The sequence below is a fragment of the Pigmentiphaga sp. GD03639 genome, assembly GCF_029845405.1.
Lineage (GTDB): Bacteria > Pseudomonadota > Gammaproteobacteria > Burkholderiales > Burkholderiaceae_B > Pigmentiphaga > Pigmentiphaga daeguensis.
Genome location: NZ_JAOCLR010000040.1, coordinates 1 through 41,512, shown reverse-complemented (window position 1 = coordinate 41,512; position 41,512 = coordinate 1). Strand labels below are relative to the sequence as shown.

The 41,512-nt window shown below is 65.1% G+C and carries 44 protein-coding genes and 6 pseudogenes; 27 read left to right on the top strand and 23 right to left on the bottom strand.

Annotated features, from left to right (window positions below; genetic code table 11):
- Positions 1 to 779: 779 nt before the first annotated feature.
- Positions 780 to 1,556 carry an enoyl-CoA hydratase gene (locus tag N5K27_RS26315; RefSeq protein ID WP_087840664.1) on the bottom strand — a complete coding sequence of 259 codons (777 nt, stop codon included), beginning with the start codon at positions 1,554 to 1,556 and terminating at the stop codon, positions 780 to 782.
- A 168-nt stretch (positions 1,557 to 1,724) separates the two neighbouring features.
- Between N5K27_RS26315 and N5K27_RS26310 the strand changes: the two genes are divergently transcribed.
- Together N5K27_RS26310 and N5K27_RS26305 are read left to right on the top strand one after the other, a co-directional pair.
- Positions 1,725 to 2,375 (top strand): nucleotidyltransferase family protein, encoded by a 651-nt coding sequence (locus N5K27_RS26310; protein WP_279820369.1) that lies wholly within the window; start codon positions 1,725 to 1,727, stop codon positions 2,373 to 2,375.
- A gap of 59 nt (positions 2,376 to 2,434) precedes the next feature.
- Positions 2,435 to 4,219, top strand: coding sequence for a PDZ domain-containing protein (locus tag N5K27_RS26305; protein WP_087840666.1), 1,785 nt, complete (start codon positions 2,435 to 2,437; stop codon positions 4,217 to 4,219).
- Positions 4,220 to 4,246: 27 nt separating this feature from the next.
- Here N5K27_RS26305 and N5K27_RS26300 read toward each other — a convergent pair whose 3' ends face one another.
- The 4 genes from N5K27_RS26300 to N5K27_RS26285 are packed head-to-tail and all read right to left on the bottom strand — an operon-like array spanning position 4,247 to position 7,436.
- The gene (locus tag N5K27_RS26300) at positions 4,247 to 4,930 is read right to left on the bottom strand and encodes a uracil-DNA glycosylase (protein WP_087840667.1); all 684 of its coding nucleotides are present in this window, start codon (positions 4,928 to 4,930) and stop codon (positions 4,247 to 4,249) included.
- Between the two features lie 47 nt (positions 4,931 to 4,977).
- The gene (gene trpC, locus N5K27_RS26295) at positions 4,978 to 5,766 is read right to left on the bottom strand and encodes an indole-3-glycerol phosphate synthase TrpC (RefSeq protein WP_087840668.1); all 789 of its coding nucleotides are present in this window, start codon (positions 5,764 to 5,766) and stop codon (positions 4,978 to 4,980) included.
- A gap of 30 nt (positions 5,767 to 5,796) precedes the next feature.
- Positions 5,797 to 6,831, bottom strand: a complete 1,035-nt coding sequence (trpD, locus tag N5K27_RS26290; protein ID WP_087840739.1) for an anthranilate phosphoribosyltransferase — start codon at positions 6,829 to 6,831, stop codon at positions 5,797 to 5,799.
- A 32-nt stretch (positions 6,832 to 6,863) separates the two neighbouring features.
- Positions 6,864 to 7,436, bottom strand: a complete 573-nt coding sequence (locus N5K27_RS26285) for an aminodeoxychorismate/anthranilate synthase component II (RefSeq protein WP_279820364.1) — start codon at positions 7,434 to 7,436, stop codon at positions 6,864 to 6,866.
- A 1,265-nt stretch (positions 7,437 to 8,701) separates the two neighbouring features.
- Between N5K27_RS26285 and N5K27_RS26280 the strand changes: the two genes are divergently transcribed.
- From N5K27_RS26280 to N5K27_RS26230, 11 genes and pseudogenes are all read left to right on the top strand, one after another.
- Positions 8,702 to 9,448: a hypothetical protein gene (locus N5K27_RS26280; protein ID WP_279820361.1), complete on the top strand. Its 747-nt coding sequence runs from the start codon at positions 8,702 to 8,704 to the stop codon at positions 9,446 to 9,448.
- 118 nt (positions 9,449 to 9,566) lie between these two features.
- Entirely contained in the window at positions 9,567 to 9,779 is a 213-nt protein-coding gene (locus N5K27_RS26275; RefSeq protein ID WP_003090093.1) for an AlpA family transcriptional regulator, read from the top strand.
- Positions 9,780 to 9,821: 42 nt separating this feature from the next.
- Positions 9,822 to 10,697, top strand: a complete 876-nt coding sequence (locus N5K27_RS26270) for a ParA family protein (RefSeq protein ID WP_187725684.1) — start codon at positions 9,822 to 9,824, stop codon at positions 10,695 to 10,697.
- A complete protein-coding gene (locus N5K27_RS26265) occupies positions 10,681 to 10,950 on the top strand; it encodes a hypothetical protein (RefSeq protein WP_060784122.1) in 270 nt (89 codons plus the stop codon). Before N5K27_RS26270 ends, N5K27_RS26265 begins: the two co-directional genes overlap by 17 nt.
- A complete protein-coding gene (locus N5K27_RS26260) occupies positions 10,943 to 12,604 on the top strand; it encodes a ParB family protein (protein ID WP_279820357.1) in 1,662 nt (553 codons plus the stop codon). The genes N5K27_RS26265 and N5K27_RS26260 overlap by 8 nt, the downstream gene beginning before the upstream one ends.
- Positions 12,605 to 12,619: 15 nt before the next feature.
- Complete coding sequence (locus N5K27_RS26255; protein WP_060784120.1) at positions 12,620 to 13,180, top strand: DUF2857 domain-containing protein; 561 nt, start codon at positions 12,620 to 12,622, stop codon at positions 13,178 to 13,180.
- 3 nt (positions 13,181 to 13,183) lie between these two features.
- The gene (locus tag N5K27_RS26250; RefSeq protein ID WP_279820353.1) at positions 13,184 to 14,431 is read left to right on the top strand and encodes an STY4528 family pathogenicity island replication protein; all 1,248 of its coding nucleotides are present in this window, start codon (positions 13,184 to 13,186) and stop codon (positions 14,429 to 14,431) included.
- A gap of 331 nt (positions 14,432 to 14,762) precedes the next feature.
- On the top strand, positions 14,763 to 15,557 hold the full coding sequence (locus tag N5K27_RS26245; protein WP_187725685.1) for a PFL_4669 family integrating conjugative element protein: 795 nt from the start codon (positions 14,763 to 14,765) through the stop codon (positions 15,555 to 15,557).
- Entirely contained in the window at positions 15,554 to 16,081 is a 528-nt protein-coding gene (locus tag N5K27_RS26240; protein WP_057393109.1) for a DUF3158 family protein, read from the top strand. The genes N5K27_RS26245 and N5K27_RS26240 overlap by 4 nt, the downstream gene beginning before the upstream one ends.
- Positions 16,082 to 16,154: 73 nt before the next feature.
- Positions 16,155 to 16,607, top strand: coding sequence for a single-stranded DNA-binding protein (locus N5K27_RS26235; protein ID WP_003120036.1), 453 nt, complete (start codon positions 16,155 to 16,157; stop codon positions 16,605 to 16,607).
- Between the two features lie 275 nt (positions 16,608 to 16,882).
- Positions 16,883 to 17,584 (top strand): annotated as a pseudogene (locus N5K27_RS26230) (DNA topoisomerase); the annotation flags it as partial.
- Here the strand turns inward: N5K27_RS26230 and N5K27_RS26225 are convergent.
- A pseudogene (locus N5K27_RS26225) lies at positions 17,579 to 18,085 on the bottom strand (ATPase); the annotation flags it as partial. The pseudogenes N5K27_RS26230 and N5K27_RS26225 sit on opposite strands and share 6 nt — an antisense overlap.
- A 59-nt stretch (positions 18,086 to 18,144) precedes the next feature.
- Positions 18,145 to 19,254, bottom strand: a complete 1,110-nt coding sequence (locus tag N5K27_RS26220) for a cation transporter (protein WP_279820378.1) — start codon at positions 19,252 to 19,254, stop codon at positions 18,145 to 18,147.
- A 46-nt stretch (positions 19,255 to 19,300) separates the two neighbouring features.
- On the opposite strand from N5K27_RS26220, the gene N5K27_RS26215 reads away from it, so the two are divergent.
- A complete protein-coding gene (locus N5K27_RS26215; RefSeq protein WP_279820343.1) occupies positions 19,301 to 19,609 on the top strand; it encodes a MerR family transcriptional regulator in 309 nt (102 codons plus the stop codon).
- Between the two features lie 71 nt (positions 19,610 to 19,680).
- Here N5K27_RS26215 and N5K27_RS26210 read toward each other — a convergent pair whose 3' ends face one another.
- The gene (locus N5K27_RS26210; protein WP_279820341.1) at positions 19,681 to 20,676 is read right to left on the bottom strand and encodes an IS5 family transposase; all 996 of its coding nucleotides are present in this window, start codon (positions 20,674 to 20,676) and stop codon (positions 19,681 to 19,683) included.
- Between the two features lie 262 nt (positions 20,677 to 20,938).
- Entirely contained in the window at positions 20,939 to 22,489 is a 1,551-nt protein-coding gene (locus N5K27_RS26205; RefSeq protein ID WP_031757192.1) for an IS66 family transposase, read from the bottom strand.
- 321 nt (positions 22,490 to 22,810) lie between these two features.
- Between N5K27_RS26205 and N5K27_RS26200 the strand changes: the two genes are divergently transcribed.
- A complete protein-coding gene (locus N5K27_RS26200; protein ID WP_279820339.1) occupies positions 22,811 to 22,990 on the top strand; it encodes a hypothetical protein in 180 nt (59 codons plus the stop codon).
- Entirely contained in the window at positions 22,971 to 25,049 is a 2,079-nt protein-coding gene (locus N5K27_RS26195; RefSeq protein ID WP_279820338.1) for a recombinase family protein, read from the top strand. The genes N5K27_RS26200 and N5K27_RS26195 overlap by 20 nt, the downstream gene beginning before the upstream one ends.
- Positions 25,050 to 25,150: 101 nt before the next feature.
- Here the strand turns inward: N5K27_RS26195 and tnpB are convergent, their stop codons facing one another.
- The 6 genes and pseudogenes from tnpB to N5K27_RS26165 all read right to left on the bottom strand — a co-directional run bounded on the left by tnpB (position 25,151) and on the right by N5K27_RS26165 (position 27,954).
- The gene (gene tnpB / locus N5K27_RS26190) at positions 25,151 to 25,483 is read right to left on the bottom strand and encodes an IS66 family insertion sequence element accessory protein TnpB (RefSeq protein ID WP_003121550.1); all 333 of its coding nucleotides are present in this window, start codon (positions 25,481 to 25,483) and stop codon (positions 25,151 to 25,153) included.
- Complete coding sequence (locus tag N5K27_RS26185; RefSeq protein ID WP_006217728.1) at positions 25,480 to 25,875, bottom strand: transposase; 396 nt, start codon at positions 25,873 to 25,875, stop codon at positions 25,480 to 25,482. The genes tnpB and N5K27_RS26185 overlap by 4 nt, the downstream gene beginning before the upstream one ends.
- Positions 25,876 to 25,928: 53 nt before the next feature.
- Positions 25,929 to 26,357, bottom strand: a pseudogene (locus N5K27_RS26180) (ATP-binding protein); the annotation flags it as partial.
- 36 nt (positions 26,358 to 26,393) lie between these two features.
- Positions 26,394 to 26,894: pseudogene (locus N5K27_RS26175) on the bottom strand (AAA family ATPase); the annotation flags it as partial.
- 17 nt (positions 26,895 to 26,911) lie between these two features.
- The gene (locus N5K27_RS26170) at positions 26,912 to 27,487 is read right to left on the bottom strand and encodes a PIN domain-containing protein (protein WP_003109777.1); all 576 of its coding nucleotides are present in this window, start codon (positions 27,485 to 27,487) and stop codon (positions 26,912 to 26,914) included.
- Positions 27,484 to 27,954 carry a helix-turn-helix domain-containing protein gene (locus N5K27_RS26165; protein ID WP_003050245.1) on the bottom strand — a complete coding sequence of 157 codons (471 nt, stop codon included), beginning with the start codon at positions 27,952 to 27,954 and terminating at the stop codon, positions 27,484 to 27,486. The genes N5K27_RS26170 and N5K27_RS26165 overlap by 4 nt, the downstream gene beginning before the upstream one ends.
- A 203-nt stretch (positions 27,955 to 28,157) precedes the next feature.
- On the opposite strand from N5K27_RS26165, the gene N5K27_RS26160 reads away from it, so the two are divergent.
- From N5K27_RS26160 to N5K27_RS26115, 10 genes and pseudogenes are all read left to right on the top strand, one after another.
- Complete coding sequence (locus N5K27_RS26160) at positions 28,158 to 28,541, top strand: RAQPRD family integrative conjugative element protein (RefSeq protein ID WP_003090167.1); 384 nt, start codon at positions 28,158 to 28,160, stop codon at positions 28,539 to 28,541.
- Positions 28,538 to 28,771 carry a TIGR03758 family integrating conjugative element protein gene (locus tag N5K27_RS26155; protein WP_003050225.1) on the top strand — a complete coding sequence of 78 codons (234 nt, stop codon included), beginning with the start codon at positions 28,538 to 28,540 and terminating at the stop codon, positions 28,769 to 28,771. The genes N5K27_RS26160 and N5K27_RS26155 overlap by 4 nt, the downstream gene beginning before the upstream one ends.
- A gap of 16 nt (positions 28,772 to 28,787) precedes the next feature.
- Positions 28,788 to 29,147 carry a TIGR03745 family integrating conjugative element membrane protein gene (locus N5K27_RS26150; protein ID WP_003090173.1) on the top strand — a complete coding sequence of 120 codons (360 nt, stop codon included), beginning with the start codon at positions 28,788 to 28,790 and terminating at the stop codon, positions 29,145 to 29,147.
- A gap of 11 nt (positions 29,148 to 29,158) precedes the next feature.
- A complete protein-coding gene (locus N5K27_RS26145) occupies positions 29,159 to 29,557 on the top strand; it encodes a TIGR03750 family conjugal transfer protein (RefSeq protein ID WP_003050133.1) in 399 nt (132 codons plus the stop codon).
- Positions 29,554 to 30,246 carry a PFL_4703 family integrating conjugative element protein gene (locus N5K27_RS26140; protein ID WP_003090182.1) on the top strand — a complete coding sequence of 231 codons (693 nt, stop codon included), beginning with the start codon at positions 29,554 to 29,556 and terminating at the stop codon, positions 30,244 to 30,246. Before N5K27_RS26145 ends, N5K27_RS26140 begins: the two co-directional genes overlap by 4 nt.
- Positions 30,243 to 31,154 (top strand): TIGR03749 family integrating conjugative element protein, encoded by a 912-nt coding sequence (locus tag N5K27_RS26135; RefSeq protein ID WP_010791730.1) that lies wholly within the window; start codon positions 30,243 to 30,245, stop codon positions 31,152 to 31,154. Before N5K27_RS26140 ends, N5K27_RS26135 begins: the two co-directional genes overlap by 4 nt.
- A pseudogene (locus N5K27_RS26130) lies at positions 31,144 to 32,055 on the top strand (TIGR03752 family integrating conjugative element protein); the annotation flags it as partial. The gene N5K27_RS26135 and the pseudogene N5K27_RS26130, both read left to right, overlap by 11 nt.
- Positions 32,054 to 32,767: pseudogene (locus tag N5K27_RS26125) on the top strand (integrating conjugative element protein); the annotation flags it as partial. The pseudogenes N5K27_RS26130 and N5K27_RS26125, both read left to right, overlap by 2 nt.
- The gene (locus N5K27_RS26120) at positions 32,764 to 33,135 is read left to right on the top strand and encodes a hypothetical protein (protein WP_014596088.1); all 372 of its coding nucleotides are present in this window, start codon (positions 32,764 to 32,766) and stop codon (positions 33,133 to 33,135) included. The pseudogene N5K27_RS26125 and the gene N5K27_RS26120, both read left to right, overlap by 4 nt.
- Positions 33,136 to 33,147: 12 nt before the next feature.
- Positions 33,148 to 34,668, top strand: a complete 1,521-nt coding sequence (locus N5K27_RS26115) for a conjugal transfer protein TraG N-terminal domain-containing protein (RefSeq protein WP_279820330.1) — start codon at positions 33,148 to 33,150, stop codon at positions 34,666 to 34,668.
- Positions 34,669 to 34,679: 11 nt separating this feature from the next.
- On the opposite strand, the gene N5K27_RS26110 is transcribed toward N5K27_RS26115, so the two are convergent.
- The 3 genes from N5K27_RS26110 to N5K27_RS26100 all read right to left on the bottom strand — a co-directional run bounded on the left by N5K27_RS26110 (position 34,680) and on the right by N5K27_RS26100 (position 36,400).
- Entirely contained in the window at positions 34,680 to 35,045 is a 366-nt protein-coding gene (locus N5K27_RS26110; protein ID WP_003090216.1) for a DUF3742 family protein, read from the bottom strand.
- Between the two features lie 83 nt (positions 35,046 to 35,128).
- Complete coding sequence (locus N5K27_RS26105; protein WP_279820328.1) at positions 35,129 to 35,761, bottom strand: RES family NAD+ phosphorylase; 633 nt, start codon at positions 35,759 to 35,761, stop codon at positions 35,129 to 35,131.
- 12 nt (positions 35,762 to 35,773) lie between these two features.
- Positions 35,774 to 36,400, bottom strand: coding sequence for a hypothetical protein (locus N5K27_RS26100; protein ID WP_003109769.1), 627 nt, complete (start codon positions 36,398 to 36,400; stop codon positions 35,774 to 35,776).
- A 315-nt stretch (positions 36,401 to 36,715) separates the two neighbouring features.
- Here N5K27_RS26100 and mobH point away from each other — a divergent pair, with 315 nt between their 5' ends.
- Positions 36,716 to 38,530: a MobH family relaxase gene (mobH, locus tag N5K27_RS26095; RefSeq protein WP_279820325.1), complete on the top strand. Its 1,815-nt coding sequence runs from the start codon at positions 36,716 to 36,718 to the stop codon at positions 38,528 to 38,530.
- On the opposite strand, the gene N5K27_RS26090 is transcribed toward mobH, so the two are convergent.
- From N5K27_RS26090 to N5K27_RS26070, 5 genes are all read right to left on the bottom strand, one after another.
- Complete coding sequence (locus N5K27_RS26090; protein WP_255221297.1) at positions 38,512 to 38,694, bottom strand: MerR family DNA-binding transcriptional regulator; 183 nt, start codon at positions 38,692 to 38,694, stop codon at positions 38,512 to 38,514. The genes mobH and N5K27_RS26090 overlap by 19 nt on opposite strands.
- Before the next feature lie 112 nt (positions 38,695 to 38,806).
- A complete protein-coding gene (locus N5K27_RS26085; protein ID WP_279820323.1) occupies positions 38,807 to 39,718 on the bottom strand; it encodes an NAD(P)H-binding protein in 912 nt (303 codons plus the stop codon).
- A gap of 73 nt (positions 39,719 to 39,791) precedes the next feature.
- The gene (locus N5K27_RS26080) at positions 39,792 to 40,112 is read right to left on the bottom strand and encodes a DoxX family protein (RefSeq protein WP_079986182.1); all 321 of its coding nucleotides are present in this window, start codon (positions 40,110 to 40,112) and stop codon (positions 39,792 to 39,794) included.
- A gap of 134 nt (positions 40,113 to 40,246) precedes the next feature.
- Entirely contained in the window at positions 40,247 to 40,570 is a 324-nt protein-coding gene (locus tag N5K27_RS26075) for a hypothetical protein (protein ID WP_058160808.1), read from the bottom strand.
- 107 nt (positions 40,571 to 40,677) lie between these two features.
- Positions 40,678 to 41,040: a flavin reductase family protein gene (locus N5K27_RS26070; protein ID WP_347945626.1), complete on the bottom strand. Its 363-nt coding sequence runs from the start codon at positions 41,038 to 41,040 to the stop codon at positions 40,678 to 40,680.
- Between the last annotated feature and the right edge of the window lie 472 nt (positions 41,041 to 41,512).

Sequence of the window (41,512 nt, the reverse complement as noted above, 5' to 3'; positions counted from 1 at the left end):
TGTTCGTACTATGGGTCGAAACCCATGGCACGATCGCTTGCGTACTCAAAGAAATTGCAGATAAATGATTTACCTACAAACTTCTTTATATGAGCACTTGATTCATTTTGCGTCGATCGACCAGACCGGTTTTACCCGACCCAACCGTCTCGCGCCCAACCAAGTGCCCACACTTATCGGCTGTTGATTTGTTAAAGAGCGGTACTGCGAAAACTGCTACCACCAACTGCTTCGCTTACCTGCCGTTCGCTGCGCTGTCTTGCCGGCGCTGCGTGATCAGCAGAGAAACGAGATTATGAAGAAGTTTTTTACGTCTGTCAAATCGGCCCGGGACTGTTTACTGCGCACCCCCCGCCATTCGTCAGACCCTTGCCGCGCTACCACCCTGCCGCAAGACCCTTCTTTTTTGGCCGACCCGTTCGCCGCATCCGCTTCACGCGTAACTGCCGCCGAACCTGCCTGCCTCACCCGCCGCTTCCTTCCACCCCACCGCAGAATGCTCCGCTGCGTTGCGTTTGTTGCGTCGAGAAAGTGACTATAGCATGCATTGAAATCGGCACGCAAATCGATCCACGCCTTCTTGTCAGTTTCGTGACCGGAAACCGGCCGTTTCGGGATCGATAAGGTGCGAAAACCGCGCCGTATCGCCATTTCGCAGCGCCAAGAATTTTTTTCCCGCTGGGCCGTCCCAAGGCAAAAAACGCCCCTTGGGGGGAGCGGCGGCCCGCAGGGCCTAGCCTGGGGGCATTTTTGCGATGCCGCCGCAACACCATGCGCCGCTATTCGTGCCGGAAAGAAGGAGGCCGCTTGGCCACGAAAGCCTCCATGCCTTCCTTCTGGTCCTGTGTGCCGAACAGCGAATGGAACAAGCGGCGTTCGAACTGCATGCCTTCGGCCAGCGGCGTCTCGAAAGCGCGGTTGACCGCTTCCTTGGCCATCATGACCGAAGGCAGCGACATCGAGGCGATGACGGTCGCGATCTCGATCGCCTCGTCCAGCAGCTTGTCGGCGGGCACCACGCGCGCCACCAGCCCCGCGCGCTCGGCTTCGGCCGCATCCATCAGCCGTCCGGTCAGGATCAGGTCCATGGCCTTGGCCTTGCCGACGGCGCGCGGCAGGCGCTGGGTGCCGCCCGCGCCGGGAATGATGCCGAGCTTGATCTCCGGTTGGCCGAAGCGGGCGGTCTCGGCGGCTACCAGGATGTCGCACATCATGGCCAATTCGCAGCCGCCGCCCAGGGCGTAGCCGGCCACGGCCGAGACGACCGGCTTGCGGATCCGGCGCAGGGTCTCCCAGTTGCGGGTGATGAAGTCCGAGGCGTAGGCATCCATATAGGAAAGGTCCTTCATCGCGCCGATGTCGGCGCCGGCGGCAAAGGCCTTTTCGCTGCCGGTGATGACTACGGCGCCGATGTCGGGGTCGGCGTCGAAGGCCAGCAGCGCGGCGCCCAGCTCGTCCATCAAGGCATCGTTCAGCGCATTCAGCGCCTTGGGGCGATTCAGCGTCAGCAGGCCGACCCGGCCCCGACGTTCGACCAAAACCAGAGCTTCGCTCACACCACACTCCTATATATGCGCAGGACACCCGCCCCCGCACCGCCTGGCCGCGAAGGCTGTCCATGAACCGGCGCGCCGGCGACGCCTCAAGCATACCCCGCGCCGGCGGCTTGAGTTTCGCCCGCCCGAGGCGCACCATCGTCGGTTCCATCCTTTCAGGACACCGGCATGACATCAGGAGCAGGCGGCGGTCGCAGCATCATCGGGCTGCTGCTGGCGGCGGGGCGCGGTTCGCGTTTTTCGGCGGACGGCAGCGCGAACAAACTGCTGGCCGCCATCGACGGCCGCCCGGTGTGCGCCGCCGCGGCGCAGTCCCTGCGGGGCGCGTTGTCCCGCGTGGCCGCGGCCACTTCTCCGGCCGCGCCGGCGGTGGCCGATGCCCTGCGCCATGCCGGCTGCGAGGTCATCGTCTGCGACCGGGCCGCCCAAGGCATGGGCGGCACGCTGGCGCAGGCCGTCTCGTGGCTGTCCGCGCGCGAGAGCGCGGCGGGGAACGAGGCGCCCGCCTGGTGCGTCATGCCCGCCGACATGCCGTGGCTGCACCCGCACACCGTGGCCGCCCTGCGCGACGCCTGGCTGGCGCTGCCGCCCGCGCGGCGCGAACGGGCCGTGCTGGCTCCGGTTCATCGCCAGATGCGGGGCCATCCCGTGCTGTTCGGGCCGGCGTGGTCGTCCGCGCTGGCGCAACTGCGGGGCGACCAAGGCGCGCGCGGCCTCATATCGGGCCAGGTCACGCCCGTACCGGTGGACGACCCCGGCTGCGTGCGCGACGTCGACACCCCGGACGACCTGGCGGCGGGCCCCACGCTCCTGGCCTAACATAGCAGGACATCGTTCACAGACCGCCGCGCCGGCGCGCGGCCCAACCCGTCTCATCCATGACCGAAGCCATCTCGTATCGCCTGGAACTCCTCGATCCGGCCGGGCACCGTTGCCGGGTCACGATGTCCATCCCCGACCCCGACCCCACCGGACAATGCGTCAGCCTGCCCGCCTGGATCCCCGGCAGCTACATGATCCGGGATTTCGCGCGCCAGATCGAAAGCATCGAGGCGCGCGCCTGGGGCCGCAAGATCGAACTGACCAAGCTGGACAAGCAAAGCTGGCAGGCGGCGCCCTGCCGGGGCCCGCTGCAGATCGTCTGCGTGGTCTATGCCTGGGACCTGTCGGTGCGGGCCGCCCACCTGGACGAAAGCCACGGTTTCTTCAACGGCACCAGCGTATTCCTGCGCGCCGCCGGCCACGAGGACGCGCCCTGCCTGCTGGAGCTGGTGGCGCCGCGCGGCCTCGACTGGAAGGTCTACACCAGCCTGCCCGAGGCCGAGGGCCATCCGCAGCGCGCGCCGCGCCACGGCTTCGGCATGTACCGGGCGCCGGACTACGACGCGCTGGTCGACCATCCGATCGAAATGGGCACGCCCGTGACCGCCGGCTTCGAGGCCTGCGGCGCCCGGCACGAACTGGTCTTCACGGGCGACGTTCCCAATCTGGATCTCGACCGCCTGGTCGCCGACATCCGCAAAATATGCGAGAAGCAGATCGTTTTCTTCGAGCCCCGCACGCGCCGCGCGCCGTTCCTGGACAGCTCGAACCGCTACGTCTTCATGACCATGGTCACCGGCGACGGCTACGGCGGCCTGGAACACCGCGCGTCGACCGCCCTGATGACCTCGCGCTCGGACCTGCCCGTGCGCGGGCGGCCAGAACAGACCGACGGCTACCGCAATTTCCTGGGCCTGGTCAGCCACGAATATTTCCACACCTGGAACGTCAAGCGCATCAAGCCGGCGGCCTTCGCCCCCTACGACCTGGACCGCGAGAACCACACCCGGCTCCTGTGGCTGTTCGAAGGCTTCACCTCCTACTATGACGATCTGTTCGTACTGCGCGCCGGGCTGATCACGCAGCAGGACTACCTGCGCACGCTGGCCAGGACCGTTTCCTCGGTGCATGCGGCGCCGGGCCGCTTCAAGCAATCGGTGGCCGAAAGCTCGTTCGACGCCTGGACGCGCTACTACCGGCAGGACGAGAACTCGCCCAATGCCATCGTCAGCTATTACACCAAGGGCTCGCTGGTCGCCCTGGGGCTGGACCTGCTGCTACGGCGCGAGACGGATGGGCGGCGGAGCCTGGACGACGTGATGCGGCTGCTGTGGGCACGCTATGGCCGCGATTTCTACCGGGGCGGCGCGCGGGGGGTCGAAGAAGACGCCATGCCCGAGCTGATCCGCGAAGCCACCGGCGTGGACGCACGGGACTTCCTGCGCCGCCATGCCTATGGACGCGAGGACGTACCGCTGGCGGAACTGCTTGCGCACCACGGCCTTGCCCTGACGTGGAAGGCGGCGTCGCCGCTGCCGTCGCTGGGAGTGAAGACGGCACGCCAGGCAGAGGACCTGCGCCTGGCGACGGTGTACGAACGGGGGGCGGCTCACCGGGCCGGATTGTCGGCGCAGGACGTGCTGGTGGCCATGGACGGCCTACGCGTGCAGAACGGCAACCTCGACAAACTATTGGCGCGCTATCGCCCGGGCGACCTGGTGGAAATCCACGCCTTCCGCCGCGACGAACTGCGCCGCTTCAGGCTGAAGCTGGATCCGGCGCCGGCAACGGAATGCACGATCGAACCGGCCGCGAGCCCCGCCCCGGCGGGACGGAAATAGCGCCGAACCGAGCGCGCGAGGGCCGGCCTACCAGACGACGGGCTCGCGCCCCTGCTCCGCCAGCCAGCGATTGGCCTGGGCGAAATGCCCGCAGCCCAGGAACGGCACGGGCGGACGCCGGGCCGACAAGGGCGAGGGATGGTTGGCCAGCAGCACCAGATGCCTGCCGCCGGACGGCAGCAGCGCCTGCTTGGCCTGCGCATGGGCGCCCCACAGCATGAAGACCTTGGGCGCGGGCTCGCGCGCCACCGCGGCGATGACCGCATCGGTGAACGCTTCCCAGCCCCGCTTCGCATGCGAGGCCGGGGCGCCGTCTTCCACGGTAAGCGACGTATTGAGCAGCAGCACGCCCTGCCTGGCCCATCGCTCGAGGTCGTTGCCGAAGGCGGCGGGGTCGCCGCCCACGCAGGCCGCTACCTCGTTGAAGATATTGCGCAGGCTGGGCGGCCGCCGAAAGCCGTCGGGCACGGAAAACGCCAGCCCCTGCGCCTGCCCCGGACCGTGATAGGGATCCTGGCCCAGGATCACGACCCGGGTGGAAGCCGGCGTGGCCAGGTCCAGCGCGCGAAACGGCAGGACCGGATAGACGACGGCGCCCTCTTCCCGGCGCCGGTCGACGAAGCGCAGCAGGGCCTCGAACGCGGGACTGGCCAGCGTCCCGGCCAACAGCTCGCGCCAGGCAGCCGGCAGACGATCGACGTGCGCCTGCATCGGCTCGTTCAAGCGATTGTCCGGTCCCTGGGCGAAGAGATCGGGGGTCACGCGAACAATCGGGCCAGTTCGGCACCCGGATCGGGCGCCCGCATGAAGGCTTCGCCCACCAGGAAGGCATGGACCCCGTGCTCGCGCATCTGCCGGACTTCAGCCCGGCCCAGGATGCCGCTTTCCGTGACGACCCGCTTGCCGGCGGGAATCCGCGGCAGCAGATCGATGGTGTTCTGCAGGGAAACCTCGAAAGTCCGCAGGTTGCGGTTGTTGATGCCCAGCAGATTGCTGCGCAGTCGCAGGGCCGTATCCAGTTCCGCCGCATCGTGGACCTCCACCAGCACGTCCATGCCGAGATCCATGGCCAGCGCCTCCAGGTCCTGCAATTGCGAGGACTCCAGCGCGGCCACGATCAGCAGGATGCAGTCGGCGCCCATCGCCCGCGCCTCGATCACCTGGTAGGAATCGACGATGAAGTCCTTGCGCAGCACCGGCAGCGGGCAGGCGGCACGGGCGCGCCGCAGATAATCGAGCGAACCCTGGAAGAACTGCACGTCGGTCAGCACCGACAGGCAGGCCGCGCCATGCGAGGCGTACGACGCCGCGATCCCGTCGGGCTGGAAGTTCTCGCGCAGCAGGCCCTTCGAGGGCGAGGCCTTCTTGATCTCGGCGATGACGCCGGACTGCCCCGCCGCCACCTTGGCCTCGATCGCCTGCGCGAAGCCCCTTACATCCTGCCGCGCCTCGGCTTCGCGCCGCAGGTCGGATTCGCTGCGAAGCAGCCGCGCGGTGGCGACCTCTTCGGTCTTCGCATCCAGTATGCGTTGAAGAATGTCACTCATGACCCACCCATGAAGATTCGTATGCGGGGCCTAGCGCGCGGCCGCCCGCCTGGTGAACGATACGAATTCGTCCAGCCGCGCGCGCGCCGCGCCGCTGGCGATCAGCTCGAAAGCCTTGCGTATGCCCTCGGCGACCGAGGACACGGTATTGCCGGCGTACATCGCCAGGCCGCCATTCAAGGCGACGATGTCGCGCGCGGGGCCCGGCACGTTGGACAAGGCCTCCAGCACGAGTTCACGCGACTCATCGCGATTGGCGACCTTCAGGCTGCGATTCGACACCATCTGCAGGCCGAAGTCCTCGGGATGAATCTCGTATTCGTGGACCTCGCCGTCGCGCAGCTCGCCCACCATCGTGGCCGCGCCCAGCGAGGCCTCGTCCATGCCGTCCTTGCCGTAGACCACCAGCACGTGCCTGGATCCCAGGCGTTGCAGCACCCGGACCTGGATGCCGACCAGGTCCGGATGGAACACGCCCATCAGCTGGTTGGCGGCGCCGGCGGGATTGGTCAGCGGCCCCAGCAGGTTGAAGATGGTGCGCACCGCGAGTTCCTTGCGGATGGGCGCGATGTTCTTCATGGCCGAATGGTGGATGGGGGCGAACATGAAACCGATGCCGGTGGCCTCTATGCACTCGGCCACGGCTTCGGACGGCAGCATGACGTTGGCGCCCAGCGCCTCCAGCACGTCGGCGCTGCCCGACGACGACGACACGCCGCGGTTGCCGTGCTTGGCGATCCTGGCGCCGCCGGCCGCGGCCACGAACATGGCCGCCGTGGAAATATTGAAAGTGTGCGCGCCGTCGCCGCCGGTGCCGGCCAGGTCCACCAGGCTGTCGGCATCGGCCACCTTCACCCCGTCGGCGAACTCGCGCATCACCTGCGCCGCGGCGGTGATCTCGCCTATGGTCTCCTTCTTGACGCGCAGGCCCATGATCAAGGCCCCCGCGGTGACGGGCTCCATCTCGCCGCGCATCAGCATGCGCATCAGCGACAGCATCTCGTCGTGGAAGATCTCGCGGTGTTCGATGCAGCGAACCAGCGCTTCGGTAGGGGTAATGGACACCATGGACTCCTTGGGCAATCGTTGCGACCGGTTCATACGTTCAATTGCAGAAAATTGCGCAGCAAGGCATGGCCGTGCTCGCTCAGGACGGATTCGGGATGGAACTGCACGCCGTAGACGGGAAGGCTGCGATGGCGCACGCCCATGATTTCCCCGTCGTCGGTCTGCGCCGTCACCTTCAGGCAATCGGGCAGGCTCTCGCGTTCGATGGCGAGCGAGTGATACCGGATGACCGTGTAGGGCGACGGCAAGTCCCGGAACACGTCGCTGCCGCCATGGGCGATGGCCGACGTCTTGCCGTGCATGATCTGCCGCGCGCGGACGATTTTGCCACCAAACGCAGCGCCGATGGACTGGTGGCCCAGGCACACGCCCAGGATGGGCACCTTGCCGGCATGGGCCTGGATGAGCGGCACCGAGATGCCGGCCTCGGCCGGCGAGCACGGCCCGGGCGAGATGCAGATGCGCTCGGGCGCCAGGGCCGCGACTTCGTCGAGCGTGATCTGGTCATTGCGGAACACCCGCACGTCGGCGCCCAGTTCGCCGAAATACTGGACCAGGTTGTAGGTGAATGAATCGTAGTTGTCCACCATCAGGAGTCTCATTATCATAAGTCCTTGATTTTATTTGATTTTTTCATTACACACGACCGCCATTACACACTTCATTACACACATCGGCGGTCGATTGCGTTGGGACAGAGCACAAACAAGTGCTGGCACCAGGCGGCAACAAGGCTTGGGGGCAGTCGCGAAGCACGCCAACGCACTATGCTGAGGGCGCGCATGCCCCAACCTTGTTGGGCCGAGCGCAGCGACAAGACGAGCGCACTCTCACCTCGCGACGAGGCAGCGTGCGAAACATCAGTTCGACGATGAAGCTGGGGAGCTATGGGCATCGGGCAATCTCCTTATGTTTGGAGCCGCCGTGCCGGGGAAGCCTTCTTGAAACCTTGCCTGCCGGTACGACGGCAAGGTGCGGTCAAGACCGCGACGACATGCCGCTTCCTATTGGAAGCGCCACCACAGAGCGATGTTGGTCGAAGCGGTACGGGTCATGGACAGACCAAAGCATTGAATTAAAAAAGCTGGAACCTAGTTCGAGCGCACCCGAACGAGTCCCAACATGAACGCACGGGATTTTATCACGAACAAACTACGCAAAGTCCACTTCCGAGGCAATGACGAGATCACCTCGGCTCGACACCCAGCGCCCAGGGAATTCACAGCAACTCCCGCACCAACCCATCAGCCCCAATCGATATCGGAAGCCTTGGTCGGACCGCCAAGCCAACACGCAAGGATCGTGACCTAGTTGAAATGGCTCGTGCGGCGCTGCCGGTCATCTCAGCACTCAATTAGGTAGAGGTGGGGAGCAAGTGGGCCAGCCACTCCACATTGACCGCTCTCCTTGTAGGCAGTCCATCAACCGCCTGCAGAGTGCCAAGTCTGCGGCGAACCGCATTGTGTGATGCTATCTCGCTATATCAGCATCCCAGCCAGATATGACATCACCGGATTTGCTCTCTTAATCCTACGCTCTGAGCAATAGATGCCGCTGCTTGTTACTTTGGAAACTGCTGGGATATCAGACCATATCGAATCGGTCTTGATGGGCTTTGCGCCACCCATGACGCTGGTACCGTGAGCGCCAATATCGAGCTTGCGTCCTTATCGCTCGATGGGCCGGCAACCAATCGATTCTTGCACACCGAGCAAGACGAAGCCACCTGCGGCGGATGCCAATCATCTCACTCGCCTACGTTCAGGGCATCGTCCCTGGCGTCCGTCGCGGGGCATAACGACACTACAGCCTCTGGCAGGGCAAGAAAGGAGCCGGTGATGTAGCGCTTCCGAAAGGAGACGAAGACATGTACAAGGACATTCCAACATCAAAGGTGTTCTATCGTCCCATCGAAGCGGCCATCCGATGGGCCGGGTTGCTGCGGTACCTGCCGATGATCCTGGCCACCATCGCATCACCGCGTTTCCTGCCGCCATCGCTGAACTGCCCGCGGTGGAATGAGTGCCGGCTGTACTCAGAGCGCATCTACGACGGCATCCTCAACGGAGAGCTGCCCTACGGCCAGAACGGGCTCACGCTCAATGACCCGAAGATACTGCAGGCGCCAGACTTGACCGTTCGCCATGTCGATCTGAAACGCTGGATGCACACCCACTATCCCGAGCACCGCCCACGGTTCCTGTTCAGCCGTGGCGAACGCATGGCGCATCCTTTCATCTCCTTAGAAACAGGACAGGCGATCCTGGTTGAGCGGTTGGCCCTTCAGGCCGCACTGGAGCATGCCCGGCGCCAGATGCGGGAACTGCAGGAGCAGCACGACAGCTTGCTCAAGCAGTCCACCGTGCTGCTGGCGTCCAAGCAATGCGAGATCAGCGAGCGCGCAGAGACGACGTATCTCAACATCATCGGCGGGATGCTGACGCTGATGCTGGGCCAGTCCCCTTCGGGCGTGCCTTACTCCAGCTTCAAAACGCAGGAGGCTCTTGTCTCGGCATTGGTCGCGCACTACGGCGGCACCATGGGCATCACGGAGCGAACCTTGAACGGCAAGTTCGCCAACGCCAGGAAGTACGTCCGTAGTGCAAGTGAATGAGGTTTTCCAGCTTGTATGTGCAATCGCGGAGATTGCATTTGCAATGTCTTTCCGTAGCCATGTCTATTGAATAGAGGTCACGCCAACAAACGCCACCGAGCGTTCAGGAGTGACCGCCATGTCGCAGACACCTGTACTCCCGCCGAACGAGCGCCGCATCCTGCGGCTCGATGAAGTCGAAGCGAAGTCCGGCTTCAAACGCGCCCACATCTACAACCTGATGAAGAAGCGCCAGTTTCCCCAGGCGCTGCGCCTGGGCGTGCGCGCCGTCGGCTGGGATTCGATCGAAATCGACCAGTGGATCGCCGAGCGCCTCAACCACCGGACCTGACCCGTTCTCCCGCGGACTTCCCATTCCAACACGGAGAGCGCCATGCAGGTCTTATCCATCATTTCAACGAAGGGCGGCGTCGGCAAGACCACGACGGCCGCCAACCTGGGCGGGCTCGCCGCCGACGCGGGGCTGCGCGTGCTGCTGCTCGATCTCGACGTCCAGCCCACCTTGTCCTCCTACTACGAGTTGGCGCACCGCGCGCCCGGCGGCATCTACGAGCTGTTGGCCTTCAACGAGCGCGACTTCGGTCGGCTCGTGTCCCGCACGATGATCGCGGGCCTGCACCTGGTGCTCTCCAATGACCACCGGGGCGAGCTGAACACCTTGCTGCTGCACGCGCCGGACGGGCGCCTGCGACTGCGCCATCTGCTGCCGGCGCTGGCGTCGCTTTACGACCTGGTGCTGATCGACACCCAGGGTGCGCGATCGGTGCTGTTGGAGATGGCAGTGCTTGCCTCCGACGTAGCGTTGTCGCCCGTGACCCCGGAAATCCTCGCGGCCCGCGAGCTGCGGCGCGGCACCATGCAGTTGCTCGAAGACATTGCGCCGTACCGGCACCTGGGCATCGAGCCGCCGCCGCTGCATCTGCTCATCAACCGCGTCCATCCGGTGTCCGCCAATGCACGGCTGATCCAGCAGGCCCTGCGCGACCTGTTCCAGGACCATGCCGGTATCCGCGTGCTCGCCACCGACGTGCCAGCCATCGAAGCCTATCCCCGCGCCGCGACGCGCGGCCTGCCGGTGCATCGGGTCGAGCACCGCCAGCCGGCCGGCAGAGTCGCCCCTGCCGCGCTCGACACGATGCGCGCGCTCGCCAGCGAGTTGTTCCCGCAATGGCAGGACCGACTGGCTCAAGTATCCGGCCGCCCGCAGCGACCTCTTGATCCTGGGAGGCCCCATGGCGAACGCACATGAACTGGCCCGCGGCCACAAGCGGCTGCGCGCGCTGATCGAGTTTGCGGTGGGCGAAGGCTGGCACGTCAAGCGCACGCCCGGAGGACACCTGAAGTTCACCAAGGCCGGCTGCGCGGCGATCTACACCAGCTCGACCGCGAGCGACCACCGGGCCGAATTGAACGCCCGTGCGCAGATCCGCCGCGCCGAGCGAGAGGCCCGCATGGCGCTGGCCGGCGGTCGCGGGGACTGCGAGGGGTGCGGCCATGGCTGACATGACCTCTCAGGACATGGCCGGCAAGCTGCTCGCCGCCGGGTTCGAGCGCGTTGGCCCCTCGGCCACGGCCCTGAGCGACCCGATCGCGGACACGCCGATGGTCGTGACGCTGGACCAGTTGCGTCCCTACGACCACGACCCGCGCAAGAAGCGTAACCCCGCTTACGAGGAGATCAAGGCATCGATCCGCGAGCGTGGCCTGGATGCGGCGCCGGCCATCACTCGGCGTCCAGGCGAGGACCACTACATCATCCGCAACGGCGGCAACACGCGGCTGGCGATCCTGCGTGAACTGTGGTCGGAGACCAAGGACGAACGCTTTTTCCGCATATCGTGCCTGTTCCGCCCGTGGCCCGAGCGCGGCGAGATCGTCGCGCTGACCGGGCATCTCGCGGAAAACGAACTGCGCGGCGGTCTCACCTTCATCGAGCGAGCCCTGGGCGTGGAGAAGGCGCGCGAGTTCTACGAGCTGGAAAGCGGCATCCCGCTGAGCCAGTCCGAACTGGCCCGCCGCCTGGCCGCCGACGGATACCCCGTGCAGCAGTCGCACATCAGCCGGATGGCCGACGCTGTGCGCTACCTGCTGCCGGCGATCCCGACCGTGCTCTATGCCGGACTGGGGCGCCACCAGGTCGAACGGCTGTCGGTCATGCGCAAGGCCAGCGAGCGCACCTGGGAGCACTACGCCAAGGGCCGCTCTCTGGCTCAGGACTTCGACGACTTCTTCCAGGAAGTGCTTTCGCAGTTTGATGTTCAGGCCGACGAATTCTCCGCGCAGCGCGTGCAGGACGAGCTGATCGGGCAGATGGCCGAACTGCTGGGCATCGACTACGACGTACTCGCCCTGGACATGACCGAATCCGAGAGCCGCCAACGCGCCTTGGTCAGCGACCCGACGCCGCCCTCGAAGCCGCCCGCCTTGCCTGATCCGGGGGCCGTCGCGCGTCCACCAGCCGTAACCGCGCCGCCCGCCGCGATGCCTGCACCGCCCGCAGACCCGCCAGCGGCTGCCCCCTCGATGCGCGAGAGCGACGCGGATGCCAACCAGGGGGGCATGGCCAGCCCCACGGCGGCTAGCGATCTACTTGCCGAGCACATCGTCTCGCCGGCGCCGACGACCGAACGGCTTCAGTCCATCCAGCGCATGCTCGCCGATCAGTTGGGTGATGCGCTGCCGCCCGATTTTTCGGCGAGCGTCCTGCAGTCCATCCCGGTGCAGGCCGGTGGGCTCTATCCGATCTCCGATGTCTGGTACATCGATCCCGGCCTGGACACGCCGGACCGCTTGCGCATCCACATCGCGCAGTTCGCCCGCGAGATCGCGCACGAGGCAGAGCTGGACGAGTGCATCGAAGACCGCCCCGACGGCATCGGCTTCGCATGCCATGCCCACACCCAGGCCCCAGCGCCGCGTGGCCTTGCCGTCCTCGCGCTGCTGGCCTGCCTGGCCGGTCAGCAGCCCGCCGACGTCGGCCTGGACGATGGGCAGATCGTCATCGACTTACCGGGGTTGCTTCACGGCGAGGGCCAAAGTGGCAGCACCGGAGCCCGTCGATTGAGCGACACCGCGCTGGTCAAGCTGTTCCGGCTGCTGCGGCTGGCCCGGCGCCTGCGCGACCTGGAAGCCGACGCCGCGGGTTCTGGAACCTGAGCAAGGGAGGCCAGCATGTCCGCACCACACCCACTCAACCAGGCCGTCATCGCGCAGGCCCTCTACGACCTGCGCAATGGGCAACTGCGCCGCTGCAAGCTGATGGGGTTTGGCGAGGAAGACCTGGACGCCCTCAAGCATCCTGCGCTGATCAGCGTGCTGGCCAACGCCAACGTCTCCTGGTGCTCGGTGACCGTCAACCGCGAAGTGCTTCGGCGGCTGCTCAAGCAGGCGCAGGACGTGGAGAAGGAAATCGCCACGGTCGATCGCATGTTGCGCCTGGGTGCCAGCACGGAAATGGTGAGCCGCTTCTACGGCTTGACCCACCAGGAGGTCGCCTTGCGCCGGGAAGTGCTTGGCCTGCCCAAGCGCAAGGGGCGCCACCCCGTCCTGGACGAGACCCAGGACACCGAACTGTGGCGGCGCTGGAAAGCCATCACCAGCACCAGAAACGTCGATCTGGAGGACGAGACCTCGATTCTCGATGCGGCCATGGACCTGGCCGAGGGCATGTCACTGCCGCTCTCGGTGGTCTGGGCCGCGATCAGGAACTGGGTCGATCAGGGATTGGGCTAGGCCATGGCCGTGGACGACACCGCCCCACGAGCCCCGCGTCAAGGCCCCATCGCACTCGCCGACCTGTTCGACGCTGCGCTGAAGGACCTCGCGCCCAAGCCCAGCTCTGGCGCTCCCGCGCCCCTGCCTGCTCCGACGCCCACGCCTCCTACGTCCGGCGATGCTTTCCTGTTCAGTGGCAATCGGCATGAGACGGTGCCGCGGCGGCTGTTCCTCGACCGTCGCCTGACGCCGCTGGAGCGAAACGCCTGGCAGGTGTTCCGCCTGCTGCTCAACGATGACGGCGTGACGGCATTCCCGACGTATGAGCAGCTTCGGCCCTGGCTCGCATCCATGCCCTGCGCGGGCCAAGCCTCCCACGAAACCGTGGCACGGGCGCTGACGCTGCTGCGTCTGACACGATGGCTGAGCCTCGTGCGACGACGGCGCGACCCCAAGACCGGCCGCATCCTCGGCAACCTCTACGTCCTGCACGACGAACCCTTGACGCCGTTCGAGGCGATGCAACTCGACGCCGACTACCTCGCGCTGGTCAGCCAGTCCCTGGGCCATTCGGCCAAGGCCGTCCAGATGGTCGGCTTGAACACGCTCAGGGAGATCGCAGAAGACCCGCTGCTGTCCGGCCGCACGCTGCCGTCGCGGCTGCAGATCCTGGCCGAACGCCTCGCCAGCCAGGACATCCTGACCACCGGAAGTTATCCACAGGAGGATGCCGTCCACGATTCCGAAGAAGGGGCTTCGAGCCTTCTTCGGAATGCTGATGACCCGTCTTCGGATTCCGAAGCAGGGCTGAAACCCGCGCCAGACGGCGCTCTTCGGAATCCGAAGCAGGCCCGTACAGTACGTAGTAGTTGTATTAATGAAGTACGTACTACCGCGCAGGCGCGCGCGCTGGGCGATCTGCAATGGCCCAAGCGCTTCACGGAACTGAAGGCGGAACAGCAGACAGGTGCCAGGGTGGCATTGCAGCAGGTCGATGCCTCGCTGAGACAGGCCGTGCTGGACGAATGGGCCACACGATGTAGCAGCCATGGCATCCGCAATCCTGCGGGGTATCTGTTCGGCATCATCCAGCGCGCCATCCACGGTGAGTTCAACGCCTGGGCCAAGCAAGACGCGCCATCAGCATCCACTCCGCCAAATAAGCGGCCACCACCCGCACCGCCACCCCAGCCGCCCAGCAAGCCGGTGCCGCCGGAAGTCGCCAAGCAGCACATCGAGCGGCTGCGCAATCTGCTCGCCAGCAAGTGATCCGGTCAGGCGGCGAAGTGGATGCTGATGGCCGCCAGTGGAGCTATCCCCTGGGGATAGTTCAGCGGTTGGACACGACGCCGACCAGGTCCAGGTCCAGGTCCAGGTCCAGGTCCGGCATCGGGCATCGGCCGCGGCATCGGCGTTGTCCGCTCTGGTCGCGGCGCACAGGCTTCCTTGGCGCTCCATGGAGCTATCCCCTGGGGATAGCTCGCGCGGAATGTAGCCGCAATGCCTTGAACCGGGGCCTTGCGGGTTTCGGTTTGTTGACTGACTGCCTTCCGCTTCCTGCCGAAGCTGGCCGCTCCTTTTCCCACAACGAGCGGACACCATGGCAACCAACAACGAACCTTTGCAACTCAACCTCGGCTCCCTGCGCAGCGCAATGTCGCTGACGCTGCACACCCACCACGCCTCGCGCATCTGGCATGGCCGCGCCGCCGCCGAGGGGCGACCGGGCATCGTCGGCCTGAACGGCTACATCGCCGTCATGAACAAAATGAAGCGCGGCTCGGAGCAGGACGACCCGTACAGCGACTGGTGGATGCTGCGCATCGAGGACAAGCTCGACCAGACCAAGACCACGCTGCAGACGCTGCGCGAACAGGTGGACCAGGCCCTGGCCGGCGTGCCCGCCGCGTTGACCCTGGGCGAGAACCTCAACGTGCAGCCCGTCAAGCTGCCGCTGTTCGTCAATGCGCAGTTGGGCTTTGCCGCTGTCTATCTCCTGGCCGACTACGACGACATCGCGCGCAAGCTGATCCTCGCCCACCACACCGCGCTGATCGACCGCAGCACCTTAGAGCGCTGGCTCAACGAGGGCGCGCACGCGCTGCGCAGCCTGTTCTCGCTGGCCCAGCAGTATCGCTATTCGGGCTGCACCCGCGACGATTTCGCGGCGAAGAATGCCGCAGCGCGGGCCGCGCTGGAGAAGTTCGGCGAGTTGCCGCAGGACGTGCTCGAAGGCACGCGCCGCTCGAAGTTTGCGCCACCCATCGTGCGCCGTGGTCTGCAACAGCGCGGTGAGAGTCCTGCCGCAGCCGCTACCAGCGTCGATGGTGATGCGGCCGCTGCTGCCGACCCATCCGAAAACGCAGCCACTGCCGGCGAGGACGAATCCGCATGAGCGATCTGAACCAGCCGACCCGCTACTTCCGGGGCCTGCAACAGGGAGCCTTCATGCGCCTGGAACACGCGGCCTCTCTAAAAGGCCTTTTAAAGCCTTTTAAAGGTAAAGGGGACTTGGAGGCCTGGGCCAGCCAGTGCTTCGCCATGCGCGACGAGTTGATCGGCCTGGCGCAGCGACAAGTGCTGCAACAGGCCAGTGGGCATCCCTTCCACCTGCTGCCCGTGGAACTGGCCCAGCAGACCACTGGCGCGGGAACGACGTTCCTGCGCTGGCGCAGGCACGACCGCTCGGCCATGGGCGTGGCCCTGTGGCAGGAGCTGATGGCGAGCACCAGCACGCCGGTCAACCTGCTGGCCGACCTGCACGCGATCGAGCTGCAGCGCATCACGCTGAACATGCAGATCAGCCTGTTGCACACCCTGGGCAGGCAGGCACAGGAGTGCGCCAGCAAGGCCGCCGAGGCGGAAGACGCCTACCTGCGCCGGCTCACGTCCTTTCCCGCCGCAATGCGCGATCGGTGATTGCGCCGGGCATCCCAGCACGCGCCCGGCGCCGACCAGGTGCGGGTATTTCAACCACCAAGGAGATTGCAACATGAGCACGCATTTTTCGGGCGAAGGCAACATCGGCTCGCCCCCCGAGTACCGGGAGTTCCCCAACGGCAACGACGAACCGCGGCGCTTGTTGCGGCTGAACGTGTATTTCGACAACCCCGTTCCCACCAAGGGCGGCGACTATGAGGATCGCGGCGGCTTCTGGGCGCCGGTGGAAATCTGGCACCGCGACGCCGCGCACTGGAAGGACCTCTACCAGAAAGGCATGCGCGTGCTGGTTGTCGGCCGCATGGAGCGCGAACCCTGGACGGACAACGAGGATCAGCCGCGCGAGACCTGGCAGATCAACGCACGCAGCGTCGGCATCCTGCCGTTCCGCATCGAGTCCGTCGTCCTGAGCCCCAAATCGCAGGAGACCGCACAGGACGCGCAGCCCAAGCCCCAGGCCGCCCAGGAACCGGCTGCGCCGAAGGAGCCCAAGCGCAGGAAGTGATCCGGCGGGGGGGCGGCTGCAGTTCTGCGCCGCCCCCTTGTCCTCGCGGCCTATCCCCAGGGGATAGCTCCATCAGCATCCACCGACTTCCACGCGCTCCCGAAAATCGCGGCTCCCGGCCCACATACCACCGGCTGTACGCCATCCCCACCGCAGCCATCCCATCTCGTGAAAGCGGTCGCCGCCGCATGCAGCTTGTTTGCTGCTGCCCCGACAGGCGCTCGGCATCCTCGATCCCAGCAACTCCATGAACACCGGGAAGCGGATGGACGGACATGCGGCTGTTTCTGTGCGAGAAGCCCTCCCAGGGCAAGGATATTGGCCGGATTCTCGGCGCCACGCAGCGCGGTGAAGGCTGCCTCAACGGCTCCGGCGTCACGGTCACCTGGTGCATCGGCCATCTCGTCGAAGCGGCAGCACCCGAGGTCTATGACGCGGCGCTCAAGCGCTGGTCGCTGGAACAGTTGCCCATCATTCCCCAGCAGTGGCGGGTCGAGGTCAAGCCGAAGACCACCACGCAATTCAAGGTCGTCAAAGCGCTTCTGGCGAAGGCGACCCATCTCGTCATTGCCACCGATGCCGACCGCGAGGGCGAACTGATCGCCCGCGAGATCATCGACCTGTGCGGATACCGCGGCCCCATCGAACGCCTGTGGCTTTCGGCGCTCAACGATGCGTCCATCCGGTCTGCGCTCGCCAAGCTGCGGCCCGCGGCCGACACGCTGCCGATGTATTACTCGGCGCTGGCGCGCTCGCGCGCCGACTGGCTTGTGGGAATGAACCTCAGCCGGCTGTTCACCGTGCTCGGGCGGCAGGCCGGCTACGACGGCGTGCTGTCGGTCGGGCGTGTACAGACCCCGACGCTCAAACTCGTGGTGGACCGCGACCGAGAGATCGCGGCCTTCGTGTCCGTGCCGTACTGGGCCATCGACGTGTCCCTGTCCGCAGGCGGTCAGGCCTTCACCGCGCAGTGGGTTGGCGTCCAGCTGAGCCTGGACATACGGTAGCCGTCCTTGCTGCTGCGGCGTACCCAGCAGCCAGTCCACGCAGGCTTGATAGGTCGCGCCAGGTGACATGCGCTGCGCCAAAGCTTGTTCCAGGCCCTCGACCGCTGCGATCTTCTGCGGGTAGGCGGCGATGGTCTGTTCGGAGTTCGCCAACCGCAGGCGACGCTGCGCCAGCTGCGCCGCCTGCACGCCGGCAAGCATCAGGTCCTGATCGAGCGAGGGGTTGAAGCCGCGCACGAACTCGCTGAACTGGTCCACGCCGAACAGGGTGGCGATGAGCTGGCGCTGATCGCTCGGGGTCCGCGCGGCGATTCGGGCGAAATCGTCGAGGCGGTTCTTCTCGATGAAGCAGAAGCGATACTCAGCTTCGTCGGGCTGGACGGCCTGCGCTTCGCCCGCCGCCGTAGACGACAGGACTGGCGCGACGTGGCGGCGCAGGCGAGCGTTGTTGCAGTACGTCCGCTGGTCGACCGTAAGCGGCCGGCCATCCCACCTTGGCTAGGCATCGGTGTGGGATGCCGCTAGATTGGCTATCGGAGGTTCAGGATGCGCCGGGCACCGCTGAGCACTATCAGCGCAATGACTGCGCCAATCACGAGGTCAGGGTACGAGGAGCCCGTCCAAGCGACCAAAACACCAGCGACTATCACCCCCGCGTTTGCGATCACATCATTCGCAGAAAAAATGTAGCTTGCCGTCATGTGGGCGCCCCGATCCCGCTTCTTGGCGATCAGCACCAGGCAGGTGACGTTGGCGATCAATGCGACCAGCCCGATACTCATCATGAGCATGGACGCCGGCTCACTTCCCACAACTGCCCGCCGAACGACCTCCAAAAGCGCGCCAAGCGCAAGCACGACTTGCAACCAACCAGCGATGTGCGCTGCCTTCATCTTCAAGGCGGCGGCGCGGCCCACCGCATAGAGCGCCAGTCCGTAGACCGCCGCATCGGCGAACATGTCAAGCGAGTCCGCTATGAGACCTGTGGACTGGGCGATCAGGCCAACGATCAACTCAAAGACAAACATCGCACCGTTGATAGCGAGCAGCAGCTTTAAGGTCCGAGCCTCAGAGTCATTCCCCTCTGCGTCTGGGGCCGTAGACTCGTCGCTTTGCACGCTGTCCAACACTTGCGCGCCGAGGTTGAGAGGGATGAGACGGCCCAGCAGCTCTTGCGTACTTCCCCCATGCTGCACGGTGAGTACACGGTCCTTCAGATCGAAGTCCAGTGCCGCAACAGCCGACGCATCGGCCAGCGCCATCCGAATGAGATTCTCCTCCGACGGGCAATCCATCTTCGGCACGGAGAAACGCGTCTTCCACTGCCCGCCTTCGGTGCGCCTCTCGCTTGTCAGCAGAACCGCACCCAAGTTCAGGGGCGTCAGCTTCTGGGCGATCCTGGCGGGCTCGCCCGAGTGCACCACCCGGAGCTGCCGATGGGCCAGATCGAAGGTCATCGGCCCAACCCCGGTCAGACCACCCAGCGCCATGCGAATGAGGTTCTCCTCGGAGGGGCAGTCCATTCCCGGAACTGAAAATGTGCTCTCCACGGAAGCAATGGCGCTTGGGGCCTCGTCGACCGTCTGCGAATTGCAACTGCTCGAGCAGCTACTGCTTTGACATGTACTCATGTCCCGTATTAGAAACCCTCAAGTAGCTGTAGAGTCAAGCGGTAGGTAGGCAAATATGAAAATCGGTGAACTATCGTCATTGGCAGGGTGCTCCGTTCCCGCGGTGCGCTTTTATGAAGCAGAGGGCCTTCTGCAGGCGCCCCTGCGGGCCGCCAACAACTATCGGCAATATGGCCAACAGCATGTCGACAGGTTGGCCTTCATCGTTCGGTGCCGCTCGCTGGACATGTCGCACGACGATATCCGGGCTCTGCTGCAGTTGCAGGACGACCCCGCCATGTCCTGCGACGAGGTCAATGCCTTGCTAGGGATGCTCTTCACGAACCGTCATGAGCTGTGTCCGGCAGTCGAATCGTTGCTGTGAAGGGACGGTGTGTCGCTCAAGTCGTTGGCTCAGGCACGGATGTCGGCCTTCGCGGCCCTTTTGGGCCCCCTTCAGGCCATCAGCGCTGATTTCGGGCGCACCTGTGCCTTTGAATTCACCAGCACCTTGCGCACCATCCACAAATTGCTCAGCGCGAACAGCGTGTGCAACTGCTGCGTGTTCTTCTTCAGGCCCCGGTAGCGCACCTTCACATGTCCGAACTGGCGCTTGATGACTCTGAATGGGTGCTCCACCTTGGCCCGCACGCTGGCCTTGAGCTTCTCCACCTTCTTGACCATAACGTCGATCGGGTTGCTCTCATCGAGCGCCCGGCGCAGGCCCGGGCGCATCGCCACGCGCCAGGTGACGCCCGGTCTGGCATCTGGGCGCTTGTCGGCCCCCTGATAGCCCGCATCCCCGAAGACCACTTCCTCCTGGCCGTGCAGCAGGCTGTTGGCCTGCAGCACGTCATTGACGTTGCCCGCCGTGCCTCGCACGGTGTGCACCAGGCCCGAGTCGGCGCACACGCCGATATGGCTCTTCATGCCGAAGTGCCACTGGTTGCCCTTTTTGCTCTGGTGCATCTCGGGGTCCCGGCTCCCGTCCTTGTTCTTGGTCGAACTGGGCGCGGCAATGAGCGTGGCATCGACCACCGTGCCGGCCTTGAGCAGCAGGCCACGGCGGCTGAGCAGGTCGTTGACGGTCACAAGAATCTGCTCGGCCAGTTTGTGGCGCTCCAGCAGACGGCGAAAGCGCAGGATGCTCGAATCACTGGGCAGTGCCTCGTTCCAGCCCGACAGGCCCGCGAAGTCGCGAAACACGGGCACGTCGTGCAGCGCTTCTTCCATCGCCGGGTCCGAGAGGTTGAACCACTGCTGCATGAAGTGAATGCGCAGCAGCACCTCGACGCCAAAGGGCTGCTGGCCGCGCCGGCCGGCTTCGGGGGCGTAGGGCTCAATCAGCGACACCAGATCGGCCCAGGGAACGACTCGCTCCATCGAATCCAGAAACTCCCGCTTGCGCGTGCGCCGCGTGGTTTGCGAGAAGGCCAGGCTGTCTTGTTTCATGACCGACGATCTTGCAAGCCCCGCGCCATCAGGGCAAGCACAAGGGGGCGGCATTCGTGAAGAGCATCCCTAGACGATCAAATGCGCTTGGTAGAGCAGCGAATCGCCGAGTTGCAGGCGCTGCGCAAGCAACTGCGTGCCATCCGCAGTACCTGTGCGGGAGGGGTATGCGTTGGCGATTGCGGTGCACTTGAATCGCTGCGCAGCGCCACTGGGGCAAGCTGGCCAACCGTTCGCTGAGCGGAGCCTCAAATAACGACATTCAGCTCGGTGCGAACCAACGATGCGGTAGCAACTCGTGAACCAGGCTAACCCGTTGCGTCGGCAAGCGAGCCAAAACGTCCTTGAGATACGCATAGGGATCATGCCCATTGAGTCGTGCTGACTGGATGAGCGTCATGACGGCTGCTGCCCTCTGACCAGCTCGTAGGCTGCCCGCAAAGAGCCAGTTGTTGCGGCCAATGGCAATCGGCCGAATCTGGTTCTCGATCCAGTTGTTGTCCACGGGCAGCTGTCCGTCATCGACGAACCGGGTCAAAGCCTCCCAGCGCCGCAAGCTGTAGTCCAGCGCTTTGGCGCTTGCCGAGCCTTCCGGCACCTTCTGGCGTTGCAGCACCATCCACTGGTGCAAGGCATCAAGCAGCGGCTTCGTTTGTTGTTGCCGGATGGTTTGGCGCTGATCGGTCGCAATCTCCTTGACCTCACGCTCGATCTCGTAGACCCGCGCGAACTGCTGCAGCGCGACCTCGGCGATCTGGCTTTGGTTCGCCGCGTGCAAATCGAAGAACTTGCGCCGCGCGTGCGCCAGGCAGCCGACCTCGGTCACACCACTTGCGATCAAGGCCTTGTAGCCGCTGAAGTCGTCACAGGTGAGGCTGCCTCTCCAGTCGCCCAGGAAGCGCCGGGCGTGTTCGCCCGAGCGCGATTCGCAGAAGTCGTAGACGACCGCCTTGATGTTCTCGAAGGCGCCCGTGGCATAGGCCCATAGGTACGCCCGGTGCGCCTTGCCGTTGCCCGGCTTGAGCATGGACACCGGCGTCTCGTCGGCATGCAGCACGCGGCGCTGCAGCAGCTCTGTCCTCATGGCGTCAACCAGTGGCTGCAACTGCACGCCACACGAGCCCACCCATTGCGCCAGCGTGGAGCGGGGGATGGCTAGGCCGGCGCGGCCGAAGATCGCTTCCTGGCGGTACAGCGGCAGGTGGTCGGCGTACTTGGCCACCAGCACTTGCGCCAGTAGCCCAGTGGTAGGGATGCCTTTGTCGATGATGTGAGGATCGACAGGCACCTGGTGAATCGTCTCGCACTGGGCACAGGCCCACTTGCCCCGGATGTGGCGCTCCACCGTGAACACGCCGGGCGCGTAGTCCAGCTTCTCGGCCACGTCCTCGCCGATGCGCTTCATCTGGCAACCGCAGGCGCAGGTGGTGGACTCGGGCTCGTGGCGGATCTCGCGCCGCGACAGGTTGGCCGGCAGGGGTGCGCGTTTGGGGACTTGCTTGTCTTGGCGGCCTGCCACTGGCGGCGTGGCCTGCTCGATCTCATCGGCCACCGCCTGCAGGTCCTCATCCAGCGATTCATCGAGCAGGCTCTTCTGCTCGGCGCTGAAGCGCTCCGACTGTGCGGCGAACTTCATGCGCTTGAGCAGTGCGTTCTCGTGCGTGAGCTTGTCGATCTGCGCCTGCTTGAAGACCGCCTCTTGGCCCTGGCGTGCGATCACGCCGTCTCGCTCGGCCAGCTCACCCATCAACGACAGCAGGGCCGCTCGCATCTGCTGCGGCTCCAGGGTGTCAAGGTGGTCTGCGGTGATCACGGGAGAAGTCGAAGCGGTCACATAGTGCCCGCGAACAACAACCGGAGCTGCTGAAGATCTTCTATCCGTACCACCCTCGCGCGGGCGAAGAGGTGGCGGTGGTGGGGCGTTGTCGACAAGGCGATGCTGATTACCTGATCGTGCGTCAGCCTGACGATACGCAAGCCCACCTGCCGAAGTGGATGACGCTGCCCGAAGCGGTTGCGCGGGCAGCTATTGTGGCGCTCGCCACGCCGTCGCTGGAGGCGCTCCTGGCCCTGCGGCGAGAGTTGGATCTCGCTTTATCGTTGACGCCCGGTTCCACCCCTCGCGGAGGCGTTGATGAAGCCCGACCCCAAGTGCCGCCAACCCGAGCTGTTCGACGGCGATCCGCATCCCCTCACGATCCTGCCGTCACAGCAGCAAGAGCTGATCGATCTGCTCGGTCAGCTGTTGTGGCAGGTCGCCAGCGCACAGGCAAACGTCACCCAGGAGAGAAGCGATGAGCAAGATCGGTCCTGAACACCTCGCGCGTCGAGCGTATGTCTACGTTCGGCAATCGACGGCCGATCAACTGCGGCACAACCACGAGAGTCGTCGGCGCCAGTATGCCTTGGCCGACCGCGCCCGCGCGCTGGGGTGGAGCGACGTTGTAGTCATCGACGACGATCTCGGCGTGTCCGCCAGCGGTGTCGCACGTCCGGGATTCGAGCGATTGCTGGCGGCCATCTGCAGCGGCGAGGCCGGCGCTGTCGTGTCCATTGAAGCATCGCGCTTGGCGCGCAACGGCCGCGACTGGCACACATTGCTGGAGTTCTGTGCCTTGGTGGGAAGCATCATCATCGATGAAGATGGGGTCTACGATCCGCGCAGCGTCAATGATCGACTGTTGCTCGGGATGAAGGGGACCATGTCCGAGATGGAGCTGTCGCTGCTGCGGCAACGCTCGGTGGAGGCGCTGAAGCTCAAGGCCGCGCGCGGCGACTTGTACACCATGGTGGCGATTGGTTTCGTACGCAGCGATGGGGACCGCGTCGAACTCGACCCCGACCTTCGTATTCGCAGCGCCATGGCCGCCGTGTTCCAGCGATTCGCGCAAGCCGGCAGCGTACGCCAGGCGCTGCTTTGGTTTCGGCAGGAAGGCATCGAGCTGCCGGCGGCCGTATACGTTGACGGGAGGCGCAGCGTGCAGTGGAAGCTGCCGGTGTACAACACGATGCTGCGCATCCTGACCAACCCGATCTATGCCGGCGCCTACGCGTTCGGACGAACCGAGACTCGCTCTCGGATCGAAGCGGGACGCAAGCGTGTGGTGCGCGGTCACCGACGTGATCGCGAGGACTGGCAAGTATTGATCGTGCAGCATCACGAGGGTTACATCGACTGGGACACCTACGAGCACAATCAACGCGTGATCGCCGACAACACCAACATGCGCGGCAGCATGGCCCGCGGTTCATTGCGGCGCGGCGAAGCCCTGCTGGCGGGCTTGCTGCGCTGCGGGCACTGCGCACGCAAGCTGCATATCGCCTACAGCGGCAGCGACGGGAACACGGCGCGTTACCACTGCAAGGGCGCCGCCATCAATCACGGATCCTTGCAGCGCTGCATCTCGTTTGGCTCGTTGCGCGTAGACGAGATGGTAGCCTCGCAGGTGCTCTCGACGCTGCGGCCCTTGGGCATTCAAGCCGCGCTCCAAGCCATCGAGCAGCGTGCCACTGACGATCAGACCAAGCGCAGGCAGCTAGAGCTGGCGCTGGAACAGGCGCGCTTCGAGGCGGCACGGGCACAGCGCCAGTTCGATGCCGTCGATCCCGGCAATCGACTCGTGGCCAGTGAGCTTGAACGCCGATGGAACGAGCGTCTGGCGCAAGTCGCGAGCAAGCAGGCCGAACTCGATGCCTCGGACGCGCAGGCTCCGTCAAGCCTGACTTCGGAGCAGCGAGAAGCGCTGCTTCGATTGGGCGCCGATCTCCCATTGGCTTGGCACGATCCGGCAGCGGGCAACGAGATTCGCAAGCGCATTGTGCGATCGGTCATCAAGGAGATCATGGTTCGCGTCGACGACGATGTGAACGAAGTTCAAATGGTCATTCACTGGCAAGGAGGCGACCACACTGCACTGCGTGTTGCGAGGAATCGCATCGGGCAGCATCGGTGGACGACGCCGCCGGACGTGCAGAAGCTGATCGAGCAGCTGGCTCGCCAGCTCAAAGACGCGGGCATTGCAGCTTTGCTGAATCGCTTGGGCCATCGCACCGCCAAGGGACATACGTGGACCGAGATGCGCGTGCGATCGTACCGCGGAGACCACGGCATCGCTGTCTATCGTGAAGGCGAGCGCGAGCAACGCGGCGAGGTTACCCTCAAACAAGCTGCCAAGGTGCTCGGTGTGAGCACGATGACAGCGCTGCGTATGATCGCCACCGGAGCCATCGCTGCGACGCAAGCGTGCCGTGGAGCCCCTTGGGTGATCGCTCGCAACGAACTCTATCGACCTGAGCTTCGTTCAACCATTGCACCTGCGCGGAAGACACCGCTAACAGCGGATCCGAATCAAATTCCCCTTGAACTTCAATAACGTGGTGAGGTGAGCATCATGTCGCATACTCGGATGATGCGGCTAACATCACATTCGCGCATCGGTGCAAGCGCTGATTGCCTGGCCAACGACCGGAGCACTCAAAGTACAGTGATGACTCCAGCCTCGCCGACGTTCTTCCAGGGCAGGCCCAGCACGAGCGCATCGAACTGCGTTCGGCTGAGTGTGGCGGTGGTGGCGGCATCGCGCGGCCAGACGAACTTGCCGCTATTCAGGCGCCGGGCCGCCAGCCAGACACCGATGCCGTCGTGCACCAGCACCTTCATGCGGTTGGCTCGTCGATTGGCGAACAGATAGGCGTGGTGTGGGCGCGCTGCGCCAAAGACAGCCACTACCCGGGCGAGCGCCGTCTCGGTGCCTGCTCGCATGTCCAGCGGCTCGGTGGAGAGCCACAGCGCATCAATGCGGATCATCGGAGCCAGTCGCGCAGCCACGCTGCACATGACGCTGCATCTTCCAGGGGCCAGTTCACGGTGACTACGCTGGCGCTGCGCCGAACATCAACGCGAATCGCACGCGACACGGGCGGCGAGCTGGTCTCGGTTGCTGGGAGCTGTTCAACTGGTGGAGGCAGATTCAGCGCAACGAACTCATTCCGGGGCGCTGGCAACAGGGAGTCTGCTTGCTCGCGCATCCAGCGATGAACGATGTTGGCGTTGATTCCGTGTGCAAGCGCTACGCCGGCCACTGACGCGCCGGAGACCTGGCATTCGGCCACGATCTGGCCTTTAAGTTCCGGGGAGTAGTAGTGCCGCTTGGGGCGCTGGGCGATCGTGTCGTTCGCCATAGTGTGCGTGATGTTCATCGTGCACACGATGCCTCGACACTGGGTCTATCTCAAGATGGGATTGCCGGACGCTTACGGTCGACCCGCTTGGCCTGCGCTTCGCTGATCGAACCGAGCATCGCCACTTCCAAGGCTTCGCAGAAGCTGCTCTTGCCGGTGCCGTTGGCACCGTAGACCAAGGTGATGTCATGGCTGAGGTCGAACGTCTCCTGCCGCATGAATCCTCGAAACGGCCCGACTTCGAGCTGGTGCAGTCGCCCGAGCGCCGGCCCGTTTTCGGGGCCGCGCGCGTCCCCGTCGTAGGCGACAGGCATCTGCGCCAGATGCGCGATGGCCAGCGGCGCCAAGCGCGTGGAGCGCCCCCGGCGTGCAGCACCGACCTCGGCCAGTGGCTGCAGGTGATCGAGCACCAGGTGCGCCAGCCGGCGCACGTCGTCGTGCACGTGCCGCTGCGCCAAGTGCGCCAGGAACCGGTGGTACTCCGAACGTATGCTTGCCACAGCGCCCCCTCACTTGGTCAACCACTGACCGTAAGCGGTGGCCCGGTGCACATCAACCGGGTTGGCTTCCAGGCTGAGCTTCGCTCGATCAGCCGCAAGCGTTTCGACCTCGTCCAGAAGGACGATCGTCGGGCCCGCCGCTGCGGATTCTGCGATCGATTGCGAGAACAGGTCTGCCACGGCGCGTTGAGTCTTTCCCATTGCAGAGCTCGTCAGCGTGTGAGGCTCTACTTCCAGCAATCGAAACTTCGCAGAAGAAAAAGATTCGGCCACACGATGCGCCAAGCCCCGTGCCAAGGAGGTCTTCCCAGTCCCCGGCGGGCCGACCAACAAGATCACGCCGTGCAGGGGGAGTACCGTGCGCTCCACCTTGGGGCGCACCGTGAAGTTGACGATCGCCTGTGACAGCAACTGCTTCTTGAGAGCTTCGTCCATGACGATGGAATCCCACAGGGCGCCCAGCGACGTGTCCGGCAGCTTCCAGCTTCGATGGATGCCTTTCGGCAAAGTGGCGTCTGATGAAGGATTCTTGGTCATCCGTGGCTCTCGGCGGGTCAGAGAATGGTGCGATAGGTCGCCAGCACCTTGGTCGTTTGCACAAGGCCTTGGCGCAGCAGGATTTCGAGATAGCGGTCCACCTCGATCGGCGGATGCTTGAGTTGGGCACGCTGGCGCTGCGCAGCCGACACCACGGCGGCCGCGTCCAGATCCAGTAGGTTGTCCACAAACTCATCGGGGTGCTGCGATTCGATGCCGTACGGAGCCAGCAGATCGTTCGGGAAATCCCGTTCGTTGAACGTCACAATCACGCTCGCACCGCAGCGAATCGCCGCAGCCAGGACGTGCCGGTCGTCCGGATCGGGCAATGTCAGGCCTGCCACGAGCGCTTCGTAGCCCTCCACCAAGCCGTCCGGAATTGCCCGGTCCATGAGATCCGACGTCCTGTCGACCTGAACCCGGGTGAGATCGGGGCGGTTGATCAACAGGTTGCGTTTCCACTCCTCATGAATGGCTTGGCTCCACCGCGCCCGGAAGCGGCCAGACAGGCCGAGCCACATCAGGAAATCCCGCAGTGGCGCGGGATATAGAACGCACGCGTCGTAGACGGCGGTGAATGGGGAATGCCTCATTCGTATCCCATTCCCAACTCTTGCGACTGCTGAGCGAGTTCGGCCATCGCCTGCTCACTGGCGCGCTCGCGCGCTTCCTTGTACTGCATCAGATCGGCGAACCTCACCCTGCGGTGCTTGCCGGTGCGATGAAATGCCAACACCCCATCTTCGAGCAGCTTGACGAAATGGGGACGGGACACGTTGAGCAAGTCCGCCGCCTCTTGGGTCGTCAGCTCTGCATGGACGGGCACCACCTTTACTGCATTGCCATCGGCCAACTCGGCCAGGATGTCGACCAGCAGGCGTAAAGCCGAGGTAGGCAGTTCCACCTGATGAGCCTGTTTGTGGTCATCAAAGATCTGGATGTGCTGCGTCTCGAACTGGGTTGCGAGGTAAGCCGCCAAGGCACGTTGACCCTGGACGGCTGCCTTCACCTCTCCCGCGGCGGGAAGGGTCATCTTGGATTGGGCAGTGGCGGTGGTCATGGGTAGCTCCTAAGCGAAAACGGTTGCAGAGCCGATCATATTCGAAATACTCGAAAAACGCAATAATCGAAGCGCGACCCGGGCTTTTGTAGGTTCGCTCGCAGCATGCCCAATCCGGTCGTCCGCCAGTTCCTATTGTTTGCGGCCTAAAACAGCCCTGATCTCCACGATCACCCCATTGCTGATCACACAGGAATGGCGCGATGGTGGCTTCGATCTGGCTGCGCGCCGCGCATCGCGGCGTGCCCACTTTTCTCGTGACGGCCCTCCTGCTGGGTCAGTCCCAGATGGCCTTGGCCGAGTCTCCGGCACAGCGCCAGGAGCTGGTCGCCGCACTGCGCCAGCTCGACGCGCTGGAGCGCACCGTCGCGGACAGCGCCGCGCATGCCCCCATCCAGCCGGGCGAGCGCTACCACTTCGACTACCCGCGGCTGCTGGCTGACCTGGCGCGCGTTCGCGCCGGCATCCAGTTTCACCTGACGCCATCGCGCGCTCAGCCGCGCGACCCCTCCGAACTGGCCGGCGACTACCGCACCGAGCGGGCGGCCGAGCCGCTGCCGGCGACGACTGCGGGGGGCAAGCAATGAACGGCGCCCAGGTCTCGGCATTTCAAGCCAACAGCGGCATCGCGCCTTCCGCAATGGCGACCGTCCTGGTCGGCGTCGTGTTCGCGGTCCTGCTCGTGTGGGGCGTCTGGGCCATCCGAACGGCCTACGTGGGGTGGTCCGAGAGCCGCCTCAACCAGCGCCAGTTCCTCGGCGTCTGCATCCGCTTCGTCGCGATGTACCTCGTCCTGAGTTTCTTCCTTCTGTCCTGACCTGAAAGGCCCGACCATGCACAACCGCAACCTCACTTCCCGTTTTGCCCAGCGCGCCGCCGTGGCCCTGGGCGCCGCAGCGCTGCCCGCGCTGTCGTTCGCGCAAGGTCTGCCGCAATTGGAGAACCCCACGCGCGGCACCGGCAACGGCATCATGGAGACCATCCGCAACTACGGCTACGACATCATCATGCTCGTGGCCCTGCTGGTGGTGGCGTCGATGTTCATCGGCGTCTGCTACCACGCCTACGGGACCTACGCGGAGATCCACACCGGCCGCAAGACGTGGGGCCAGTTCGGCCTCACGGTCGCCATCGGCGCCGTGCTGCTCGTGATCGGCATCTGGCTGCTCACCGAAGCCACCGGCATCCTGTAAGCGAGGCCGGTATGTCCGAGCAGCAGCACGTCCGTGCGGACGGAACGGTCACCTTCCTTCCGCACCGGCTCAACCGCCATCCCGTTGTGGTGCGCGGCCTCACCGCTGACGAACTCTGGATTTGCTGCGGCCTGTCCGGCGCCGCCGGCCTGCTGGTCGGCGCGCCGCTGTCCTGGGTGTTCCGCACGATCGCGCTGGCGCCGACGTTCGTCGTCCTGGGCGTGGCGCTCGGCGTCTTCATCGGCGGCGGCATCCTGCGCCGCCTCAAGCGTGGGCGTCCCGACACCTGGCTGTATCGGCAACTGCAATGGCGCATCGCCACGCGCCATCCGCTGATGGCAGGCTGGGTCGGTGGCCATGTGCTGATCTCGCGCTCGGGCTTCTGGTCCACCCGCAGGAGCATGCGATGAGCCGCTTCAAAAACGAGATTACCCATCTGCAGGCGCACATCAAGACCTTGCGCCTGGGCGCGGGCGCGCTGGTCGTCGTCGCCCTGGTCATGGGCGGCGGCTGGTGGAGCGCGCCGCGCGACCTGACCATCCACGTCCCGCCCGACCTGCGCTCCGGCAGTACCCGCAAGTGGTGGGAAGTGCCGCCCGAATCGGTCTATGCGTTCACGTTCTACGTGTTCCAGACCCTCAACCGCTGGCCAACCAATGGCGAAGAAGACTACTCGCGCAACCTCCACACGCTCTCGCCGTACCTCACCCCGTCCTGCCAGGCCTTCCTGCGGGCGGACTATGACTACCGCCGCTCCACGGGCGAGCTGCGTCAGCGCGTGCGCGGCATCTACGAGATTCCCGGCCGCGGCTATGGCGACGACCCCACGGCGCGCGTGCGCACCGTGTCCGATCGCGACTGGGTGGTGACGCTGGACATCACGGCGGACGAGTACTACGGCGCCGAGCAGGTCAAGCGCGCCCTGGTGCGCTATCCGATCAAGGTCACGCGGGTGGACGTCGATCCCGCCCGCAACCCGTTCGGCCTGGCGCTGGACTGCTACGACGGCGCGCCCCAGCGCATCAGTGCACCGGAGCCGACGCGCCCGGCGCCGAGTGGCCTGTCTCCGCAAGCGCCTCAAGGAGGAAACACCCCATGAAGCATCCTGTACTCGCGCTGCTGGGGCTACTGGCCGTGGCCGCGGCACCCGTCGCCCAGGCGGTGGAGATCCTGCGTTGGGAACGCATGCCACTGGCAGTGCCGCTGAAGGTCGGTCAGGAACGCATCGTATTCATCGACCGGAACGTGCGCGTGGGCGTGCCCGCAGGCGTGGGCGAGCGCCTGCGCGTGCAGAGTGCGAGCGGCGCGGTGTACCTGCGTGCCAGCGAGCCGATCGAGCCCACGCGGTTGCAACTGCAGGACGCCGACACGGGCGCGCTGATCCTGCTGGACATCGTAGCCGAACCGCCCAAGGACGGGGAAGCCGAGCTGGAGCCGGTGCGCATCGTCGAGGGTGACAGCGCACCGGGACGCTATGGCGAGCAGGCCGACAGTGCCGAGGCCCCGGCACGCGCCCAGGGCCAGGCAGGTGCGCGGACCGCGCGGCGCGAAACTCCGGTCCCTGTCGTGCTGACGCGCTTCGCCGCGCAGAACCTCTACGCACCGCTGCGCACCGTCGAGCCGCTTCCGGGCGTCATGCGGGTCAACCTGCCCCGCGACCTCGACCTGGACACACTGATGCCAACGCTGCCGGTGCGCGCGGCCGTGCTCGCGTCGTGGCGCCTGGAAGACCAATGGGTGACTGCCGTGCGCCTCACCAACACCGGCGCCGACTGGGTCGCGCTCGACCCGCGCGTGCTGCAAGGCGATTTCCTCACCGCCACCTTCCAGCACGAGGCGCTGGGCCCGCGCGGCACGCCCGAGGACACGACCGTCCTGTACCTGGTCACGCGCGGCCGCGGCCTCGCGCAGTCGCTGCTGCCGGCGATTCACCGCTTCGACCCTGCCGTGCATCTGCCGCAGCCGGACGGCGACGAGAACGCCAAGGAGGCCCGCCATGCGCAGTAACGGCCTGCTCAAGTGGCTGATGATCCCTGTCGCCATCCTGGTGCTGTTCGCCGGTATCCGGCTGTTCTCGGGTGGAGGCGGCACGGCGCCACCCGCGGCGGACAACGGCGCCCAGCTCACGCCCGAGGAAATGAAGGCGCTGGGCATCGAAGGCGACACCCCGCGCGACACCGTGGCGACGCTCGTTGCCCAAGTGAAGCAGTTGCGCACCGAGCTTCAGACCGCGCTCTCGGACAACAAGTCGCAGCGTGAAGAGAACCAGCGGCTGCGCCAGCGCGAGAACTCCATCGACCAGCGCATCAACTCGGCGCTCGAATCCGAGCGGTCCAACCTGCGCCGCGACCAAGAGCAGGCGGCCAGCGCGCGCCAGCAGACCGAAGGGCTGCTCGCCGACCTGCAGCGGCGCCTGGACAGCATCGGCGGGCGCGGCGGCGGCCATGCGGACCTGCCCGTGGGCCTGGGGCTGCAGGGCGGCGACGAGGCCGGCATGGAGGGCGGCGTGCGGTGGGTCGAGCCGGACGACGCAAAGCCCGCCGAGGGGCGCAACGGGGGGCGTGGCGCGAGCGGCGGCATGAGCTTCCCCACGAGCTTCGGCCCGGCCCAGAGCACGCTCTTAACCACCACTGAAACCGTGGCCAACGCGGGCGCCCGCGCCGCCGGGGTCAAGAGTGCCAAGCCGGTCTATACCGTGCCGACCAACTCGACGCTGATGGGATCGGTGGCGATGACGGCCCTGATCGGCCGCGTGCCGATCGACGGCACGGTCAACGATCCCTATCCGTTCAAAGTTCTGGTCGGGCCGGACAACCTGACCGCCAATGGCATCGACATTCCCGACGTGGCCGGCGCCGTTTTCAGCGGCACCGCCTCGGGCGACTGGACGCTCTCGTGCGTGCGCGGTCACCCGCGCAGGCTACAACCTGGTCAACGGCCGCAGCGTGACCGACACATCGTCCATCGCTGCCGCCAGTTGCGCGAGTCTGTCTTGCCAGACCTGGACCTCGCCACAGCAGGCGACCGAATGGGCCACACGGGTTCTCGGCGAACAGGTGCAGCGCACTTGCGATGCCTGCACCAAGACCGAAACGGTGCCCGGCGTCGGGCTGACGCCGCTGATCCAGGAGGAGTACGAGGCAAAGCTGGAAGCCTTGCAGGAACTGGTCTCGGGAACGCGCAACACCACCTTCGAGAACCTGCGTGCGGCTGGCAGCACCTCGCTGCCCATCACACGCGGCGTCATCGAGGCGCTGCGCGACGAGCCGGATCAAGACCTGCTGGCGCGGCGCCTGGCCTCGGAGGTCGCGCTGGCGTCGGTGCTGGAGAAGGCATTGCTGCTTCAGCGCACCCTGCTGACCGGCAAGAAGGAGCCCAACGTCGCGGCGAACCAGTTGGCGGTCGAGGCCGTGAACCACGAGAGCGACACGCTCGACCAGGAAATCCGCAACCTCAAGACCGAGCTGGAGCTGCGCCGCGAGCTGGCGAACAACTCGCCCATGGCCATCATCCAGCGCCATGGCACACGCGCGGCTGGCTCACGTGGCATCTACGAAGGCGATCCCATTCCCGACCGCCTCGACCGGCTCCAGAAGGGCAATCCGGGAGGCAACCCATGAACCCGTCGCGTGCCAGCTGGCTGCGCCCGCGCTGGCTGTTCAACCGGCGCGCGATGAAGGCGCTGCTGTGGACGGTGTTGCTCGTTGCCGCCGCTGTGGGCGCCAACATCGTCGGCATTTATCTCGTCGGCAGCGTTGCCAACTGGGAGCGGTGGCTGGCGGCCACGGCAGGCTACTTTCTAGTGTGGCGGATGTGCCTGTACGGCGCGACAGCCTACGGCTGGGTCTGGATGCGCCGCCGGCTGCTGGCGCGTGAGGCCCAACGCGGGGCTGATAGGCAGGCGCGACGGCGCCTGCTGCGCAGCGAGATCGCCGGCGTCGCCGCCATTGTGGCGCTGGAAGCCAGCCTGTTGATGCAGGCCGCTTGAAGGGGCGAGGACATGGCGCTTTTCACCACCGACTACTTGGAGTACTACCTGACGCTGGTGTCGTGGATCGTCCATAACGGCATCTGGGCCCTGCTGGTGGCGAGCGGCGTATTCGCGCTGCCTTTCATTGCCATCATCGTGCAGGAATGGCTGAAGGCCCGTGCGGAGGGCGCCGACGAAGGCAACAAGGGCGTGCTCTCGGCTGCGCGCATTGAGAACCGGGTGTTCGTCGCCATCGTGGTGGTGATGTTCGCCGGCATCCCATTCATCGACGTGGATCTCAACACCATCCGCTACGACAGCTCGCGCTCGGCCCAATGCCAAGTCAGCGTGCCGCAGCCCACCGATACCGGCTGGTCGCAGTCCTTCAGCACTATCAACAACCAGTCGGCGAAGGTGCCCGTCTGGTGGGCCTTTATGCACACACTCTCGCGAGCAGTGACCGGTGCCTCTGTGGCGGCGATTCCCTGCGGCACCGACTTGCGGCAGATGCGCATGGAGATCGACGCGACGCGCATCGACGACCCGGTATTGGCTCAGGAAGTGGCGGATTTCTCGCGGGACTGCTACGGACCGGCACGCGCCAAGCTCTTCATGCAGCGCCCGGACCTCGATGAGACACAAATGCACGACGTGACCTGGATCGGCTCGCGCTTCTTCACGGACACCGGCGGCTACTACGACAGCTATCGCTCCAGCACACCACGCGATGACTGGCCCTACGACAGCAACCGTGATGCCGGGCTTGCGCAGGTGGCCAGCGGTGGCGGCTATCCGTCCTGCAGGCAGTGGTGGGCCGATGGCAGCAATGGCCTGCGCGCACGCCTGCTGGGGCAGGTAGACCCAAGCCTGCTGAATCGCCTGGCGGGCTGGGCCGGCTTTCTGAGCCGAGCCGAGGTGGACGACTCGGTAATCCGCACCATCGCCTCGCCGCGGCAGCAGAAACTGAACCAGGGCAACGTCTATACGGACTACGGCGGCCAAATCGACAAGACCCTGCCAAACATCGTGACGCGGGCCACGGGCGACGTCGGCATGGCTGTCGGCGCGATTGCCGCGTTTCCCGCCATGGACGTGGTGCGCCAAGCGCTGCCCATGGTGCTCGGCTTGCTCAAGATGGCGCTGGTCATCTGCATCCCGCTGGTGCTGGTTGTGGGCACCTATGACTTGAAGACGGTCGTTACCGTGAGCGTCGTGCAGTTCGCGCTGTTCTTCGTCGATTTCTGGTTCCAGCTCGCGCGCTGGATCGACAGCACCATCCTCGATGCGCTTTATGGCTGGGGCTTCGGCTGGAACCGGCCACACGCCAACTTCGATCCACTGGTGGGGCTGAACAACGCGTTCGGCGACATGCTCTTGATGTTCGTCGCGGGCACGATGTTCCTGGTGCTGCCAGGATTCTGGCTGGCAAGCCTGACCTGGGTTGGAATTCGGGCGGGACATGCCATTCAGGGGTTGTCGGACGGCAGCAAGAGCGCCGGCCAAGCCGGGGGCAAGGGGCCTGGGGCACTCACGGGAGGCAAGCTGAAGTAGCCCGGAGTCCGTCAGTCGTCGGTGTACAACTCGTGCGACGTATCGTTGTACAGATTGGGATCGTAGCCCGGTGTCTTGCGCAGTTCTGTGAGATCGGTGAAAGGCCACTCGTCCTCGTCAGAGGTATTGGCAGCAGCAGCCCACGCCGCCGCCACGACGCCCAACAACACGAGTGCGAACCAAAAAGCAACGTAGAGCAGCAATCCCACCACAGACAGCTTGACCACCCACACGAGCGCGGTGGCAACGGCCGCCGGCACCCCCTTGGACACCAACCAGTTCGACGCCCGACGTTCGCCGCGCGCGTAGGCGCGCCATCCGCGGCCAAAGGTGCGGCCGAGGCGTTCTGCGGTGCTGATGCGGGTCGTGGTGTTCATGGTCGTCTCCTGCTACAGAGGGATGCCTATTCCAGTTTGGTCCATTTCATTCTGTTTGGGCTTCAATGTGCTCTCTTGCCGCTTCAGGACGCTTCGTCATCCGGTTCCACCGGCCCGGGATCAGGCTCCACGCCGACGCGATACGTGGCAACGAAGCGCGGCCAGTCCACATGGTCCACCAGGTCGATGTCATCGACAACGCCGACTCTTGCTGCCGCACGCTCGAACAGGGCGATGCTCTTGGCGGGATAGTTGTTGCGCGACGGATAGAGCACCCCGTCGAACAGCGGTTCGCCATCGTCGCCGAGCATCGCATGCACCTGGGCCGACACCTGCTGCGTGTGCGTGTAGTCGCGGCTGGCCAACTGTTCCAGGTTCAGGCCGAAGTAACCCGCCATGACACCCTCGGCCGTGAGATCGGCCAAGCGCACGTCGTCCAGGACCCCCACGGCCCGCACGAGCCGGCTCTCGACTTCCTTCAGCGCAATCGAGCGCTTCTCGTCCGCCAGCCACTGGTGCTTGTGAAACACCGACTCCATCAGCGCCGTGGACAGGTCGCGGCCCAGGTAGAGCACGCCGTAGGTCCGCGCCGGGTCGTCGTAGCGATTGGTGCCGCTGCGGCCATAGTACAGCGGGCTGCCCCGATAGACGACGCGGCTCACATGCTGGAGCAGTTCACCCGCATCGATCAAGAACAAGGGCAGTTCGCGGCTCATGGCGGTCTTGCCTCAATGCACCTGGACGCCCAGCACGTTGAACACCGCTTCGGCCACGTCATCGATCGTGCCATGCGTCACCGCATCCACCGGCGAGCGTCCGCCCAAGCCTTCGAGCGGTTCGGATAGTGCGCGGTAGATCGTCCAGTGGTCGATGCCCTCGACCTCTTGAAGCACGGTTTGGGTCAACTGCTGCTTCACCGGGTCGAGCTGCCAGTCGGGCAGCTTCTGGCCGCGCGGCCCCACATTCAGCGCCAGCAGCCGGCGCGCGAGGATGTCCTTGTAGATCTGCTGGCGCGACTTGTCCGCCAGCTTGGCGTACTCGGGGATCGGCAGGTTGTGCGGCTGGTTGAAGGATTCCAGCAACACGGCGCGGCCTCGCTGGACGTCGGTTTCAGTCGGGGTCCAGCGCGTTTCGGTGCGCAGCGCGGCCGCCTTGCGCGCCAGGGCCTGCTCCACCGTTTCGCCTTCGAGGTTGGCTGGCAGTTTTACCGCCTCCACGCGCTCGTGAATGAACGCCTGCAACTCGGCCGCGAAAGCCGGCGCATCCCGGATTTCAACGGTATCCGCGAAACGGCGCACGTCCTCCACGGTGACGCGCGGCAGACGATCGGCAATGAATTCAATGGCGGTGGGCATGGTCATCTCCCAAGCAGGTTTGAGACAGGATTCACTCTAGTCGCCCTTGTCGCATTTGTCAACTTAGTCGCCTGAGCGAGAGCCTACCTGCCGGGGGTAGCGTCCCCGCAGCATAGGCAGGGGCCAGCGCCAGGTCTCCGTCCAATCCATTCGTGCGGGTTCCACATTGACGCTGGAGACGCAACCCAGGCCCGGCTATACCGAAACGGTTAAAGGCCAAAGGGCCGAAACGGCAAGGGAATGGGGTGCAAGGGGAAAGGCCCTACCTCGAAAAGGCGAAAAGGCCTCCCGGCCGGCCCCCCAGAGGACACCCGCATGCTCTCCCTGTTCCAGCGAAAACGGCCCCCGGTCGCTGCCCCGTCGCCAGCGCCCGCCACCGACCTCCCGAAAGGGTTGCTGCGGCCCGAATCGGCCGCATCGCTGCTGGCAACACCGCGCCGGCAGAAGCTGCTGGAACACATCTGGCAGCGCACGTCGCTGTCGCGGCGGCAGTTCGCCACCCTATACCGCACGCCGCTGGAGCACTACGCCGAGTTGGTCCAACAATTCCCCGCATCGGAAAGCCATCACCACGCTTACCCCGGCGGCATGCTGGATCACGGGTTGGAGATCGTCGCCTATGCGCTCAAGCTGCGGCAGTCCCATCTGCTGCCCATTGGCGCCAGTCCCGAAGACCAGGCGGCGCAGTCTGAAGCCTGGACTGCCGCAGTCGCTTATGCCGCGCTGCTGCACGACATCGGCAAGATCGCCGTCGATCTGCACGTCGAACTGTCCGACGGCTCGCTGTGGCACCCCTGGCACGGCCCGCTGCACCAGCCATACCGCTTCCGCTACCGCGACGATCGGGAATATCGGCTCCACAGCGCCGCGACAGGTTTACTCTACCGTCAACTGCTCGACCGTGATGCCCTGGACTGGCTCAGTGGCTATCCCGACCTGTGGGGACCGCTGCTCTACGTCCTGGCCGGCCAGTACGAGCGCGCCGGCGTGCTGGGCGAACTTGTCGTGCAGGCCGACCGGGCTTCGGTGGCCCAGGAACTGGGCGGCGATCCGGCCCGCGCCATGGCTGCACACAAGCATGCGCTGCAGCGCAAGTTGCTCGACGGGCTGCGCTACCTGCTCAAGGAACAGTTGAAGCTGAACCAGCCGGAAGCCTCCGATGGCTGGATCACCGAGGATGCCTTGTGGCTGGTAAGCAAGACGGTCTCGGACAAGCTGCGTGCGCACCTGCTGTCACTAGGCGTCGACGGCATCCCCGCGAGCAACACCGCCGTCTTCAACGTGCTGCAGGATCACGGCATGTTGCAACCGACGCCGGACGGCAAGGCGGTCTGGCGCGCGACCGTGACCAGCACGACTGGCTGGTCCCACTCATTCACCCTGCTGCGTCTAGCTCCCGCGCTGATTTGGGAAGCTGGCGAACGGCCAGCATCGTTTACCGGCACGGTGGCAATCGACGCTGCGGCAATCGAGAAGGATGCTGGCTCGGAGGCTGCCCCGCCTATGACTGCCGCGAAGCCTGTCTTGGAAGAACAGACGACGCCACCTTGGGAAGGCAGCAGCCCCGCTAACTTGGCTTCACCGCCCGCAGTTCAGCCCCTGCCTGACGTCATGGAAGACATGCTGGCGATGGTGGGCTCCGGACACCTCCTTGCGACGCGACAGGATGCAGAGCCCGTCCCGGCCTTCGCAACGAGTTCGCTGGTACTGCCTGTGCCAGCGTCTAAATCTTCGGCATCGACACAGCAGCCTTCGGGCGAGCACTTCATGGGCTGGCTTAGGCATGGCTTGCAGAGCCGAAAGCTGATTCTCAACGATGCCAAGGCACTGGTGCATACCGTGGACGACACGGTGTTCCTGGTAAGCCCTGGGGTGTTTCAGCGCTATGTCCAGGAGCATCCTCAAGTTCCAGCACTCGCCAAGCAGGATGCCGTTGTCGACTGGCAATGGGTCCAGAAGCGCTTCGAGAAGCTGCAGGTCCATCGCAAGCAGCCCAGCAGCTTGAACATCTGGACCTGCGAGGTCACCGGCCCGCGCAAGTCGCGCAAGCTGCATGGCTACTTACTCGATGACCCTGGCCAACTGTTCGATGAGCGGCCACCGAACAATCCCTACTTGAAACTGGCATAGGTGCTAGATACGGGCCCATAGAGGCACTGGTTGCCTGCCGTGCGTGTAGCATGGATCAACCTCTCTGCTTCATAGAAACGAACGTTGGACACGGTTACGCCGCCGAGGCTGGCGACGTCGCCAACAATTGGCACACGTTCCGTGGCAAAAGGCTTGGCGACCACCGTCGTCGGGGTGGCTGTTCGTACAGATCGTTGTTTCATCATCGTCTCGGCGTGGATCATGTACTGCAGCAAGCACGCCTGCAGCCTCTAGAGTCGAAGAAGTCGACTCGTCTCAAAGCCGGGGGGTGCTGGTGGGCAACAGCAAATCGAGGCGGTGTTCGACCAGCACCGCCTCGATGCTGCGCGGCGGCTGACCGGTCATCTGCTCGATGACACCGTCGGAGAACGGCGCCAGCCCGCGTTTGGACACCTCTTCGATGATCAGCGCCTCTCGCACCGTGGATTTCGGAAAGCCCGAGACCTGCAGATGCAGCGCCAGGGCTTCCTCACTGACGGGCACCAGGTCGATGCTGGCTCCGAAGATGATATTGATGCTGTTCACCAGCGCCTCGGCGGTGAGAGCCTGCGGGCCGGTGATCGCCAGCTCTCCGGGCGGAACAGGGTCCGCCCGCAGTACCGCCGCAGCGGTGCGCGCCACGTCCTCGCCCGCCACGTAAGGCAGTCTGCCTTGCGGCGCTGAGCTAAACCATTTCCCGCACCGAAGCGCCAGGATGATCCGCGGAAACAATCGCTCCATAGGCCAACTCACCCGCAAGACTGACAAGGCTAGGTTGCGAGCCTCGCATGCCTGTGCCACCGTCTCGCATTCCCGCGCTACAGTCATCAGCGAGGGGTCGAACACTTCGATCTGGGCCGCGTACACCACGGTGCGGACGCCGACGCGCGCTGCGGCATCGATCATGGCCTGCAGTTGGCGACGCCGCGACCACGAGCCGTCGGCAGCGCCCGGCAGGAGCAGCAGGCGGTGTGCGCCGGTGAAGGCGGCATCCAGGGACGCTGCATCGTCGGGATCCGCGCCGCGAATACGCGCCCCACGGGCAGCCAGATCCACAAGGTGCACTGGTTGGCGGCTGGTGGCGATGACCTCCGCTTCATCGCGGCGCAGCAGCAGTTCGACGACGCGCCGGCCGAGCGGATCATGGGCACCGGCAACCAGCAGGCACGGAGAAAGCAACCGGGTCACCGGATGGCTCCCCCTGGCGGAGTGTGCCGGCTGCGCAGAAATGCGATTGCCGCGATGCGCGGGCTGCGCTCGTTCATGGTCGAGCTTCCTCCTGAACGGATCCAACGGTGCGGGCGCCATCGTGCAGCAGGCCGGCGAGCACACACATTGCCAGCACGATCGAGGGCGCCAGCACGCGGCCGGGCTCGCCGTTGAGTAGCACCGTCGCACCGGCGCACGCCATGATCAGTGCCCCCAGCACCGCGCCCCATACCCGTGTGCGCCCGCGCAGCAGCAGCAACGCTGTCGCCAGTTCCAGAGACCCGGGGACAAAATTGAACCTTCGCGGGTAGCCCCAACGGGCGTAGTCTTCCGCTGCCCCGCCTAACGCCAGCAGGTTGGCTACGGCACCCACGACGAAAAAAAGTGGCCAGCAGGTAAGGGAATATCGGTTTCAGTGACAGCTTGCTTGAACGCATAAGACTTCCTCTACGAATTCCTGCCGCAGGTCATAGGGGCCGCGAGCCACGCTGCTAGTCGTCCTGTGCATCAGGGTGTTGACGTTCTTGCAAGGCGACGAAGAAACACGTTCATCTCCTTTTCCGCCTGCACGTCGCCGTTGCGTCTGGCCGCGAGTACTCCGTTCTCCCAAGCATGGCGCGCGGCCGCGATGTCGCCAATCTCGTGCTGCGCCTTGCCCAGTAGCTTCCATGCTGCCGAGTACCCCGGATCCAGCCCGACGCATCGGTGCAACTGGGCCGCCGCGCGCGCCTGCTCGTTCGCATCCAGGTAGTGTTTGCCCAGCCCGAATCGCAGCAAGGCCGAATCGCGGCCCCGTTCGAGCAGGCTTTCCAGCTTGCGTACATCGATCATTTGCAGCGATCGCTCCTTCCCAAACATCCTTTCCAGCTTTGGACGTCGATCATCAAGAACGCCTCTCCTTGCGCTTGTTCAGACCCAAGTGCTCGACGGGCCATCACTCAAGCCATCTGCGTGAGCCGCATCGAGAGGAAACGGCCCTGATGGAACACCAGCGGTTCGTCATCGCCGCCATCGATCTGCAGCACCTTGCCCACGAGCAGCAGGTGGTCGCCCACCGGCCATGCCCGATAGGCCTCGCAGACGAAGGTGGCCACCGCGCCCTCGATCAGTCGAATGCCGGCGAAGGCTCGCCGTGTGGCGACACCGTTGAACTTGTCCGCGATACCCGGGTCGGCGAACCGGCGTGCCACCGCCTCCTGCGAACGAGGGAGTACGCTGATGCCGAAATGTCTGCACGCCCGGAACACGTCCAGGCTGGCGGAACGCTCGGAAAGGTTCCAGGACACCAGCGGCGGCTCCAGCGAGACTGGGACGAACGAGTTGATGGTCAGGCCGATGGGTGCCCCCCCCCCGGCGCACGCGCCGTGACGACGCAGACCCCGGTCGGGAACTGGCCCAGCTTGTTGCGCAATGCCCTGTGCGTGAAGACTGGATTCCGCATCTGCGGCTCGCCAGCCGTCGCGCTCGCACTCGATTCCTGCCTGGGGAAGGTTTGCATTCCGTACGCAGGCCGAGTTTGCGCCACCGGTCTGCCAACATAGGGACTACCAAGACCTCTGCTCCTGACCCCACCGCACCCGCCCGAAGCGCCCGTCACGCGAGATCGCCTGACGCGGCGATGAGCAAGAAACGAGTCCAGCGCGTCTGTGACGGCGCCCTCTGTTGCCCCCTCTGCAACATTCGTACGGGCACCACAAACGTGTTTGTCTTCAGGCCCCACCGGACCTCTCGCCCCAGTGACCAGCCGGGATGCTCGCGGCGTGCAAAGAGCTG

What these genes read in the sequence shown, in the direction of transcription:
- N5K27_RS26310 (WP_279820369.1), top strand. Translation starts at nt 1,725, where the DNA reads ATGACATCAGGAGCAGGCGGCGGTCGCAGCATCATCGGGCTGCTGCTG.
- N5K27_RS26305 (WP_087840666.1), top strand. Translation starts at nt 2,435, where the DNA reads ATGACCGAAGCCATCTCGTATCGCCTGGAACTCCTCGATCCGGCCGGG.
- N5K27_RS26300 (WP_087840667.1), bottom strand. Translation starts at nt 4,930, where the DNA reads ATGCAGGCGCACGTCGATCGTCTGCCGGCTGCCTGGCGCGAGCTGTTG.
- trpC (WP_087840668.1), bottom strand. Translation starts at nt 5,766, where the DNA reads ATGAGTGACATTCTTCAACGCATACTGGATGCGAAGACCGAAGAGGTC.
- N5K27_RS26285 (WP_279820364.1), bottom strand. Translation starts at nt 7,436, where the DNA reads ATGAGACTCCTGATGGTGGACAACTACGATTCATTCACCTACAACCTG.
- N5K27_RS26280 (WP_279820361.1), top strand. Translation starts at nt 8,702, where the DNA reads ATGTACAAGGACATTCCAACATCAAAGGTGTTCTATCGTCCCATCGAA.
- N5K27_RS26275 (WP_003090093.1), top strand. Translation starts at nt 9,567, where the DNA reads ATGTCGCAGACACCTGTACTCCCGCCGAACGAGCGCCGCATCCTGCGG.
- N5K27_RS26270 (WP_187725684.1), top strand. Translation starts at nt 9,822, where the DNA reads ATGCAGGTCTTATCCATCATTTCAACGAAGGGCGGCGTCGGCAAGACC.
- N5K27_RS26265 (WP_060784122.1), top strand. Translation starts at nt 10,681, where the DNA reads ATGGCGAACGCACATGAACTGGCCCGCGGCCACAAGCGGCTGCGCGCG.
- N5K27_RS26260 (WP_279820357.1), top strand. Translation starts at nt 10,943, where the DNA reads ATGGCTGACATGACCTCTCAGGACATGGCCGGCAAGCTGCTCGCCGCC.
- N5K27_RS26255 (WP_060784120.1), top strand. Translation starts at nt 12,620, where the DNA reads ATGTCCGCACCACACCCACTCAACCAGGCCGTCATCGCGCAGGCCCTC.
- N5K27_RS26250 (WP_279820353.1), top strand. Translation starts at nt 13,184, where the DNA reads ATGGCCGTGGACGACACCGCCCCACGAGCCCCGCGTCAAGGCCCCATC.
- N5K27_RS26245 (WP_187725685.1), top strand. Translation starts at nt 14,763, where the DNA reads ATGGCAACCAACAACGAACCTTTGCAACTCAACCTCGGCTCCCTGCGC.
- N5K27_RS26240 (WP_057393109.1), top strand. Translation starts at nt 15,554, where the DNA reads ATGAGCGATCTGAACCAGCCGACCCGCTACTTCCGGGGCCTGCAACAG.
- N5K27_RS26235 (WP_003120036.1), top strand. Translation starts at nt 16,155, where the DNA reads ATGAGCACGCATTTTTCGGGCGAAGGCAACATCGGCTCGCCCCCCGAG.
- N5K27_RS26215 (WP_279820343.1), top strand. Translation starts at nt 19,301, where the DNA reads ATGAAAATCGGTGAACTATCGTCATTGGCAGGGTGCTCCGTTCCCGCG.
- N5K27_RS26210 (WP_279820341.1), bottom strand. Translation starts at nt 20,676, where the DNA reads ATGAAACAAGACAGCCTGGCCTTCTCGCAAACCACGCGGCGCACGCGC.
- N5K27_RS26200 (WP_279820339.1), top strand. Translation starts at nt 22,811, where the DNA reads ATGAAGCCCGACCCCAAGTGCCGCCAACCCGAGCTGTTCGACGGCGAT.
- N5K27_RS26195 (WP_279820338.1), top strand. Translation starts at nt 22,971, where the DNA reads ATGAGCAAGATCGGTCCTGAACACCTCGCGCGTCGAGCGTATGTCTAC.
- tnpB (WP_003121550.1), bottom strand. Translation starts at nt 25,483, where the DNA reads ATGATCCGCATTGATGCGCTGTGGCTCTCCACCGAGCCGCTGGACATG.
- N5K27_RS26185 (WP_006217728.1), bottom strand. Translation starts at nt 25,875, where the DNA reads ATGAACATCACGCACACTATGGCGAACGACACGATCGCCCAGCGCCCC.
- N5K27_RS26170 (WP_003109777.1), bottom strand. Translation starts at nt 27,487, where the DNA reads ATGAGGCATTCCCCATTCACCGCCGTCTACGACGCGTGCGTTCTATAT.
- N5K27_RS26165 (WP_003050245.1), bottom strand. Translation starts at nt 27,954, where the DNA reads ATGACCACCGCCACTGCCCAATCCAAGATGACCCTTCCCGCCGCGGGA.
- N5K27_RS26160 (WP_003090167.1), top strand. Translation starts at nt 28,158, where the DNA reads ATGGTGGCTTCGATCTGGCTGCGCGCCGCGCATCGCGGCGTGCCCACT.
- N5K27_RS26155 (WP_003050225.1), top strand. Translation starts at nt 28,538, where the DNA reads ATGAACGGCGCCCAGGTCTCGGCATTTCAAGCCAACAGCGGCATCGCG.
- N5K27_RS26150 (WP_003090173.1), top strand. Translation starts at nt 28,788, where the DNA reads ATGCACAACCGCAACCTCACTTCCCGTTTTGCCCAGCGCGCCGCCGTG.
- N5K27_RS26145 (WP_003050133.1), top strand. Translation starts at nt 29,159, where the DNA reads ATGTCCGAGCAGCAGCACGTCCGTGCGGACGGAACGGTCACCTTCCTT.
- N5K27_RS26140 (WP_003090182.1), top strand. Translation starts at nt 29,554, where the DNA reads ATGAGCCGCTTCAAAAACGAGATTACCCATCTGCAGGCGCACATCAAG.
- N5K27_RS26135 (WP_010791730.1), top strand. Translation starts at nt 30,243, where the DNA reads ATGAAGCATCCTGTACTCGCGCTGCTGGGGCTACTGGCCGTGGCCGCG.
- N5K27_RS26120 (WP_014596088.1), top strand. Translation starts at nt 32,764, where the DNA reads ATGAACCCGTCGCGTGCCAGCTGGCTGCGCCCGCGCTGGCTGTTCAAC.
- N5K27_RS26115 (WP_279820330.1), top strand. Translation starts at nt 33,148, where the DNA reads ATGGCGCTTTTCACCACCGACTACTTGGAGTACTACCTGACGCTGGTG.
- N5K27_RS26110 (WP_003090216.1), bottom strand. Translation starts at nt 35,045, where the DNA reads ATGAACACCACGACCCGCATCAGCACCGCAGAACGCCTCGGCCGCACC.
- N5K27_RS26105 (WP_279820328.1), bottom strand. Translation starts at nt 35,761, where the DNA reads ATGAGCCGCGAACTGCCCTTGTTCTTGATCGATGCGGGTGAACTGCTC.
- N5K27_RS26100 (WP_003109769.1), bottom strand. Translation starts at nt 36,400, where the DNA reads ATGCCCACCGCCATTGAATTCATTGCCGATCGTCTGCCGCGCGTCACC.
- mobH (WP_279820325.1), top strand. Translation starts at nt 36,716, where the DNA reads ATGCTCTCCCTGTTCCAGCGAAAACGGCCCCCGGTCGCTGCCCCGTCG.
- N5K27_RS26075 (WP_058160808.1), bottom strand. Translation starts at nt 40,570, where the DNA reads ATGATCGATGTACGCAAGCTGGAAAGCCTGCTCGAACGGGGCCGCGAT.